The sequence below is a fragment of the Sphingobium sp. FW305-3-2-15-F-TSA7 genome, from assembly GCF_058787155.1.
Genome location: NZ_JBYSZM010000003.1, coordinates 167,133 through 220,211, shown reverse-complemented (window position 1 = coordinate 220,211; position 53,079 = coordinate 167,133). Strand labels below are relative to the sequence as shown.

At 65.3% G+C, this 53,079-nt stretch carries 68 protein-coding genes (2 of these 68 running past the window's edge); 27 read left to right on the top strand and 41 right to left on the bottom strand.

The features are described 5' to 3' along the window. The 3 genes in view from AC3WN8_RS03535 to AC3WN8_RS03525 are tightly spaced (at most 47 nt apart) and all read left to right on the top strand, a layout consistent with a single transcriptional unit that may run on beyond the window. Positions 1-212, top strand: the final stretch of a protein-coding gene (locus AC3WN8_RS03535) for a dipeptide epimerase (RefSeq protein WP_492667995.1). 793 nt of this gene lie to the left of the window's left edge; the window shows 212 of its 1,005 coding nt (coding positions 794-1,005); the start codon falls outside the window, past its left edge; its stop codon occupies positions 210-212. 47 nt (positions 213-259) lie between these two features. Beyond that, positions 260-1,654, top strand: coding sequence for a serine hydrolase domain-containing protein (locus AC3WN8_RS03530; RefSeq protein ID WP_492667994.1), 1,395 nt, complete (start codon positions 260-262; stop codon positions 1,652-1,654). A 26-nt stretch (positions 1,655-1,680) separates the two neighbouring features. After that, positions 1,681-3,255, top strand: a complete 1,575-nt coding sequence (locus AC3WN8_RS03525) for an N-acyl-D-amino-acid deacylase family protein (protein ID WP_492667993.1) — start codon at positions 1,681-1,683, stop codon at positions 3,253-3,255. Between the two features lie 116 nt (positions 3,256-3,371). Here AC3WN8_RS03525 and AC3WN8_RS03520 read toward each other — a convergent pair whose 3' ends face one another. From AC3WN8_RS03520 to AC3WN8_RS03500, 5 genes are all read right to left on the bottom strand, one after another. Next, the gene (locus AC3WN8_RS03520; protein WP_492667992.1) at positions 3,372-4,049 is read right to left on the bottom strand and encodes a prolyl hydroxylase family protein; all 678 of its coding nucleotides are present in this window, start codon (positions 4,047-4,049) and stop codon (positions 3,372-3,374) included. Further along, positions 4,046-6,544: a DNA topoisomerase (ATP-hydrolyzing) subunit B gene (gyrB, locus tag AC3WN8_RS03515; RefSeq protein ID WP_492667991.1), complete on the bottom strand. Its 2,499-nt coding sequence runs from the start codon at positions 6,542-6,544 to the stop codon at positions 4,046-4,048. The genes AC3WN8_RS03520 and gyrB overlap by 4 nt, the downstream gene beginning before the upstream one ends. 78 nt (positions 6,545-6,622) lie before the next feature. Beyond that, the gene (gene recF, locus AC3WN8_RS03510) at positions 6,623-7,699 is read right to left on the bottom strand and encodes a DNA replication/repair protein RecF (RefSeq protein WP_492667990.1); all 1,077 of its coding nucleotides are present in this window, start codon (positions 7,697-7,699) and stop codon (positions 6,623-6,625) included. Positions 7,700-7,736: 37 nt separating this feature from the next. After that, positions 7,737-8,849, bottom strand: a complete 1,113-nt coding sequence (gene dnaN, locus AC3WN8_RS03505; protein WP_492667989.1) for a DNA polymerase III subunit beta — start codon at positions 8,847-8,849, stop codon at positions 7,737-7,739. A 135-nt stretch (positions 8,850-8,984) separates the two neighbouring features. Beyond that, positions 8,985-9,560 (bottom strand): outer membrane protein, encoded by a 576-nt coding sequence (locus AC3WN8_RS03500; RefSeq protein WP_492667988.1) that lies wholly within the window; start codon positions 9,558-9,560, stop codon positions 8,985-8,987. A gap of 137 nt (positions 9,561-9,697) precedes the next feature. On the opposite strand from AC3WN8_RS03500, the gene AC3WN8_RS03495 reads away from it, so the two are divergent. The 7 genes from AC3WN8_RS03495 (at position 9,698) to AC3WN8_RS03465 (ending at position 16,018) form a co-directional block, all read left to right on the top strand. Then, positions 9,698-10,339, top strand: a complete 642-nt coding sequence (locus tag AC3WN8_RS03495; RefSeq protein ID WP_492667987.1) for a histidine phosphatase family protein — start codon at positions 9,698-9,700, stop codon at positions 10,337-10,339. 23 nt (positions 10,340-10,362) lie between these two features. After that, positions 10,363-10,824 carry a hypothetical protein gene (locus tag AC3WN8_RS03490; RefSeq protein ID WP_492668022.1) on the top strand — a complete coding sequence of 154 codons (462 nt, stop codon included), beginning with the start codon at positions 10,363-10,365 and terminating at the stop codon, positions 10,822-10,824. A gap of 190 nt (positions 10,825-11,014) precedes the next feature. Next, positions 11,015-12,199, top strand: coding sequence for a dual-specificity RNA methyltransferase RlmN (gene rlmN, locus AC3WN8_RS03485; RefSeq protein WP_492668021.1), 1,185 nt, complete (start codon positions 11,015-11,017; stop codon positions 12,197-12,199). After that, a complete protein-coding gene (locus tag AC3WN8_RS03480) occupies positions 12,192-12,950 on the top strand; it encodes a sulfite exporter TauE/SafE family protein (RefSeq protein ID WP_492667986.1) in 759 nt (252 codons plus the stop codon). Before rlmN ends, AC3WN8_RS03480 begins: the two co-directional genes overlap by 8 nt. 144 nt (positions 12,951-13,094) lie before the next feature. Continuing rightward, complete coding sequence (locus AC3WN8_RS03475) at positions 13,095-13,925, top strand: cytochrome b/b6 domain-containing protein (RefSeq protein ID WP_492667985.1); 831 nt, start codon at positions 13,095-13,097, stop codon at positions 13,923-13,925. After that, entirely contained in the window at positions 13,922-14,686 is a 765-nt protein-coding gene (locus tag AC3WN8_RS03470) for a molybdopterin-dependent oxidoreductase (RefSeq protein WP_492667984.1), read from the top strand. Before AC3WN8_RS03475 ends, AC3WN8_RS03470 begins: the two co-directional genes overlap by 4 nt. Positions 14,687-14,785: 99 nt before the next feature. Beyond that, the gene (locus AC3WN8_RS03465; RefSeq protein ID WP_492667983.1) at positions 14,786-16,018 is read left to right on the top strand and encodes a class I SAM-dependent methyltransferase; all 1,233 of its coding nucleotides are present in this window, start codon (positions 14,786-14,788) and stop codon (positions 16,016-16,018) included. A gap of 193 nt (positions 16,019-16,211) precedes the next feature. On the opposite strand, the gene bdcA is transcribed toward AC3WN8_RS03465, so the two are convergent. After that, positions 16,212-16,925 carry an SDR family oxidoreductase gene (bdcA, locus tag AC3WN8_RS03460; RefSeq protein ID WP_492667982.1) on the bottom strand — a complete coding sequence of 238 codons (714 nt, stop codon included), beginning with the start codon at positions 16,923-16,925 and terminating at the stop codon, positions 16,212-16,214. A gap of 74 nt (positions 16,926-16,999) precedes the next feature. Between bdcA and AC3WN8_RS03455 the strand changes: the two genes are divergently transcribed. Beyond that, a complete protein-coding gene (locus tag AC3WN8_RS03455) occupies positions 17,000-17,617 on the top strand; it encodes a TetR/AcrR family transcriptional regulator (RefSeq protein WP_492667981.1) in 618 nt (205 codons plus the stop codon). Here AC3WN8_RS03455 and AC3WN8_RS03450 read toward each other — a convergent pair. Then, positions 17,605-18,024, bottom strand: a complete 420-nt coding sequence (locus AC3WN8_RS03450; RefSeq protein ID WP_492667980.1) for a DUF1801 domain-containing protein — start codon at positions 18,022-18,024, stop codon at positions 17,605-17,607. The genes AC3WN8_RS03455 and AC3WN8_RS03450 overlap by 13 nt on opposite strands. 92 nt (positions 18,025-18,116) lie before the next feature. Here AC3WN8_RS03450 and AC3WN8_RS03445 point away from each other — a divergent pair, with 92 nt between their 5' ends. Further along, positions 18,117-19,334, top strand: a complete 1,218-nt coding sequence (locus tag AC3WN8_RS03445) for an argininosuccinate synthase (RefSeq protein ID WP_492667979.1) — start codon at positions 18,117-18,119, stop codon at positions 19,332-19,334. Between the two features lie 3 nt (positions 19,335-19,337). Here the strand turns inward: AC3WN8_RS03445 and AC3WN8_RS03440 are convergent, their stop codons facing one another. The 3 genes from AC3WN8_RS03440 to AC3WN8_RS03430 are packed head-to-tail and all read right to left on the bottom strand — an operon-like array spanning position 19,338 to position 21,669. Beyond that, positions 19,338-19,739, bottom strand: a complete 402-nt coding sequence (locus AC3WN8_RS03440; protein WP_492667978.1) for a GtrA family protein — start codon at positions 19,737-19,739, stop codon at positions 19,338-19,340. Continuing rightward, positions 19,736-20,935 (bottom strand): glycosyltransferase family 87 protein, encoded by a 1,200-nt coding sequence (locus tag AC3WN8_RS03435; protein ID WP_492667977.1) that lies wholly within the window; start codon positions 20,933-20,935, stop codon positions 19,736-19,738. Before AC3WN8_RS03435 ends, AC3WN8_RS03440 begins: the two co-directional genes overlap by 4 nt. 35 nt (positions 20,936-20,970) lie before the next feature. After that, entirely contained in the window at positions 20,971-21,669 is a 699-nt protein-coding gene (locus tag AC3WN8_RS03430; RefSeq protein ID WP_492667976.1) for a class I SAM-dependent methyltransferase, read from the bottom strand. Between the two features lie 169 nt (positions 21,670-21,838). Here AC3WN8_RS03430 and AC3WN8_RS03425 point away from each other — a divergent pair, with 169 nt between their 5' ends. Next, positions 21,839-23,629, top strand: coding sequence for an AcrB/AcrD/AcrF family protein (locus tag AC3WN8_RS03425; protein WP_492667975.1), 1,791 nt, complete (start codon positions 21,839-21,841; stop codon positions 23,627-23,629). Here the strand turns inward: AC3WN8_RS03425 and AC3WN8_RS03420 are convergent. Continuing rightward, the gene (locus AC3WN8_RS03420) at positions 23,619-24,560 is read right to left on the bottom strand and encodes a LysR family transcriptional regulator (protein WP_492667974.1); all 942 of its coding nucleotides are present in this window, start codon (positions 24,558-24,560) and stop codon (positions 23,619-23,621) included. The two genes, AC3WN8_RS03425 and AC3WN8_RS03420, sit on opposite strands and share 11 nt — an antisense overlap. 102 nt (positions 24,561-24,662) lie before the next feature. Between AC3WN8_RS03420 and leuC the strand changes: the two genes are divergently transcribed. The 5 genes from leuC to AC3WN8_RS03395 all read left to right on the top strand — a co-directional run bounded on the left by leuC (position 24,663) and on the right by AC3WN8_RS03395 (position 31,179). Then, positions 24,663-26,099 (top strand): 3-isopropylmalate dehydratase large subunit, encoded by a 1,437-nt coding sequence (leuC, locus tag AC3WN8_RS03415; RefSeq protein ID WP_492667973.1) that lies wholly within the window; start codon positions 24,663-24,665, stop codon positions 26,097-26,099. Continuing rightward, a complete protein-coding gene (gene leuD, locus AC3WN8_RS03410) occupies positions 26,099-26,707 on the top strand; it encodes a 3-isopropylmalate dehydratase small subunit (RefSeq protein ID WP_492667972.1) in 609 nt (202 codons plus the stop codon). The genes leuC and leuD overlap by 1 nt, the downstream gene beginning before the upstream one ends. Positions 26,708-26,726: 19 nt before the next feature. Next, positions 26,727-27,620 carry an alpha/beta fold hydrolase gene (locus AC3WN8_RS03405; protein ID WP_492667971.1) on the top strand — a complete coding sequence of 298 codons (894 nt, stop codon included), beginning with the start codon at positions 26,727-26,729 and terminating at the stop codon, positions 27,618-27,620. 104 nt (positions 27,621-27,724) lie between these two features. After that, on the top strand, positions 27,725-29,044 hold the full coding sequence (locus tag AC3WN8_RS03400) for a dicarboxylate/amino acid:cation symporter (RefSeq protein WP_492667970.1): 1,320 nt from the start codon (positions 27,725-27,727) through the stop codon (positions 29,042-29,044). A 71-nt stretch (positions 29,045-29,115) separates the two neighbouring features. Beyond that, the gene (locus tag AC3WN8_RS03395; RefSeq protein WP_492667969.1) at positions 29,116-31,179 is read left to right on the top strand and encodes a S9 family peptidase; all 2,064 of its coding nucleotides are present in this window, start codon (positions 29,116-29,118) and stop codon (positions 31,177-31,179) included. A gap of 9 nt (positions 31,180-31,188) precedes the next feature. Here the strand turns inward: AC3WN8_RS03395 and AC3WN8_RS03390 are convergent, their stop codons facing one another. From AC3WN8_RS03390 to yfiR, 11 genes are all read right to left on the bottom strand, one after another. After that, entirely contained in the window at positions 31,189-31,806 is a 618-nt protein-coding gene (locus tag AC3WN8_RS03390; protein ID WP_492667968.1) for a MarC family protein, read from the bottom strand. Further along, complete coding sequence (locus tag AC3WN8_RS03385; protein WP_492667967.1) at positions 31,803-32,525, bottom strand: hypothetical protein; 723 nt, start codon at positions 32,523-32,525, stop codon at positions 31,803-31,805. Before AC3WN8_RS03385 ends, AC3WN8_RS03390 begins: the two co-directional genes overlap by 4 nt. Next, positions 32,522-33,397, bottom strand: coding sequence for a bifunctional methylenetetrahydrofolate dehydrogenase/methenyltetrahydrofolate cyclohydrolase FolD (gene folD, locus AC3WN8_RS03380; protein ID WP_492667966.1), 876 nt, complete (start codon positions 33,395-33,397; stop codon positions 32,522-32,524). The genes AC3WN8_RS03385 and folD overlap by 4 nt, the downstream gene beginning before the upstream one ends. A gap of 10 nt (positions 33,398-33,407) precedes the next feature. Further along, positions 33,408-33,695, bottom strand: a complete 288-nt coding sequence (locus AC3WN8_RS03375) for a DUF167 domain-containing protein (RefSeq protein ID WP_492667965.1) — start codon at positions 33,693-33,695, stop codon at positions 33,408-33,410. Continuing rightward, a complete protein-coding gene (locus AC3WN8_RS03370; protein ID WP_492667964.1) occupies positions 33,696-33,986 on the bottom strand; it encodes a YggT family protein in 291 nt (96 codons plus the stop codon). Positions 33,987-34,083: 97 nt separating this feature from the next. Then, complete coding sequence (argB, locus tag AC3WN8_RS03365) at positions 34,084-34,986, bottom strand: acetylglutamate kinase (protein WP_492667963.1); 903 nt, start codon at positions 34,984-34,986, stop codon at positions 34,084-34,086. Beyond that, positions 34,983-35,618, bottom strand: a complete 636-nt coding sequence (locus AC3WN8_RS03360; protein ID WP_492667962.1) for a queuosine precursor transporter — start codon at positions 35,616-35,618, stop codon at positions 34,983-34,985. The genes argB and AC3WN8_RS03360 overlap by 4 nt, the downstream gene beginning before the upstream one ends. A 98-nt stretch (positions 35,619-35,716) precedes the next feature. Continuing rightward, positions 35,717-36,586, bottom strand: a complete 870-nt coding sequence (locus tag AC3WN8_RS03355) for a 3-hydroxyacyl-CoA dehydrogenase NAD-binding domain-containing protein (protein WP_492667961.1) — start codon at positions 36,584-36,586, stop codon at positions 35,717-35,719. 69 nt (positions 36,587-36,655) lie between these two features. Next, positions 36,656-37,159 carry an outer membrane lipoprotein YfiB gene (gene yfiB, locus AC3WN8_RS03350; RefSeq protein ID WP_492667960.1) on the bottom strand — a complete coding sequence of 168 codons (504 nt, stop codon included), beginning with the start codon at positions 37,157-37,159 and terminating at the stop codon, positions 36,656-36,658. A gap of 22 nt (positions 37,160-37,181) precedes the next feature. Then, complete coding sequence (dgcN, locus tag AC3WN8_RS03345; protein WP_492667959.1) at positions 37,182-38,429, bottom strand: diguanylate cyclase DgcN/YfiN; 1,248 nt, start codon at positions 38,427-38,429, stop codon at positions 37,182-37,184. Continuing rightward, the gene (yfiR, locus tag AC3WN8_RS03340; protein ID WP_492667958.1) at positions 38,426-38,974 is read right to left on the bottom strand and encodes a regulatory sequestration protein YfiR; all 549 of its coding nucleotides are present in this window, start codon (positions 38,972-38,974) and stop codon (positions 38,426-38,428) included. Before yfiR ends, dgcN begins: the two co-directional genes overlap by 4 nt. A gap of 160 nt (positions 38,975-39,134) precedes the next feature. Between yfiR and AC3WN8_RS03335 the strand changes: the two genes are divergently transcribed. Beyond that, positions 39,135-39,374, top strand: coding sequence for a hypothetical protein (locus tag AC3WN8_RS03335; protein WP_492667957.1), 240 nt, complete (start codon positions 39,135-39,137; stop codon positions 39,372-39,374). A gap of 22 nt (positions 39,375-39,396) precedes the next feature. Here the strand turns inward: AC3WN8_RS03335 and AC3WN8_RS03330 are convergent, their stop codons facing one another. The 3 genes from AC3WN8_RS03330 to AC3WN8_RS03320 are packed head-to-tail and all read right to left on the bottom strand — an operon-like array spanning position 39,397 to position 41,549. Beyond that, a complete protein-coding gene (locus tag AC3WN8_RS03330) occupies positions 39,397-40,359 on the bottom strand; it encodes a cation diffusion facilitator family transporter (RefSeq protein ID WP_492667956.1) in 963 nt (320 codons plus the stop codon). Between the two features lie 57 nt (positions 40,360-40,416). Next, positions 40,417-40,992 (bottom strand): DUF2585 domain-containing protein, encoded by a 576-nt coding sequence (locus AC3WN8_RS03325; protein ID WP_492667955.1) that lies wholly within the window; start codon positions 40,990-40,992, stop codon positions 40,417-40,419. After that, positions 40,989-41,549 carry a DUF1697 domain-containing protein gene (locus AC3WN8_RS03320; protein ID WP_492667954.1) on the bottom strand — a complete coding sequence of 187 codons (561 nt, stop codon included), beginning with the start codon at positions 41,547-41,549 and terminating at the stop codon, positions 40,989-40,991. The genes AC3WN8_RS03325 and AC3WN8_RS03320 overlap by 4 nt, the downstream gene beginning before the upstream one ends. Positions 41,550-41,624: 75 nt before the next feature. Between AC3WN8_RS03320 and gmk the strand changes: the two genes are divergently transcribed. The 3 genes from gmk (at position 41,625) to AC3WN8_RS03305 (ending at position 43,197) form a co-directional block, all read left to right on the top strand. Further along, positions 41,625-42,275 carry a guanylate kinase gene (gmk, locus tag AC3WN8_RS03315; RefSeq protein ID WP_492667953.1) on the top strand — a complete coding sequence of 217 codons (651 nt, stop codon included), beginning with the start codon at positions 41,625-41,627 and terminating at the stop codon, positions 42,273-42,275. 137 nt (positions 42,276-42,412) lie between these two features. Beyond that, positions 42,413-42,976: a hypothetical protein gene (locus tag AC3WN8_RS03310; protein ID WP_492667952.1), complete on the top strand. Its 564-nt coding sequence runs from the start codon at positions 42,413-42,415 to the stop codon at positions 42,974-42,976. Further along, a complete protein-coding gene (locus AC3WN8_RS03305; RefSeq protein WP_492667951.1) occupies positions 42,976-43,197 on the top strand; it encodes a hypothetical protein in 222 nt (73 codons plus the stop codon). The genes AC3WN8_RS03310 and AC3WN8_RS03305 overlap by 1 nt, the downstream gene beginning before the upstream one ends. A 2-nt stretch (positions 43,198-43,199) precedes the next feature. Here the strand turns inward: AC3WN8_RS03305 and AC3WN8_RS03300 are convergent, their stop codons facing one another. Next, complete coding sequence (locus tag AC3WN8_RS03300) at positions 43,200-43,919, bottom strand: extensin-like domain-containing protein (protein ID WP_492668020.1); 720 nt, start codon at positions 43,917-43,919, stop codon at positions 43,200-43,202. Between the two features lie 29 nt (positions 43,920-43,948). Next, positions 43,949-44,701: an NUDIX hydrolase gene (locus AC3WN8_RS03295; RefSeq protein ID WP_492667950.1), complete on the bottom strand. Its 753-nt coding sequence runs from the start codon at positions 44,699-44,701 to the stop codon at positions 43,949-43,951. Between the two features lie 232 nt (positions 44,702-44,933). Between AC3WN8_RS03295 and AC3WN8_RS03290 the strand changes: the two genes are divergently transcribed. The 5 genes from AC3WN8_RS03290 (at position 44,934) to AC3WN8_RS03270 (ending at position 47,005) form a co-directional block, all read left to right on the top strand. Further along, entirely contained in the window at positions 44,934-45,383 is a 450-nt protein-coding gene (locus tag AC3WN8_RS03290; protein ID WP_492667949.1) for a hypothetical protein, read from the top strand. Next, entirely contained in the window at positions 45,380-45,694 is a 315-nt protein-coding gene (locus AC3WN8_RS03285; protein WP_492667948.1) for a hypothetical protein, read from the top strand. The genes AC3WN8_RS03290 and AC3WN8_RS03285 overlap by 4 nt, the downstream gene beginning before the upstream one ends. Before the next feature lie 458 nt (positions 45,695-46,152). Further along, a complete protein-coding gene (locus AC3WN8_RS03280; RefSeq protein ID WP_492667947.1) occupies positions 46,153-46,341 on the top strand; it encodes a type II toxin-antitoxin system HicA family toxin in 189 nt (62 codons plus the stop codon). Positions 46,342-46,385: 44 nt separating this feature from the next. Beyond that, a complete protein-coding gene (locus AC3WN8_RS03275) occupies positions 46,386-46,775 on the top strand; it encodes a type II toxin-antitoxin system HicB family antitoxin (protein WP_492667946.1) in 390 nt (129 codons plus the stop codon). 20 nt (positions 46,776-46,795) lie between these two features. Further along, positions 46,796-47,005, top strand: coding sequence for a hypothetical protein (locus AC3WN8_RS03270; protein WP_492667945.1), 210 nt, complete (start codon positions 46,796-46,798; stop codon positions 47,003-47,005). 7 nt (positions 47,006-47,012) lie between these two features. Here the strand turns inward: AC3WN8_RS03270 and AC3WN8_RS03265 are convergent, their stop codons facing one another. From AC3WN8_RS03265 to AC3WN8_RS03200, 14 genes are all read right to left on the bottom strand, one after another. Then, entirely contained in the window at positions 47,013-47,333 is a 321-nt protein-coding gene (locus tag AC3WN8_RS03265; RefSeq protein WP_492667944.1) for a hypothetical protein, read from the bottom strand. Between the two features lies 1 nt (position 47,334). Further along, positions 47,335-48,141, bottom strand: a complete 807-nt coding sequence (locus AC3WN8_RS03260) for a hypothetical protein (protein WP_492667943.1) — start codon at positions 48,139-48,141, stop codon at positions 47,335-47,337. Further along, positions 48,138-48,368, bottom strand: a complete 231-nt coding sequence (locus AC3WN8_RS03255; RefSeq protein WP_492667942.1) for a hypothetical protein — start codon at positions 48,366-48,368, stop codon at positions 48,138-48,140. Before AC3WN8_RS03255 ends, AC3WN8_RS03260 begins: the two co-directional genes overlap by 4 nt. A gap of 2 nt (positions 48,369-48,370) precedes the next feature. Further along, positions 48,371-48,757 (bottom strand): hypothetical protein, encoded by a 387-nt coding sequence (locus tag AC3WN8_RS03250; protein WP_492667941.1) that lies wholly within the window; start codon positions 48,755-48,757, stop codon positions 48,371-48,373. 8 nt (positions 48,758-48,765) lie between these two features. Beyond that, positions 48,766-49,179 (bottom strand): hypothetical protein, encoded by a 414-nt coding sequence (locus AC3WN8_RS03245; protein WP_492667940.1) that lies wholly within the window; start codon positions 49,177-49,179, stop codon positions 48,766-48,768. Between the two features lie 203 nt (positions 49,180-49,382). Then, complete coding sequence (locus tag AC3WN8_RS03240; protein WP_492667939.1) at positions 49,383-49,634, bottom strand: hypothetical protein; 252 nt, start codon at positions 49,632-49,634, stop codon at positions 49,383-49,385. 357 nt (positions 49,635-49,991) lie between these two features. Next, entirely contained in the window at positions 49,992-50,417 is a 426-nt protein-coding gene (locus AC3WN8_RS03235) for a hypothetical protein (protein WP_492667938.1), read from the bottom strand. Between the two features lie 15 nt (positions 50,418-50,432). Continuing rightward, on the bottom strand, positions 50,433-50,672 hold the full coding sequence (locus AC3WN8_RS03230) for a hypothetical protein (protein WP_492667937.1): 240 nt from the start codon (positions 50,670-50,672) through the stop codon (positions 50,433-50,435). A 2-nt stretch (positions 50,673-50,674) separates the two neighbouring features. After that, positions 50,675-51,046 carry a hypothetical protein gene (locus tag AC3WN8_RS03225; RefSeq protein WP_492667936.1) on the bottom strand — a complete coding sequence of 124 codons (372 nt, stop codon included), beginning with the start codon at positions 51,044-51,046 and terminating at the stop codon, positions 50,675-50,677. A gap of 43 nt (positions 51,047-51,089) precedes the next feature. Further along, a complete protein-coding gene (locus AC3WN8_RS03220; protein WP_492667935.1) occupies positions 51,090-51,407 on the bottom strand; it encodes a hypothetical protein in 318 nt (105 codons plus the stop codon). After that, a complete protein-coding gene (locus tag AC3WN8_RS03215; protein WP_492667934.1) occupies positions 51,404-51,943 on the bottom strand; it encodes a glycoside hydrolase family 108 protein in 540 nt (179 codons plus the stop codon). Before AC3WN8_RS03215 ends, AC3WN8_RS03220 begins: the two co-directional genes overlap by 4 nt. After that, entirely contained in the window at positions 51,940-52,437 is a 498-nt protein-coding gene (locus AC3WN8_RS03210; protein ID WP_492667933.1) for a hypothetical protein, read from the bottom strand. The genes AC3WN8_RS03215 and AC3WN8_RS03210 overlap by 4 nt, the downstream gene beginning before the upstream one ends. After that, positions 52,434-53,015, bottom strand: coding sequence for a DUF4376 domain-containing protein (locus tag AC3WN8_RS03205; protein ID WP_492667932.1), 582 nt, complete (start codon positions 53,013-53,015; stop codon positions 52,434-52,436). The genes AC3WN8_RS03210 and AC3WN8_RS03205 overlap by 4 nt, the downstream gene beginning before the upstream one ends. Further along, positions 52,997-53,079 carry the end of a carbohydrate-binding protein gene (locus tag AC3WN8_RS03200; protein WP_492667931.1) on the bottom strand. It continues 4,405 nt past the right edge of the window, so the window shows 83 of its 4,488 coding nt (coding positions 4,406-4,488); its start codon lies beyond the right edge, outside the window — the gene reads right to left on this strand; its stop codon occupies positions 52,997-52,999. Before AC3WN8_RS03200 ends, AC3WN8_RS03205 begins: the two co-directional genes overlap by 19 nt.

The window sequence follows — 53,079 nt, the reverse complement described above, 5'->3', positions numbered from 1 at the left end:
GCGGCATGCAGGTGATGGTCGGCAATATGCTGGGCACATCGCTCGCCATGGCGCCGGCCTTCATCGTCGGCCAGCTGTGCGACATCGTCGATCTCGACGGCCCGGTGCTGCTGACCCGCGATCGTGCGCCTGTCGCCGATTATCGTGACGGCATGGTCTGGTGTTCCGAAGACATATGGGGCGGCGGCCGGCGCGAGGCACTGCGCGCATGACGTGACTATCCGCTGCGACGACAGATGAGATCATAAGGGGAGAGACGATGTTCGGACTGGCCAAGACATTATGCGCGGTGGCGACGCTCTGCGTTGCCGCGCCGGCGCTGGCGGCACCCGATCCCGAGACCTTCAAAAAGCAGCTCGACACGTTCATCGAGCGCGAGATGCGCGAGGAAAAAGTGCCCGGCGTTTCGGTCGCGATACTGCGCAAGGGTGAGATCGTTGTCGCCAAGGGCTATGGCCGCGCCACCGTCGAGCACGATGTTCCCGTGACGACCGAAACCATTTTCCAGTCGGGCTCGGTCGGCAAGATGTTCACCGCCGCCGCGGTGATGTCACAGGTCGAACAAGGCAAAATGAGCCTCGACGATCCGGTTTCCAAATATGTGCCCGATGCGCCGGCGAGTTGGCGGACGATGACCATCCGCCACCTCCTCACCCACACATCGGGCGTCGCCGAATACGAGCGCGATTTCGATTACCGGCGCGACTATACCGACGACGAACTCGTCAAGATCGCCGCCGCGATGCCGCTCGATTTCACGCCCGGCGCGCGCTGGAGCTACAGCAATACCGGTTATGCGCTGCTCGGCATTCTCGTGAAGAAGGCGACGGGCAAATCCTATCTGGAGGTTCTCGACACCGAGGTTTTCAAGCCGCTCGGCATGAAGACGGCGCGCGGCATCAGCGACGGCGATATCGTCCTGCATCGCGCATCGGGCTACAAGCTTGTCGACGGCACGCTCAAGAATCAGGATTTCGTTTCGCCGACGATGAATTCGACCGCGGACGGCTCGCTCTATCTCTCGCTCGACGACATGATCGCATGGGCGCGCGGCGTCGAGCAGGGCAAGGTGCTCAGTCCCGCAAGCTGGAAACAGATCTATACGCCTGTCCGGCTGAATAGCGGCAAGCCTTATCCCTATGGCTTCGCTTGGAACCTCGACACGGCGGGGGGCAAGCCGCGCTATCATCATGGCGGCGCCTGGCAGGGTTTCCGTACCTATTATTCGCGTTACCTCGGCGACGATCTGTCGGTCGTCCTGCTGACCAACTCGGCAGCGACCAAACTCGACACGTTTATCGATGGGATCGCGAAGCTCTGGGATCCGGCGCTTGTCGCTGCCCCGCCGCGCCCCAAGCCAGAAGCTGAGACGGCTCGTCGGGTCACGGCACTGATCGAAGCGGCCCGCACAGGCAGTTTGCGCCAGGAGGATGTGCCGATGGCGGGCAAGGGTTTCGCCGAGATGTCGAACCCGTATTTCTCTAACATACTGAAGCCCGTGGGCGCGCTGACCAAACTGGAACTGACCGAGCGCGAGGAACTGGGTGACGACATCAGCTACACCTATGCCGCCACCTTCGGCGATCGCACGATGAAGGTGCGATATGCGGTGGCACCGGGCAATCAGGTCTCGTCTTTCATGATCTCCCAATAAACAGCACGACAAGGGGCAGGATGGCCATGGGTATCGATCTTATGCAGCATTCGCGACCGGGCAGGCGGTGCGGCTATATTCTGGCAATCGCCGCGATGGTGCTTGCGCCATCCGGTGTCGCCGGCGCGCAATCTTCGCAATCGACGCTCATCACGGGCGCAAAAGTCGTCGACGGCACCGGCGCACCGGCGCGCTCCGCCTCGGTGCGGATCGAAGGCGGCACCATCGTCGCGGTCGGTGATCTCGCGCCGCGCGCGGCGGAGCAGGTGATCGACGCGGGCGGGCAGGTGTTGTCGCCGGGCTTCATCGATACCCATAGCCATCACGACCGCGGATTGTTCGAACAGCCCGATGCCGTGCCCGTGACGAGCCAGGGCATCACCACGATCATCGTGGGCCAGGACGGCGGATCGGAATTGCCGTTGAGCCCGCTGTTCGCGCATATGAAGAAGACACCCGTGGCGGTGAACATCGCCTCCTATGTGGGGCATAACTCCATCCGGGCGGCTGTGCTCGGCGAGGATTACAAGCGGGTCGCTACCGCTGCCGAGATCGAACGGATGCGCGCGCTGGTCCAGACGGCGATGGGGGCGGGCGCGCTCGGGCTGTCGACGGGGCTGGAATATGATCCCGGCATCTATGCCAGCAAGGACGAGGTGCTGACGCTGGCGAAGGAAGCTGCGCGTTTCGGCGGCCGCTATATCAGCCACATCCGCAGCGAGGACCAGTATATCTGGGCCGCGCTCGACGAGATCGTCAATATCGGGCGGGTCACCGGCATGCCCGTCCAGGTCTCGCACATGAAGCTCGCCATGACCGACTGGTGGGGCCAGGCCGATCGCTATCTGGGCGTTATGGACCGCGCCCGTACCGAGGGCGTCGACATCACCGGCGATGTCTATCCCTATGAATATTGGCAATCGACGCTGACCGTCATGTTCCCCAAGCGCGATTTCAAGAATCGTGAAAGCGCCGAGTTCGCGCTCAAGCATCTCGCACCGGCGGAAGGGCTGCTGCTCTCGGACTTCAGCCCGGACCCGAGCCTGGTCGGCAAGACCGTCGCGCAAGTCGCGACGCAGCGCGGGATCGACCCCGCCGAAGCGCTGATGCAATTGATCGCCGAATCGCAAGCGCCCGGCGCCAGTGAAATGGTGATCGGCACCAGCATGCGCGGCGACGATGTCGCGAAGCTGATCGCCTGGCCGCATGCGAACATCAGCAGCGACGGCATGCTCGGCGATCGCCATCCGCGCGGCATCGGATCCTTCCCCCGCATATTGCGCCTTTATGTGCGCGAGCAGCCCGTGATCACGCTGGAACAGGCGATCCACACCATGACCGAGGCGGCGGCCGAGCATATGGGCATCGCCGATCGTGGCGTCATCCGCCCCGGCGCGCGCGCGGATCTGGTGCTGTTCGATCCGGCGCAAATCGCCGATCGCGCCACCAGCGAGAATCCCGGCGCGCAATCGGTCGGTATCTCGCGGGTCTGGGTCAATGGCGCCCTGGTCTTCAAGGACGGCCAGGCAACGGGCACCCGTTCCGGCCAGCCCGTGCTGCGCGGCCCGTCGGCCAAGAAAAAGGCCGCCGGTCGCCGTTAGAGCGGTTCCGAATTATCAATCACGATCGACGCACCCGCTGTCATTCCCGCGTACGCGGGAATGACAATGAAGCGGTTCAATTGAGCAGAGGCGAGCCCCCAAAATCTGGATCTTAGCTAGACCCAGGGGCGTTCGCGGAACCACTTGGTGACGATGTGCTTGACGCCCGCCGTCACCGGCAGGCCGGCATGGAGACTGTCGAGATTGGGCGCGCCGTCCGCGCCCATATTGTTCCAGGCGAGCAGCAGACCGGCGCGGGGCGCGACCTTCGCGCCGGCGGAGGGGAAATATGTTTCGCCGCCCGCCTCGGGCTGGTTGAGATAGATCATCGCGGTCCAGCTCCGCTGTCCGCCATGTTTTTCCTGGTCCGGCCAATAAGCCTGGCTGACATGGAAGAAATCGTGATGCGCCTTGAACTGCTGGCCCGGTTCGTAGCGCTGACCCTGTATCGTTTCGCCATGGTTGACGGGAATGCCGAGCAATGCGCAGATCCGTGTATCGATCGCGTTCACGCCGGGATCCCACCGATCGAGATCGCCGCTCGAACTGGTGCGAAAGGCGGCGTCGCCGCCGTCGAGGAACACCGTGGACGGCCGGCTGCACGCGTCGATCAGCCCGATGAGGAAGCGGCAATCCGCCTCGCTCAGGAAATTCTCGCGCACGAACAGGTCCATGCCGCCCACCGGCACCTTCTGCACGCCCGGCGTCCGCGACAGCCGGGCATCCACATGGGCGCCGATTTCGGCCAGCGCGGGCGAAGGCGGCCCGCCATATGCGTTGCTCGCCTTACTCAAACGTCGAGATTCGCCACGTTGAGCGCGTTTTCCTGAATGAATTCGCGCCGCGGTTCGACGACATCGCCCATCAACCGGGTGAAGATCTCATCGGCCAGGTCGGCCTGCGCGATCTCGACTCGCAGGAGCGACCGGTTCTGCGGATCCAGCGTGGTTTCCCAGAGCTGCTCGGCATTCATCTCGCCCAGGCCCTTATAGCGCTGGATCGAAAGCCCCTTGCGTCCGGCCGCCAGGATCGCTTCGAGCAGGTCGGACGGCCGGGTCACGCTTGCGCCCTTGGTATCGGCGACGGGTGCCTCTTCCTCACCATCGGCTTCCGCCGCGTCCTGCTGTGCCGCTGCGCCCTTGGGCAGGGTCACCAGCTTGGCAACGCCGGCATAGCTTTCCACCTGCTCTTCGATCAGCGCATGGAGGCGCCGAGCCTCCTGGCTGGAGAGGAAAGCGGCTTCGATGATGTGATGATCGGTGACGCCGCGCCACAGCCGCTGCAGGTGATAGCCGCCCTCGGCGCTGAGGCCGGCCGACCAGCGTGCTTCGGGGTCGGCACGGTCGAGCCATTGCGCCACGCGCTTCAATGCTTCGCCGCGCTGATCCGCATTCGAACCGGGGTCGAGCGCGCCGACCAGCGCCAGCGCTTCGATGATCGCCGAATCGTAGCGACGCGGCACATAGCGCATCAGGCTGCGCATCCGCCGGGCATGGTCGGCCAGCGCCTTCAGATCCTCGCCGAAGCGCGTGCCGCCCGAGGTTTCAAGCCGGGTCGAGCCGACGCCCGCCTCGACCAGATAATTGTCGAGCGCGGTATCGTCCTTGACATAGACCTCGCTGCGGCCGCGTGCGACCTTGTAGAGCGGCGGCTGCGCGATGAAGAGGTGCCCGGCCTCGATGATCTCGGGCATCTGGCGATAGAAGAAGGTCAGCAGCAGCGTGCGGATATGCGCGCCGTCGACATCTGCGTCGGTCATGATGACGATCTTGTGGTAGCGCAGCTTTTCCAGGTTGAAATCGTCGCGCCCGATGCCGGTGCCCAGCGCCTGGATCATCGTGCCGATCTCCTTGGAGGAGAGCATGCGATCGAAGCGTGCGCGCTCGACGTTCAGGATCTTGCCCTTGAGTGGCAGGATCGCCTGGACGTTGCGGTCGCGGCCCTGCTTGGCCGATCCGCCTGCCGAGTCACCCTCGACCAGGAACAGTTCGGACTTGGCGGGATCGCGCTCCTGGCAATCGGCGAGCTTGCCGGGCAGCGAAGCGATATCCATCACGCCCTTGCGCCGGGTGAGCTCGCGCGCGCGCTTCGCGGCTTCGCGTGCCGCCGCCGCGTCGATTACCTTCTGGATGATCGAGCGCGCATTTGCCGGATTCTCCTCCAGCCACTCGGCCATCTTGTCGGCGATCAGGCTTTCGAGCGGCTGGCGGACTTCCGAGGAGACCAGCTTGTCCTTGGTCTGCGAGCTGAATTTGGGATCGGGCAGCTTGACCGAGACGATCGCGGTCAGCCCTTCGCGCATGTCGTCGCCGGTCAGCGAGACCTTTTCCTTCTTCAGCAGCCCCGATTTTTCGGCATAGGTGTTGAGCGTGCGGGTCAGCGCGGCGCGGAACGCCGCGAGATGGGTGCCGCCGTCGCGCTGCGGGATGTTGTTGGTGAAGCAGAGGACGTTTTCGTAATAGCTGTCGTTCCACTCGAGCGCGACGTCGATGCCGATATCGTCGCGCTGGCCGGTGATCGCGATCGGCTCGGGGAAGAGTGCGGTCTTCGCGCGGTCGAGATATTTGACGAAGGCCGCGATGCCGCCCTCATAATAAAGCTCATGCTCCACTTTCTCCTCGTGCCGCGCATCGGCCAGGATCAGCCGGACGCCCGAATTGAGGAAAGCGAGCTCGCGATAGCGATGCTCGAGCTTCTCGAAATCGAATTCGGTGATCTTGAAGGTGGCGGGGCTGGGGAAGAATGTGACCTTGGTCCCCTTCTTGCCATTGGCGGCACCGACCACTTTCAGCGGCGCGACGGCATCGCCGAAGGCGAAGCGCATATAATGCTCTTCATCGTCGCGCCAGATCGTCAGGTCGAGCCATTCGGACAGTGCGTTGACCACCGAGACGCCGACGCCGTGCAGGCCGCCCGAGACCTTATAGGCATTGTCGTCCGACGTGTTCTCGAACTTTCCGCCGGCATGGAGCTGGGTCATGATGACCTCGGCCGCCGACACGCCTTCCTCGGCATGGATGCCGGTCGGGATGCCGCGGCCATTATCCTCGACCGAGACGGAGCCGTCGGCGTTGAGCGTGATGCGGATCAGGTCGCAATGGCCCGCCAGCGCCTCGTCGATTGCATTGTCCGAAACCTCGAACACCATATGGTGCAGGCCCGATCCATCGTCGGTATCGCCGATATACATGCCCGGCCGCTTGCGGACCGCATCGAGCCCTTTCAGGACCTTGATGGAGTCGGCGCCATAGGCGTTCTGATTGCTGGTCTGGGTAGGTTCTTCGTTCATGCCGATTCTATAGCGAAGGGTCGGGCGAAGCCCAAGGAAAAGCGACTGTCGACGATGTCGGGAGCCAGGGCGCGAACCCTACATCAATATAGCGACGCCGTCGGCGATTTTGAAGCGGCTGGCGGAGTGCGGCAGGCCTTCGAACAGCGTCTCCTCGGTCCCGGTCATCCAGACCTGCCCGCCGGCCGCGTCGAGCCGGTCGAACAGGGCGGCGCGGCGGCGCGGGTCGAGGTGCGCGGCGACTTCGTCGAGCAGCAGCACGGGGCGGCGCCCGGCACGTTCGGCGACCAGATCGGCATGGGCCAGGATGATTCCGAGCAGCAGCGCCTTCTGTTCGCCGGTCGAGCAGCGCTCTGCGGGCTGGTCCTTGCCCAGATGCGTGACGATCAGGTCCTGGCGATGCGGCCCGGTCAAAGCGCGGCCTGCGGCAGCGTCGCGCGCGCGCCATGCGGCAAGATCGGCGGATGCGCCGCCTTCTATCGCGAGCCCCGCGCGCGCAAAGGGACCTTCGGGCGCAAGCGCGAGCCGTCCGCCGAGGGCGGCGACGGTCTCCAGTCGCGCCTCGGCTACGGCGGCGCCATGTTCGGCCATTTGTGCCTCGAGCGCGCCCAGCCAGGCCGGGTCGGGCGGGGCGTCGCCGGTCAGCAGCTTGGTCCGCGCGCGCATCGCAGCCTCGTAGCGCGTGGTCTGGACGGCATGGCCGGGATGGAGCGCAAGCACGAGCCGGTCGAGGAAACGCCGGCGATTGCCCGCGCCCTCGACGAACAGCCGGTCCATTGCTGGGGTCAGCCACAGGATCGAGATCCAGTCGGCCAGTGCGGTGGCGGCCGCCTGCGCGCCGTTGACGCGGACCTGGCGCCGTTCGGGCGCCGCAGGCGCGGTGCCGGTGCCGATCGCGAGCGGCTGTTCCTCGGCGGAGCGTTCGACGAGCTGCGCCGCCACGGCGAATCCGCCTGGGCCGCCGTCGCGTGCCATTTCGGACAGCGCCGCGCGCCGCAGCCCGCGGCCCGGGGCGAGCAGCGAGACGGCTTCGAGGATATTGGTCTTGCCCGCGCCATTCTCGCCGGTGAGCACGACGAAACCCGGCCCCGGCGCGATCAGTGCATCGGCATAGGAGCGGAAATCGCTCAGCGACAATCGGGTCAGCAGACTCATGGGTTTCCGATCAAAGTAGCACCTTGATCGGCGCGGGCTAGACCCGCATCGGCATGAGTACGTACAGCGCGGGCGACTTGTCGTTCTCGCGGATCAGCGTCGGCGCCGCCGCGTCGGCCAGATGGACCTCGACGATATCGCCCTCGATCTGGCCCAATATGTCGAGCAGATAGCGCGCATTGAAACCGATATCGAAGCCTTCGGACGCATAGTCGCCGGGGACTTCCTCGGCCGCAGTGCCATTCTCGGGGCTGGTCACCGACAGGGTGATCTTGTCGCGCTCCAGCGTCATCTTGACCGCGCGGGTCTTCTCGGTCGCGATGGTCGCGACGCGGTCCACGCCTTCCTCGAAGCTGCGCGGATCGATCTTGAGCATCTTGTCGTTGCCCGTCGGAATCACGCGGCTGTAGTCGGGGAAGGTGCCGTCGATCAGCTTGGAGGTCAGCACCGCGCTGCCCAGTCCGAATCGGATCTTGGTCGGCGACAGCGAAACCTCGACCGACCCGTCGACTTCGTCGAGCAGCTTGCGCAGTTCGGCCACGCATTTGCGCGGCACGATCACGTCGGGCATGCCCTCCGCACCGTCGGGGCGCGCCACCGTGACGCGCGCCAGGCGGTGGCCGTCGGTTGCCGCGGCCTTCAGCACCGGCTGCGATTCGTCGGAGACGTGCAGGAAGATGCCGTTGAGATAATAGCGCGTCTCCTCGGTGGAGATCGCGAAGCGGGTCTTGTCGATGATCTGGCGCAGCGTCTGCGCAGGCAGCTCGAACTTCGTCGGCAACTCGCCTTCCGCGATCACCGGGAAATCGTCGCGCGGCAGCGTCGAAAGGTTGAAGCGCGCGCGCCCGGCATTGACCTGCATCTTGCCGTCGGCCGCGGCGAGCTCGACTTGGCTGCCTTCGGGCAGCTTGCGTGCGATGTCGAACAATGTGTGCGCCGAAACGGTCGTCGCGCCGGCCTGATCGACTGCGGCCTCGACCGATTCGACGATTTGCAGGTCGAGGTCGGTCGCCATCAGCCGGATCGTGCCGTCCGCGCCTGCTTCCAGCAGGACGTTCGACAAAATGGGTATGGTGTTGCGCCGCTCGACCACCGACTGAACGTGGCTGAGGCTTTTCAGCAGCGTTGCGCGTTCGATCGTCGCCTTCATGTCCGTGTTCCCCCGGGCGTACCATTATGGCTGAAGCCGGAGCGCGGAACCGGCTCGGCCAGTCTCCCTCATTAGCAAGAAAAAGGGCCGGAGCAAGCGCCCCGACCCTCTTTTCTCAGGCATGTCGCCGACGGTTCAGAACCGGACGCCGACACCCGCGAGCGCCTGGTGACGCTCCACGCCCTGCTCATAGTTCGAGTAGCGATACTCGCCCTTCAGATAGACGCGGTTGCCGAGCGACTGCTCGACGCCCGCACCGACACGGATGCCGTCGAGGTGATTCTTCGACAGCGTGGTTTCGGTGGTGCCGTTATCCGAAGTGAATTTGGCATCGGCGTTGGTATAGCCCGCCTTTGCATAGAGCAGCGTCCGACCGCCAACGACGGTACCGACGCGTGCGCCTGCATAGAGATCGCGGCCAGCCTTCAGGCACAGCCGCGGATCGGCGACGGTCTTGGCGCCCGCGCAAGCGCGGTTGCTCGAATCGCTATACTCGACCTCGGCGCCGATCACGGCGCCGCCCATCTGCGCGTCATAGCCGGCATTGATGCCGTACATGACGTCGTCGCTCTTGCTGCCGCCGCCTTGGACGCGATCCCAGCCGACTACGCCTTCCACGCGCGGGCCGGTGAAGGGTGCGTCAGCATCCTGGGCCAGGGCGGGGGTGGCGAAGGCGATCGCGACAAGCGAGGCCAGAACAAGTTTACGCATGATTAAACTCCACTCATACTTTGCCCCGAAAGGGAGGGGGCGAGTGCTCAGTGCACTATTTCGATCGAGGTTGCATGAACCTCACATAAACAGCGCGAACCGTTGCAATTATGCCACGAACGCGCGATGGCCTCGCCATGGACCGGGCGAAACGCTACTTCATTGCGCGGCATGGCGAGACGGTATTCAACGCCGCCGCGCGGATGCAGGGCGAGCATCTCCACACCCCGCTCACCCGCGCCGGATTCCTCCAGGCGGATGCGATGGGGGCAGGGCTCAAACGCTATCTCGACGATCATCCCGGCCCGCCGCCGACGCTCTGGGCGTCGGATACCGGCCGCGCCCTGCAGACGCTGGCGGTGGTCGCCGAACATATCGGCGCCGACTGGCACCGGACGCGCACCGACGCGCGACTGCGTGAGATCGATGTCGGCGCCTGGGGTGGGCGCAATTATGCCGATGTGGTCGCCGAGGGCGGGCCGCTGATCGATCCGGTGTCCGGCCTGTTCAACCGGGTGCCGCCCGGCGGCGAATGGTATGACCAGATCGCGGCACGCCTGACCGCATGGTTGGCGGATATTGGCGACGAACCGGGCGACCGGCTGGTCATCATGCACGGATTGTCGTCGCGGGTGCTGCGCGGGGTGATGACCGGGGCCGCGCACGATCCGGTGCTCAAGGCGGGGGTCGCGGCCGGCCTGCCGCAGGGATCGATGGTGATGATCGCCGACGGGGTCGAAAGCGTGATCCATCTCGGCCGGGGCAGGGCGCCGGCGTGATCCGGGTTGCTGTCGCGCTTGCCATGCTTATGGCCGCGATACCGGCGATGGCGCGCGATTCGCTGGGCATCTTCGAAGGCTGGGGCGCATTCCGCGACGATCGCCCGCTGCGCTGTTTCGCGATCGCCGAGCCGGCCGCGCGCAGTGCCGGCGGACGCTGGCGGCCCTTTGCGAGCGTGGCGCACTGGCCCGGCCGCAATGTCCGCGGTCAGCTCCATGTCCGGATGAGTCGCACCCGCGCCGCCGACGCGGCGGTGACCCTGACCGTCGGCGACCGGCGTTTCCGCCTGGCGGCGGGCGGCGCCGACGCCTGGGCGCCCGATGCGCGTGCCGATGCCGCGATCGTCGCGGCGATGCGCAGCGCCACCAGCATGGCGATCGCGAGTCGCGATGCGAGTGGCCGCGCCTTCACCGACGCCTATCGTCTGCGCGGCGCCGCGACCGCGATCGATGCCGCCGCATTGGGCTGTGCGCGAAGGCGGTAGAACGCGAAAACGACTGCACCGTTTGTCCCGAGCGAAGTCGAGGGACGTGGCGCAGGCCTCAAACGTCCCTCGACTTCGCTCGGGACAAACGGAGAATGGGAGAGGCGCCTGAGCCCCTCACCATCCTTTTCTGGAAAACACGGGCATTTTTCCCTACATGGCGCCGATGAACGCCCCCCAGACCATGAACATGGCCATCCCCGGCCATATCGATCCCGTGCCCGTGCCGCGTGCCGAGGTTCCACGTGCCGATGGCCGGATCGACCTGGTCGGCCTGTCGCGCGACACGATCCGTGCGGCGCTGGCCGAGGCCGGAATGGACGCCAAACAGGCGAAGCTGCGCGCCAAGCAGCTCTGGCACTGGATCTATAATCGCGGCGCGACCGAGTTCTCGGTGATGACCGACATCGCCAAGGCCCAGCATCCCTGGCTGGCCGAGCGTTTCGTGATCAGCCGCCCCGAAGTCGTCGAGGCGCAGGTCTCGACCGACGGCACGCGCAAATGGCTGCTGCGGTCCGATGACGGCCAGGATTACGAGATGGTCTTCATCCCCGATGCCGATCGGGGAACATTGTGCGTGTCGAGCCAGGTCGGCTGCACGCTCAATTGCCGCTTCTGCCATACCGGCACGATGCGGCTGGTGCGCAATCTGATGCCCGGCGAGATCGTCGGACAGGTGATGCTGGCGCGCGATTCGCTGGGCGAATGGCCGTCGCAGTCCGAGGGGCGGATGCTCACCAACATCGTGATGATGGGCATGGGCGAACCGCTCTATAATTTCGACGCGGTGCGCGACGCGCTGAAGATCGTGATGGACGGCGACGGACTGGCGCTGTCGAAGCGGCGAATCACGCTCTCGACCTCGGGCGTGGTGCCGATGATGGCGCGCGCGGGCGAGGAGATCGGCGTCAATCTCGCGGTCTCGCTTCATGCGGTCACCAAGGAAGTGCGCGACGAGATCGTGCCGCTCAACCGCAAATACGGGATAGAGGAGCTGCTCCAGGCCTGTGCCGACTATCCCGGCGCCAACAATGCCCGGCGGATCACTTTCGAATATGTGATGCTGAAGGACAAGAATGACAGCGACGAGGATGCCTATGAGCTCGTCCGGCTGATCAAGAAGTACAAGCTGCCCGCCAAGGTGAACCTGATCCCGTTCAATCCCTGGCCGGGCGCTGCCTATGAATGCTCGACGCCCGAACGGGTGCGGCGCTTCTCCGACATCGTGTTCGAGGGTGGTATCTCCGCGCCCGTCCGGACGCCGCGCGGCCGCGATATCGATGCGGCATGCGGCCAGCTCAAGACGAGCGCGGAAAAGAAGAGCCGGGCCGAGCTCGACCGGCTGGCAGAGGAAAAGCAGGCGGCGCTTGGCTGATCTCGCCGCGGCGGGACTGGCGCTGGCGGGCGGCCTTGTCGGCGGCGCGATGAACGCGCTCGCCGGCGGTGGCACCTTTGCGACGATGCCGATCCTGATCGCGCTCGGACTGCCGTCGCCGGTCGCCAACGCCACCAGCAATGTTGCGCTCCAGCCCGGAGCGATCGCAAGTGCCTGGGCCTATCGCGACGGGCTGGAGCCGCTGGGCGGCATCCGCGTCCGCACGCTCGTCACGATCACCTTTATCGGGGGGCTGGCGGGCAGCCTGCTGCTCGTCGCCACGCCGGTACGCACCTTCGACATCGTCATTCCCTGGCTATTGCTGCTCGCCACGCTGGTCATGGCGTTCGGCAAACGCGCCTCGAACGCACTGCACAGCCGGGTCAGCATCGGTGCCGGCACGCTGATCGCGGTCCAGCTCGCGCTGGGCATCTATGGCGGCTATTTCGGTGGCGGCGTCGGATTGATGATGATGGCGGCCTGGGGCCTGCTCGCCGGCGCGGAGCCGCATCATCTGGCAGCGCCGCGGACCCTGATGCTCGCGGTCGCCAATGCCGCCGCGACGATCATCTTCGTGGTTGCCGCGATGGTGGTCTGGGAGCTGGCGGTGCCGATGCTGCTCGGGGCGATCGCGGGCGGCTATCTCGGCGCGCGGGTCGGGCGGATCCTGCCGCCGCAGGTGATTCGCGCGGTCACCCTGTTCGTCACCGCGGCGATGACCATCGTCTTCTTCTGGCGCGCTTATCATTGATACTGGATCTCGATGAGTCGAACTCATCGAGATCCAGTATCAGCCCGCGCGGCGCTTGAGCGAACCGATCGAGGATGCGTCAGCATCTTCGAGATCGCGTATTGCCGGGTTTACAGGCAGGTCGGCGAATGGGATTGTCGACGCATGGCGAGCCTGGCCGAGACCGAGCGAGACGCGGCAGAGGCGCCGCAGCCGGCCCCGCGCGTCCTCCGCCATCGCCTTTCCACACGCATCTGGCATTGGACCAATGCGCTCGCGGTCTTCACGCTGCTGATGAGCGGGCTGATGATCTTCAACGCGCATCCCCGGCTCTATTGGGGCCAGTATGGCGCCAACCGGGATCGGGCCTGGCTGCAGATCGGATCGGACGAGACGCGCGGCTATCTCCAGATCGGCAACCGGCGCTGGGACACCAGCGGCATGCTGGGACGGTGGGAAGATCCTCAGGGCCGTGTCCAGCGGCGCGCCTTTCCGCATTGGGCGACGATCCCGTCCACCTATAATCTGGCGCTCGCGCGGCGCTGGCATCTGAGTTTCGCCTGGCTGTTCGCGTTCGGATTGCTGGCCTTCATGATCCGTGCGTTCTGGAACGGCCATGTCCGCCGCGATCTCAGTCTCACGCGCGCCGAGATCGCGCCGCCGGTGGTCTGGCGCGACGTGAAGGATCATCTGAAGCTGCGTTTCGATCATGGCGGCGGCTATAATGTGCTGCAAAAGGCGAGCTATATCGGCGTCATCTTCATGCTGTTGCCGCTGCTGATCCTGACCGGGCTCACCATGTCTCCGGGAATGGACGCGGCCTGGCCCTGGCTGCTCGACCTGTTCGGCGGGCGCCAGTCGGCACGTTCGATCCATTTCATCGCCGCGGCCGCGATCGTCGTCTTCATCATCGTCCATCTGCTGCTGGTGCTGCTCGCCGGGCCGATGCGCGGGATCGGCGGCATGATCACCGGCCGGATGAAGGTGCGCGCATGAACGGGTTCGTCACCCGACGACGGTTGCTGGCGGGTGCTGCGCTGGGGGCGGGCGGTTTGCTCACCGGCTGCGACCGGCTCGGCGAAAGCCCGGCATTCCGCAAGATCCTGTTCTCCGCCGATGCGATGAACCGGCATGCCCAGCGGCTGATCACCGACCGGCATGCATTGGCGCGCGAGTTCGAGGCGGCGGATCTTTCGCCCTTCTTCCGCGGCAACGGCACCCAGAATCCGCAGGGCGAGGATTATCGTGGCCATGCCACCGAGAATTTCGCGCGCTGGCGGCTCGATATCGGCGGGCTGGTGGCGCGGCCGCAAAGCCTGACCATGGCGCAGATCCGGTCGATGCCCGCGCGGACCCAGATCACCCGCCATGATTGCGTCGAGGGCTGGAGCGCGATCGGCAAATGGACGGGCGTGCCGCTCCACCGGCTGCTCGACCTGGCGGGGCTGCGCGAATCGGCACGCTATCTCGTCTTTCGCTGTGCCGACGAGATGGGCGGCGGCATCGCTTATTATGAATCGATCGACCTGATCGATGCCTTCCACCCCCAGACCATCATGGCCTGGGCGCTCAACGACAGCATCCTGCCGATTCGCAATGGCGCGCCGCTGCGCCTGCGCGTCGAGCGCCAGCTTGGCTACAAGCACGCCAAATATGTCCAGGCGATCGACGCAGTGGCCAGCCTCGACGGGATCGGGCTGGGCAAGGGCGGCTTCTGGGAAGATCGCGCGCAATATGAATGGTATGCGGGTATTTGATGCGCGATCATGGGGATGTCGACGTATCGGTCTTGACCCCGCGCCCGGCTTTTCGCATTCCGACCATCCTGGAGAGGGGGATCGACAGAAGGAGGCCTGATGGCTTTGATCGATGCGTTCCTGTCGCGGCTCGTCGCCCGCGGCACGCTCACTCTCACCGACCATGCCGGGCGTAGTCGCCGCTTCGGCACCCCCGATCCCGATTATGGCGACGTCGCCATCCGATTCACCGATGCGGGCGCCGCCAGCTATGTGGCGAGCCATCCGCGGCTGGGGGCGGCGGAAGCGTATATGGACGGGCGGCTGGTCGTCGAACAGGGCGACATTCTCGATCTCATCACGCTGGTGCGCAAGAATCAGCCCTGGGAACGCGGCGGCCAACTCCGCATCCGCAATCCGCTGCGCCGCGCGCTCAGCGACATGGGCAGCCGGCTGTCGCGCCTCAACTGGCAATCGCGATCGAAGCGCAACGTCGCGCATCATTACGATCTCGGCAATGATTTCTACCGGCTCTTCCTCGATGCCGACATGCAATATAGCTGCGCCTATTTCACCGATCCGGCGCACAGCCTGGAACAGGCGCAGATCGACAAAAAGGCGCATATCGCGGCCAAGCTCCACCTGAAGCCCGGCCAGCGGGTGCTCGACATCGGGTGCGGCTGGGGCGGCATGGCGCTTTATCTCCACCGCACCTGCGGCGTCGACGTGCTCGGCGTGACGCTGTCGGAAGAGCAGCTCAAAGTGGCGCGCGAACGCGCGGCCGCCGCCGGCGTGTCGGACAATGTGAAGTTCGAGCTGATCGATTATCGCAATGTCGAGGGGCAGTTCGACCGGATCGTCTCGGTCGGCATGTTCGAGCATGTCGGCCCGCCGCATTTCCGCGAATTCTTCCGCAAATGCCGCAACCTGCTGACCGAGGATGGCGCGATGCTGCTCCATACCATCGGCCGCTTCGGCGTGCCCGGCACCACCGACGCGTTCACGCGGAAATACATCTTTCCCGGCGGCTATATTCCGGCCTTGTCGGAAACGCTCGCCGCAAGCGAGAGATGCCGGCTGATCGCCGCCGATGTCGAGACGCTCAGGCTGCATTACGCGCTGACCATCCGGCATTGGTACCAGCGCACTGTCGCCAATCGCGACGCGATCGTCGCCATGTATGACGAGCGCTTCTACCGGATGTGGCTCTTCTACCTCGCCGGGGCGATCTCGACCTTCGAGCATGGCGGCATGGGCAATTACCAGATCCTCTATACCCGCCGCCGCGATGCGCTGCCCATCACCCGCGACTGGATCGCGGAGGAGGAGAAGCGCCTCGCGAATTTAGGTTGAGAGTCTTTGTTGAGAAAGTCGGCGCCGCCCTCCGCAGCTATTCCACCGATGCTTCGCATCGCCGGAACCTTGAGCTGCTCCGCCCGGCCCCCCGCCCAACCACCCGATCCAGCATGATCCTGTCGGGTGGTTGGGCGGGGGAGCGGGCCGGTACCGTCAGAAAGCACTCTTCCGCGCTTTCTCAAATCAACGCTCAGGCGCCGAAGCCGCCGTCGATCGTCTGCATCGATCCGGTGATCATCGCGGCTTCGGGGCTGGCAAGATAGGCGGCCAGGCCGGCAACTTCGTCGGCATGGACATGGCGCTTGATCGCCATGAAGCCGTGCATCGTCTCGGCCATCGGCCCTTCGGCCGGGTTCATCTCGGTATCGGTCGGCCCCGGCTGGATGCTGTTCACGGTGATGCCGCGTTCGCCGAAATCGCGGGCCAGGCCGCGCACCATGCCCTGCATCGCCGATTTGGTGAGCGCATAGGCGGCGCCCCCGGCAAAGGGCACGCGGTCGCCATTGGTCGATCCGATCACGATGATGCGCCCACCCTCGACCATGGTCCGGGCTGCCTCGACCGCCGCGTGATAGGGCGCGCGGACATTGATATCGATCATCCGGTCGACGGTATCGGCCTCGAGCGTCAGTGGATCGCCCAGCGCCAGCGTGCCGGCGTTGATCACGATCAGGTCGAGCGGGCCGCGCGACGCCACGGTTGCGATCAGTGCGTCGCGATCGGCGCTGTCGGTCCGGATCGCCTCCGTACCGGTGTCGGCTGCGAGCGCTTCGGCGGCCGCCTGTGCGCCGGCATAGGTGAAGGCGACGCGGCCGCCATCATGCGCGAAGCGACGGACGATGGCGGCACCGATGCCGCGGCTGCCGCCCAGGACGAGGATGTTCTTGTTGGTGAAGTCGGTCATGTGAAGCTTCCTTGCGATCTTGTGTAGTGATCGCTACATATTATCCTGATGGCGTGCCTGCAAGGATTATTTTAGTGACTGCTACAAAAAAGGCGGAGCCCGGCGTTTCTCCTGCGCGCGGTCGACCGCGCGCCTTCGATGCCGAACGTGCGGTGGAGACGGCCATGGGGCTGTTCCACCGCAAGGGGTATGACGGTGTGGGCGTGGCCGAGATCGTTGCGGCACTGGGGATCAAGCCGCCAAGCTTCTATGCGGCATTCGGCAGCAAGGCCGGGCTGTTCCGGCGCACGCTTGCGCTCTACGCGGATAGCGAGGCCAATGTCCTTGCGACCGCGCTGGCCGAGGGCGGTGACGTCGCGACGGTGATCGCGCGGATGTTCCGGCTTGCGGCGACCATCTATACCGTTCCGGGATGCGCGGCGGGCTGCCTGGTGCTCGACGGCACCCGCAACAGCGTCGATCCGGAGGCGCGATCGATCGCGGGCGAGGCCAAGGCGGCCAGCCGGGCCGCGGTCCGCGACTTCATCGCCACCGAATATCCCGATCGCGCCGACGAACTCGCCGAATTCGCGACCATCGCGCTGGCCGGCATGTCCGCCAGTGCGCGCGACGGCGACGATCGCGCGTCGCTGGCGCGCTTCGCCGAAAAGGCCGGTCGTGCGTTCGGCCGGGAGGCCGCTCAGTCGGGGTAATGCGCGTCCATATAGGCGAGCGATTCGGCAGCGAGCCGTTCGAGCACGGCCATGTCGATGTCGGCGAGCCGCTTGACGTAGAGGCAGCCCTTGCCGCTGTCATGCTTGCCGAGCGTGGCGAGCAGCGTCTCGAAGGCCGGGGTGCGACCGTTGAAATACAGCACGAGCGCGGCCTTGCGCGGGCTGAAGCCGATCCGGCATGCCTCACCCTCGCGCCCGCTTTCATAGCGGTAATGATAGCGGCCATAGCCGATGATGCTGGGTCCCCACATCGTGGGCGCCAGGCCGGTCACCCTGCGCAGCATCGCGTCGAGCGCCCGGGCATCCTCGCGTCGCGCGTCGGATTCGACCGCGTCGATGAACACCGCCACGTCGCTTTCAGTGGGCTGGGTCTTGTTTTCGACCATCGCCGTCTCCCCTTTCCGAGCGCAAATGTTGCACAGGCGCGGCTTTCCGCATAGGCGCACTCGCGCGATTCCCGGCATGAGAAGGATCCCTGATGAGTGACAAGATCAACCGTGTGGTGCTGGCCTATTCGGGCGGTCTCGACACCAGCGTGATCCTGAAATGGCTTCAGCAGACCTATCAATGCGAAGTCGTCACCTTCACCGCCGATCTCGGCCAGGGTGAGGAGCTGGAACCGGCGCGCCGCAAGGCCGAGATGGCCGGCGTCAAGCCCGAGCATATCTTCATCGACGATCTGCGCGAGGAATTCGTCGGCGACTTCGTCTATCCGATGATGCGCGCCAACGCCCTGTACGAAGGCCTCTATCTGCTCGGCACCTCCATTGCGCGGCCGCTGATCGCCAAGCGCCAGATCGAGATCGCACGTCAGGTCAATGCCGATGCGGTCAGCCATGGCGCGACCGGCAAGGGCAATGATCAGGTCCGTTTCGAGCTCGGCTATTACGCGCTCGCGCCCGACATCAAGGTGATCGCGCCGTGGCGCGAATGGGATCTGACCAGCCGTACGAGGCTGATCGAATTCGCCGAGGCGCACCAGATCCCGGTTTCCAAGGACAAGCGCGGCGAAGCGCCGTTCTCGACCGATGCGAATCTTCTCCACACCTCGTCCGAGGGCAAGGTGCTCGAGGATCCGTGGGAGGAAGTGCCCGACTATGTCTTCTCGCGCACCGTCAGCCCCGAGGATGCGCCCGACACGCCGGAGATCATCACGATCGATTTCGAGCGCGGCGACGCGGTGGCGATCAATGGCGAAGGCCTGTCGCCCGCCAGCCTGCTGACCAAGCTCAACGAACTCGGCCGCACGCACGGCATCGGCCGGCTCGACCTGGTCGAAAACCGTTTCGTCGGCATGAAGTCGCGCGGCATGTACGAAACCCCCGGCGGCACGATCCTGCATCTGGCGCATCGCGGCATCGAACAGGTGACGCTCGACCGGGGTGCGGCGCATCTGAAGGACGAGCTGATGCCGCGCTATGCCGAGCTGCTCTATAACGGCTTCTGGTTCAGCCCGGAGCGCGAGATGCTGCAGGCGGCGATCGACCACAGCCAGGAAAAGGTGAGCGGCACCGTCCGCCTGAAGCTCTACAAGGGCGCGGCGCACATCATCGGCCGCAAGTCGCCCAATTCGCTCTATTCGGAGAAGGTCGTGACCTTCGAGGACGATCAGGGCGCCTATGACCAGCGCGACGCCGAAGGCTTCATCAAGCTGAACGCGCTGCGGCTGCGGCTGCTGGGGCGCCGCGACCGTTGAGCTTCAGCGTCTGAACGTCCAGAAGCGGTTGAGCGCAAAGCCGAACCAGGGCGTCACGAGAATCATCGGAGCGATGGACAAAGTGACGCCCAGCGACAGTTTCTGAACGAACAGCCAGACCCAGAAGCTGTTGAGGAAATAGGTCAGCAGCGAGACGACGACGAAACGGCCGGGCGCGCCCAGGCCTTTCGCCGCGGTGTTGGTGTGGCCGAAGGTCCAGCGGCTGTGCAGCACATAGCCGGTGATGCCCGCGACGATCGCGGCGATGGTGTTCGCGAGATAGGCATCGATGCGGATCGGTTCGGCCAGCAGCCAATAGACGCCCGAATGGAGCAATGTGATGGCGCCGCCGCCGACCGCATAGGCGGCGATCTGGCCGAACATCGTCTTGGGCGCGCGGATCATTCCGGATGTTCCGCCCAGTCGCGGCCCGAACGCCATGCGGCGAAGGCAAGCGCGGCCAGGATCGCGACGGGCGACAGCCAAAAGCCCTCGCGCGCCAGCGGCACCTGGGCGAGTGGCGTCACGAACGCCGCGCCATAGGCCAGCCGCTCGGGCGACCACCAGCGCGCGGGTGAGCGCGCCGCCCAGACCAGGGCCGCGAGCGAGAGCGCGACCAGGTCGTAGTTGAACAGATAGGGCAGGATGAGCGGCGTGGCGGCGATCGAGAGCAGGCCGATATCGGTGAGCGTGGCATGCCGCCGTTCGGCCCAGATCAGCAATGCCAGCGTCGTCAGCCCGAAAAGGATCTGGCCCAGCAGCACCGGCCCTTCACGATCGATCGTCAGCAGCATCCGGGCGACCGTGGGCATCATGAAATAATATTCGCGTTGTGCGCCGGGGTCGATCAGCCCCACCTGGAAGCTGAGCGTCGACGTCAGCCAGGTCGTCCAGGCATCGACGCCGAAGGCAAGCGTCGATGTGAGCACCAGCGCGAGCGTGCCGAGCGTCGCCCAGGCGATCGTCGACCATTCCCGCTTTGCCGCCAGGATCAGTGGCACCAGCACGCCCATATGGGGTTTGACGCTCATCAGCGCGAAACTCAGGCCCGACAGGCCGGGCCGGCGGCCGGCATGCCACCAGCCGTAAAGCGCGAGACCGCCGATCAGATAACCGAAATGCCCCGCCCACAGATTGACCACGGCACCGGGCAGCAGCAGCACCGACCAGAGCGGCAGTCCGGCCTGTTTCAGCCAGGGCCGTGCGGCCCAGGTGAACAATGCGAAGGTTCCGATCAGCCATAAAGCGAGCGACCAGAGATAGGGCGGAAAGCCGAACGGCACCGACAGCATCAGCATGTGTGGCGGATAGGAGAATGCGTAGATGCCGTAGACGTCGGCGGCCGCGCGCAATGTGCGGCGATATTCGGCCCGGTCGTAAATGCCTTCGGCGCCGTTCAGCGCTTCGTGCCCGCCATGCCAGATATTGACGAAATCGCGTCCGACAATGGCAGAGGGTGAGACGTGAAGCCCGGGAAGCTGCCGGAAGCGCTCCAGCTCGCCTGAAAGCAGATCATAGCCGAACCATCCGGTCGCAGGCCAGATCACCAGACCGAACAGCCCGAACGCCATCAACAGGCGCTTGAGCTTCGGCCATTGCAACCGCAACGCCTCCATTACGCGTCAGGTGCCATGGGTCAGGCGATCCGCTCGCGATAGAAGATGTCGCGTCCGACGCTGTCGATCACATGATCCTTCGGAATTGGCGACAACCATCTCAGGAAGCTGTGCGGATAGGGGAAGAAGTGGAGATGCGGGTTGAAGGTGAAGCGATATTCGCGCTCCTGCGGCACCACCAGGATCAGCGTTCCGCGCGTGACGCGACGCAGCTCGGTGAGCGCCTGGCGGAAATCGAGGATATGTTCGAGCACATGGGTGCAGATCACCGTGTCGAAGCTCTTGTCGGCGAAAGGCAATGCTTCGATCGGCCCTTCGACGAAGCTGATATCGGGATGACGCGTGCGCGTACCCTCTTCGATGATGAAATCGGTGCCGGTGATGTCGAGTTCCGGCCGGCGATGCTTGATCCAGTCGGTAAGATAGCCGGTGCCGCAGCCGACATCGAGTATCGTAGTGCCGGCGATCTCGCCCAGGATACGCTCGAGGCACGCCGCGCTGTTGTCGGTCTCGTGCTGCACGCGCGGCAGGCGTTCGTAGATCTCGCGATATTCGTCCGCCGTGACGAAGGGGATGCGCTCGCGAAAGCGCTCGATATCGTCGACCAGCGATCCCCAATGGCGACGGAACAGCCAGCGCATGGCAGTGGAATCGCGGATGAAGGGTGGGATCACCTCCTCGAGCACGGTGCGGATGGCGTTGGTTGTCTCGCGCTTCATCGAGTCCGGTTCATTCCATCTTGGGGGCCGCCGTCTCGGCACATCCCCGCCCTTTCGCGGCGACGCCATAGGGTTTGTCCTCGGTTCCCGCAATGGTTGTCGCTCGGAGACCGTTGCGGGAACCGTGGACACCTCCTAAGCAAAAGCGCGGGCAAACAAGCGGTGGACAATGACAACGAATGATGCGGCCCGCCAGGTCTGGCACAGCGATCGCTGGCGCCTCGCGACGCTTTTCATCTGGCTGATCTTCGCCGCCGGCCTGCTCTTCTGGTATTGGGGCCGGGTCCACTGGTTCGCGCTCGGCGATACCGACGACAATATGCGGATGATGGAGGTCCGTGCCTGGCTGAACGGGCAGGGCTGGTACGATCTCCGCCAATATCGATTGAGCCCGCCTCAGGGTTTCAACATCCATTGGTCGCGGCTCGTCGACCTGCCGATCGCGGCGATCATCCTGGCGGTGAAACCGCTGTTCGGCATCGCGATCGCCGAGCGTGCCGCGATCGCGATCGCGCCGATCCTGCCGCTCTACGTCGTGCTGATCAGCCTGGGTCTCGCGGTCCGCCGGCTGATCGCGCCGTGGAGCTTCCTGGCCGCTGCCTTCGTCCTGCTGGGCGCCGCCGCGACGCTGAGCATGTTCACGCCGGCACGGATCGATCATCATGGCTGGCAGCTTGCCATGGTCGCGCTCATCGTCGCGGGGCTCGCCGATCCCCAGGGGCGGCGCGGCGGTGCGACGGTGGGTGTGGCAAGCGCGCTGTCGCTCGTCATCGGCTTCGAGATGATGCCTTATCTGGCACTTGCCGGTATCGCGATCGTGCTGCGCTGGGTGCTCGACGCGGCGCAGGCGCAGCGGTTGCAGACCTATGGGATCGCGCTTGCCGGCGGGTGCGCGCTGGGCTTTGCGGTCTTCGCCTCGAACGACAATTGGCGGCCGGTCTGCGACGTGCTGTCGCCACCCTGGATGTCGACGATGGTGCTGGCCGGCGGGCTGCTGTTCCTGCTCGGCCGGCTGCCGTTGCGCGGCCCGGTGGCGCGGCTTGCGGCGGCGATCGTCGCCGCGCTGCTGCTCGGCGGCTTCATGGCGCTGGTCTGGCCGCAATGTCTCGGCCGGCCAGAGGGCGTCTCCGACGAATTGCAGCACGACTGGCTCGACAATATCCGCGAAGCGCGCCCGATCACCGTTCAGGAATGGCGCACGGCGGCGATCATGATCACCTTGCCTGCGGTGGGCCTGATCGGCAGTCTCATCGCGCTCCTCAACGCGCGCTACATGGGCGATCGCGATCGCTTCGCCGCCTGGGGATCGATCGCATTGCTGTCGACCTGCGGCTTCGCGTTGCTCTTTTTCCAGATCCGCGCGGCCGCCGCCGCACAGCTTCTCGCGGTCCCGGCGGCGGTCTATCTGATCTGGACGATCGTCCCGCAGCTGCGGGAGAGCAGTAACATCGTGATCCGCGTTGTCGGCGCGACCGTGGTGCTGCTCGCCGCGTCGGGGTTGCTGGTGCCGCTCGCGATCCGCCTGGTGCCGAAGGCGCCGGACAAGCCGGTCTATGCGGCCGTGCGCAAGGCCGGGGCGTCGTGCACGACGATCCCTGCCATGGCGCCGCTGAACCGCGTGCCGCACGCGACGATCCTGACGATGGTCGATCTCGGCCCGCGGCTGATCACGCTCACGCACCATGATGCGATCGCCGGCCCCTATCACCGCAACGGCATGCAGATCCTCGATGTCCATCGCGCCTTCAAGGGCAATGACGCCGGCGCACGGCAGATCGCGCGCAAATATGGCGCGACCTTGCTGCTGATCTGCCCCAATTTCGCCGAGGCGACGGTCTATCGTTCCAAGGCGCCCAAGGGCTTCTACGCGGGGCTGGAACGCGGCATCGTTCCCGCCTGGCTGGAACCCGTGCCGTTGCCGGCGAAATCGCCGTTCAAGCTCTGGCGGATCAAGCCTTAGGACCGGTCGTGTCGGCAACCTTCGAAGCCTCCGGCGCCTTGCGCAACATCTCCCAGAAACTTTCGACCGCCGCGTTGCGGCGGGCCCGCGGCCGGAAGAGCCGGATCTCGATCGGGACATGCCAGCTTTCGTCGCCGGCCGGGGCGATCCGGCCCGAATCGAGATCGGCCTTGGCCAGGCTGAGCGGCGCCCATGCGATGCCGCGCCCGTCGCGCGCCATGCTGAGCAGCGCATTGGCAAGATGCGAGCGGAAGACCGGGCGCAATCCCGGTGCGCCGCGCGTGATCACCTTGGCGGCTTCCAGGATGCGCCCCATGCCCGATCGCTCCTCGAATTCCAGATAGGGCACCGGTTCGGACGGATCGCCGGGCAGGCGGTGTACCGGCGACCCGTCCGCATTCACGGCGGAGACGGGCAGCAGCATGTCCTCACCCAGATGGATCGAGACGAATCCGCTGGGTTCGAGCCGATGTCCGGCGGCCGGATGTGCGTGGCACAGCAGAAAATCGGCGCGCCCTTCGAGCATATAGCGTTCGCAGGCGACCATGTGATCGGCGATCAGCGTCACCGTGCCCAGGTCGCGCTCACCCTCTAACCCCCTCAGCCATGGCGGGAAGAACGTGACCGACAGGGCGTGGGTCGCGGCGAAGCGGAGTTCGCTGGTGCGTGCCCCGCCGATCTCCCGCGCCTGATCGCGACCGAGCGACAGGCGCCGGGCGACTTCCTCGGCCACCGTCTTGAACGCCAGGCCCGCTTCGGTCAGCGCGATGCGATGGGTGTCGCGATCGACGAGCGTCGCGCCCACCCATTCCTCGAGCATGCGGATCCGGCGGCTGAATGCCGGCTGGCTCAGATTGCGTGCTTCCGCCGCGCGGGAGAAATTGCCTTCCTCCGCCAGCTTCAGGAAATCTTCGAGCCACACCAGATCCATCGGCCGCTTTCCCGCATCAATTGATAGAAATGCAGCATTGGCCGCATCGCTTTGCGCCGGGCTAGTCCGCTCGTCCCGACACGCCCTGGGAGAAGGACCGGCATGGCGCCCGCGCGAACGCTGTACGACAAGATCATCGATCATCACAGGGTCCGGTCGCTCAATGACGTGACCGGGCCGGGCGAAGCGCTGCTGCTCTATGTCGATCGCACGGTCCTCAACGAATATACCAGCCCGCAGGCGTTCAGCGGTCTGCGTGCGGCGGGACGGACGCTGTGGCGCCCCGCCGCGGCGCTGGGCGTCGTCGATCACGTCAATTCGACCGCGCCCGACCGGACCGGGAGCAGCGACGATCCGGGTGCCCGCCGCCAGATCGAATATTTCGCGCAGAACGGGCGCGATTTCGGCGTCGAGATGTACGACGTGCTGCATCCCAACCAGGGCATCGAACATGTCGTGCTGCCCGATCTGGGCTGGGTTCTGCCCGGCCTGGTGATCGCGGCGGGCGACAGCCATACCACCACCTATGGCGCATTCGGCGCGGTGGGTTTCGGCATCGGTACGTCGGATATCGAGCATCTGCTCGCGACCCAGTGCCTCGTCCATCACCGGTTGAAGACGATGCGGATCACGATCGACGGCATGCTGCCGGTCGGGGTCACCGCAAAGGATGTGGTGATGGCGGTGATCCGGCATATCGGCGCCGACGGCGCGGCCGGACATGCGCTGGAATTCGCGGGCAGCACCATCGACGCGATCGGTGTCGAGGGGCGGATGACGATCTGCAACATGGCGGTCGAATGCGGTGCGCGCGTCGCGCTGATCCGGCCCGACCGGAAGGTCTTCGACTATATCGCCGGGCGGCCGCGCGCGCCGGCGCCGGCGCTTTTGGCCCAGGCGATCCGGTCCTGGGCGGATCTGCGGAGCGATCCTGGCGCGACGTTCGATCGCGAGGTCGCGATCGACGCCGGTCGGATCCCGCCGATGGTCAGCTGGGGGACCAGCCCCGATCAATCGGCCGCGATCGTCGATCGCGTTCCCGATCCCGCGACATTGCCCGACGATCGGCGGCGCGATGCCGAGCGCGCCATCGCCTATATGGGGCTGCGCCCCGATATGCCGCTGGCCGAAGTGACGATCGACCGCGCCTTTATCGGATCGTGCACCAATGCGCGGCTGACCGATCTGCGCGATGCCGCGCGGGTGCTGGTTGGGCGCCGTGTGGCGCCGGGCGTGCGCGCCATGGTGTCGCCGGGCAGCAGCATTGTCCGGCGCGAGGCGGAGGCGGAGGGGCTCGATCGGATCTTCATCGCTGCGGGATTCGAATGGCGGCAATCGGGGTGCTCGATGTGCCTGGCGATGAACGACGACGTGCTCGCGCCCGGCGAGCGTTGCGCATCCAGCACCAACCGCAATTTCGAGGGGCGCCAGGGCAGTGGCGGGCGGACGCATCTGATGAGCCCGGCGATGGTTGCCGCCGCGGCGGTTTCGGGACGGTTGGCCGATGTCCGGTCGCTGCCCCTGCTGGGGGACAAGTGATGCGGGTCTTTGATCGCCTCGACGGGCTCGCCGTCGCCCTGCCGGCCGCCAATATCGATACCGACGTGATCATGCCCAAGATCTTCCTGAAAGGGATCGATCGCGACGGTCTGGCGCGGGGTCTGTTTCACGATCTGCGCTTCGATGCTGCGGGCGTGCCGCGATCCGGTTTCGTGCTCAACCGGCCCGAAGCGGCCGGCACGCGCATCCTCGTCGTCGGCCCCAATTTCGGCTGCGGTTCCTCGCGCGAGCATGCGGTGTGGGGGCTGCTCCAGTTCGGCATTCGGGCGATCATCGGCACGAGCTTCGCCGGCATCTTTGCGGACAATGCCGCGAACAACGGGCTGCTGCTCGCCTCGCTGGACGGCGACGTGCATCATGATCTTGTCCACCGCGTTGGCGACCGGCCCGAAGCGATGACGATCGACCTGGAGGCCCAGACCATCCGGACATCCGGAGAGACCATCGCCTTCGCGATCGATCCGGGCGTACGGCGCATGCTGCTGCTGGGGCTTGACCCGATCGGCGAAACCCTGACCCATGCCGATGCGATACGATCCTTCGAGCGCGCCTATCTCGGCGCGCGTCCCTGGCTCGTCGAGGACTGATCCGCATGAAGACGGTGCCATGAAGACGGTGATTGGACACCCCGAGATCCTCCCCGGCTTTCGCTGGTACGACGTCGATGCGGACGGCGTGACGATCCGCACCGCGGTCGGCGGTTCGGGACCGCCCTTGCTGCTGCTGCATGGCCATCCCCAGACGCATCTGACCTGGCACAAGGTGGCGCCGGCGCTGTCGAGCCGCTTCACGGTGATCGCGACCGATCTGCGCGGTTATGGCGACAGCGCAAAGCCGGCCGGCGGCGACGGCCATGTCAATTATTCGAAGCGTGCCATGGCGGCGGACCAGGTGGCGGTGATGCGGGCGCTGGGCTTCGATCGCTTCGCCCTGGTCGGGCATGATCGCGGCGCCCGCGTCGCCCACCGGCTGGTGCTCGATCATCCCGATTGCGTGAGCCGGGTCACGGTGATCGATATTGCGCCGACCGCCACCATGTATGCGCTCACCGACAAGGCATTCGCGACGCGCTATTTCTGGTGGTTCTTCCTCATCCAGCCATTCGATCTGCCCGAACGGATGATCGGCGCCGATCCCGATTATTTCCTCGATCGGCACATCGCCGCGCAGATCAAAGTGGAGGGGGCGATGGACCCGCGCGTGCTTGCGGAATATCGCCGCTGCTATCGCGACCCGGCCACCCGCCATGCGATCTGCGAGGATTATCGCGCCGCTGCCGGGATCGATCTCGATCACGATGCCGCCGACGCCGATGCACGCATCGCCGTGCCGCTTCAGGCTTTATGGGGCGCGCAGGGCACGGTCGGCGCCTTATTCGACGTGCTGGCGACATGGCGCGAGAAGGCGGCCGACGTCACCGGCGGCCCGATCGATTGCGGGCATAGTCCGCAGGAAGAGGCGCCCGAAGCACTGCTCACCGCGCTCGACCATTTCCTCTGATCCATGCCGTCGCGGCATGAATGATTTGATCGGATAATCGCATTGGCCCGTCGGGGCGCATCTCTCCAGAGTGCTGCCATCGAAAAATAAGAGCGGGGTGGACGGTGTTGGAGCAGGCGGCAGCCATCAGGGAACGGACGCCGCTCTATAAACGCCTGTACGCCCAGGTGCTCGTCGCGATCGTGCTTGGCGTCGCGCTCGGCTATGGCGCGCCCGATATCGGCGCCAGCCTGAAGCCGCTTGGCGATTTCTTCATCAAGCTCATCAAGATGATGATCGCGCCGATCGTCTTCGTGACGGTCGTGACCGGGATCGCGAAGATGGGCAGCATGCGCGAAGTCGGGCGTGTCGGGCTGAAGGCGCTGATCTATTTCGAGGTCTTCTCGACGCTCGCTTTGGTGATCGGGCTGGTCGTCGGCAATGTCGTCCAGCCGGGCGCGGGGCTCAATATCGATCCCGCCTCGCTCGATACCGCCTCGGTCTCCGGATATGTCGGCAGCGGCGAGAAGATGCATCTCACCGATTTCATCATGCACATGATTCCCAATTCGCTGATCGGTTCGCTGGCCAGCGGCGACGTGCTGCAGGTGCTGGTCTTCTCGATCCTGCTCGGGGTCGTGCTCGCCGGATCGGGGCAGGGCGATGGCCCCATCGTCAGGCTGCTCGACGAAGCCGGCAAGGCGCTGTTCGGCATGATCGGGATCATCATGTATTTCGCGCCGGTCGGCGCATTCGGCGCGATGGCGTTCACCATCGGCAAATACGGCATCGGATCGTTGCAGCAGCTCGGAACGCTGATCCTGTGCTTCTACATTACCTGTTTCGTCTTCGTCTTCGGCGTGCTCGGACTGGTCGCACGGTTCAACGGCTTCAGCCTGTGGCGGCTGCTGGTCTATCTGCGCGACGAGGTCGTGCTGGTCCTCGGCACGTCGACTTCGGAAAGCGCGCTGCCGCGGCTGATGGCGAAGCTGGAGAATCTCGGCGTGGCCAAGCCGATCGTCGGGCTGGTGGTGCCGACCGGCTATTCGTTCAATCTCGATGGCATCGCGATCTACCTGACCATGGCGGCATTGTTCATCGGTCAGGCGATGAACATCGATCTCAGCATCGGCCAGCAACTCGGCCTGCTCGCGGTCCTGCTGCTCACGTCGAAGGGTGCGGCCGCCGTCACCGGTGGCGGGTTCATTACCCTGGCCGCCACATTGTCGTCGACCCACAGCCTGCCGGTCGCCGGGCTCGCGCTGCTGCTCGGCGTCGATCGCTTCATGTCGGAGGCACGCGCCATCACCAACATGATCGGCAATGCCGTCGCCTGCGTGACCGTTGCCAATTGGGAAAATGGCATCGACAAGGCGCGGATGCACGCGGTGCTCGCGGGCCGGGACAGCGATCCGCCGCTGATACCCAGCGAAGCGTCGACCTAGAGCCGATCGCCCCGCCGGTTTCGTGATTCACGGCCAGATCGGCCAATCAAGCGCAAGCAGGGACATATTAAGTGACACATCGCTCCATCGTTTCGCTGCGCAATGGCCTGGCTGCGCTTTCCATCCTGCCGATGCTTGCCTCACCCGCGATCGCGGCGGATGCGCCGGCGGATTCGCTGATTCCGCGCAGCGTGCTCTTCGCATCGCCGGGCTATTGGGATCTGAGCCTCAGCCCCGACGGGCGGCAGATCGCCTATCTGCGCCCGGTCGACGGCGTGCCCAACATCTGGGTCGCGCCGGTTGACGATCTGAAGGCGGGCGTGCCGGTGACGGCATTCACCACCAGGCCGCCCGATTCCTTTCGCTGGAGCGCGGATGGGCGCTTCATCCTGGTCTCCAAGGATGTCGGCGGCGAGGAGCATAGTCAGCTCTGGGCGGTTGATCTGGCGAGCCGCGCGGTCACCAACCTGACCGACAATCCCGACGTCCTGACCAAGATCATCCGCATCTCGAAAACGCATCCCGGCCAGGTGCTGGTCGGCATGAACATCCGCGATCCGCGCTATCACGACGTGTATCTGGTCGATCTGGCGACGGGCAAGCGTACCGAAATCTTCCGCAACGAGGCGCGCTACATCGATTTCATTGCCGATCCCGAGCTGCGGCTTCGGCTCGCGGTGCGCGGCAATGCGGACGGATCGTCCACCTATTTCCGGCTCGGCGGTGCCTCACCCACCGAATTGATGACGATCCCGCTCGCGGCGCTGCGCAATTCGAAGATCGTGTCGCTCGATGCCGGCGGCGTGCTGGAGATGCTCGACAGCCGCGGGTCGGACAAGGCGGCTTTGGTGTCGATGGATCTGGCGACGGGGACCGTCACGCCGCGCGCCGCCGCGCGCGAGGCGGACATCGTCGAGGCGCTGCACGATCCCGTGACGGGGGCGCTGCTCGCGACGCGGGAAGATCCGCTGGTCGGCAAATGGACCGTCCGGTCCCCGGATGTCGCGGCCGAGTTCCAGGCGCTCGAACAGGCATTGCACGGCCCGTTCCGGATCGTGGGGCAGATGCCGGACGGAAAGCGCTGGCTCGTCCTGGAGACCGTCGCCGACCAGCCCGAACGCTATCTGTGGTGGGATCGTCGGGCCGGGACGGCGACATTGCTGGTATCGACCCGGCCCGAGCTTGCGGCGCAAAAACTGGCGCGGCGGATTCCCGTGACGATCGACAGCCGTGACGGGCTGAAGCTGCCGAGCTATCTGACTCTGCCCCGGGCCATATCTGTCGATGGCAAGGGCATGCCGGCCAGGCCCGTGCCGCTGGTCCTTCTCGTCCATGGCGGGCCCTGGCTGCGCGACGACATGAATCTCGACCAGCAGCATCAATGGCTCGCCGATCGCGGCTATGCCGTCCTGTCGGTCAATTTCCGCGGCTCGGCGGGCTTCGGCAAAGCCTTCATGTCGGCGGGCGACAGGCAATGGTCGGAAACCATGCACAATGATCTGCTCGATGCGGTTCAATGGGCGATCGACAAGGGCGTCACCTCGCCCGGCACGGTGGCGGCATTCGGCCTGTCCTATGGCGGCTATTCGTCGCTCGTGTCGCTCAGCTTCACGCCCGATCGTTTCCAGTGCGCCGTCGACATGGCCGGGCCTGGCAATCTCAAGCGGCTGCTGTCCGAAATGCCGGCCTGGTGGACATGGCAAAGGCCGCAATTCGTCAATCGCGTCGGCAATCCCGACGATCCGGCGGGGGCGGCCGATCTGATGCGCCGTTCGCCGCTGTCGCGGGTAAAGGACATCAGGCGGCCGTTGCTGGTGACGGTGGGGGCGAACGATCCTCGGGTTCCGCCGATCCAGTCGCAGGAAATGGTCGATGCGATGAACGCGTTGAACAAGCCGGTGACTTACGCCTTTTATCCTGACGAGGGGCATGTCTATGCCAAGGATCGGACCAACATCTCGTTCGCGGCGGTTGCCGAGCACTTCCTCGCCAACTGCCTGGGCGGGCGGGCGGAGCCTTTTGGGCATGATCTCGAGCGATCCGGCATGGATCTGAAATCGGGCGCGCAATTCGTGCCCGGCCTGGTCGAGGCGCTGCGTGCGGCTGGAGAGCGGATCAAACCGTCGACGAAATGAGCGGACGCTTCAGCTGAAGCTGGCCCTGATCCCGTCGATCACGAACTGCGCGGCCAATGCGGCGAGGATGACGCCGAGCAGGCGCGTGACCACCGTCTCGACGCGGTGGCCGAGCAGCCGCATCAGCGGACCGGCGAGCAGCAGTGCGATCAGCGTCAGCAGCAGGATGACGCCGAGCGCGCTGAGCACGACGATGCTTGCCTCGATGCCTTCGCTGCGCGCCATCATCAGCATGATCGACGCGATCGAGCCCGGTCCGGCGATCATCGGGATCGCCATCGGGAAGATCGAGACATCCTCGACCGGCGCCTCCAGGACTTCCTTGGCGCGCTCCTCGCGGCGCTGGGTCCGTTTCTCGAACACCATTTCGAGCGCGATCAGGAACAGCATGATCCCGCCCGCGATACGGAAACTGTCGAGGCTGATACCGAGCGCGCCGAGCAGCTTTTCGCCGAACAAGGCGAAGACCACCAGGATCAGCGCCGCCACCACGACCGCGCGGATCGCCATGGCGCGGCGATGCGCCGCGTCGGCGCCCGTCGTCAGGCTGGCAAAGATCGGTGCGCAGCCCGGCGGGTCGATCACCACGAAGAAGGTGACGAGCGCGGAAACGAACAATTCGATCATCGGACACCCACCGTTTCGTAGAGGACGAGCCGCCAGCCATCCTTGCCGCGCCATTGCCAGAGCTGGAGATCGTGCGCGCCGGGCTTGCCCGCGATGGCATGGACCCGCACGCTCATGCTGGCATCGCCGGACTGGAACTCACGAATGAGGCCGGTCGTGGTGAAGGCGGGCAGAGCGGTCGCGCCGGTCTGCGGCATCGCGCCTTCAAGCTGGACGACGATGTCTTTGGCGAGATGCGCTTTCAGCGCATCGTCCCCCGATGGCGGCGCCTTGCGGTCTCCGTTGGCGCAGTCGGCAACGACCTCCTGCACTTTCGCGCCGGCGGGTATGAATCCGGGCGTGTCGCGGCCGTGATCCATCTGCCAGCGCCATTGCGCCTGGCCGTCGACAATGTCGCGATGCCAGATGGTGGTGAAGCTGCCCGTGGCCCCACCCGCTGCGCGGATCCATGGTCCGGTGTTCACCGCCAATGTCCCGTCGCACGAGCGGAAGGACAGGCGCGGCCACCACATCACCGGAACGGGCGGTTCGGTACGATCCTTGAGCCATGGGCCGGCGGGCACCGGCTCGGGCGTGAAGAGGATGGCCTTGTCGCTGGCGAAGGCGCGGAAGGCCGCCCATTGCCCTTCGGCCTGCGCCGTGGCGGCAAAGGCGCGCTCGGCCTCGGTCGCGGTCTGCGGTGTCCCCGCCGCAAGCAGCGCGAGGACGGCGGCGATCACAGCGCGCCGGCCTCATAGGCGATGCCCGCATTGCGATGCGCCGCGACCAATGTGTTCCTGAGCAGCACGGCGATGGTCATCGGCCCGACGCCGCCGGGCACCGGGGTGATCGCGCCCGCCACCGGTGCGGCCGAGGCGAAATCGACGTCGCCGACCAGTTTGCCGTCGACGCGGTTGATGCCGACGTCGATGACGGCGGCGCCGGGCTTCAGCCAGTCGCCCTTGACCATTTCGGGCCGACCGACCGCGGCGACGACGATGTCGGCGCGGCCGACCAATGCCGGCAGGTCGCGGGTGCGCGAATGCGCGACGGTGACGGTGCAGCTTTCGCGGATCAGCAATTGCGCCATCGGCTTGCCGACGATGTTCGATCGGCCGATCACCACCGCGTCGAGCCCCGACAGATCGCCCAGCCGATCCTTGAGCAGCATGACGCAGCCGAGCGGCGTGCAGGGCACGAAGCCCTCCAGCCCGGTTGCGAGACGTCCGGCATTGACCGGGTGGAACCCGTCGACATCCTTGTCGGGCGAGATCGCGGCGATGATCGCATTCTCGTCGATATGCGCGGGCAGCGGCAGCTGGACGAGGATGCCGTCGACCGCGTCATCGGCATTGAGCGATTCGACCAGCGCGACCAGCGCGTCCTGCGTGGTTTCGACCGGCAGGCGATGTTCGAAGCTTTCCATGCCCGCGGCGATCGTCGCCTTGTGCTTGGACCGGACATAGACCTGGCTGGCAGGATCCTCGCCCACCAGCACCACGGCAAGGCCGGGTGCGCGTCCGGCGCGTTCGCGGAATGTGGCGGTGTGCAGGGCGACGCGTTCGCGCAACCCGGCTGCAAAGGCTTTGCCGTCGATGATCTGAGCGTTCATGCGCGGTCCCCTACAATGTCTCCAGCAGCGAGGCCAGATGCGCCGGGTCGCCGGACAGGCGGACGCGCTTCAGTCGCGCGGTCTCGCCCGACAGGATCGTCACGCTGCGTCTGGGCAGGCCGAAATGGCGCGCCAGGAATTCGACCAGCGCGGCATTGGCCGCGCCATCGACGGGCGGGGCGCGCAAACGCACCGCCAGCCGTTCCGCATCGCCGGGGCCGATCGAATCCTTCGACCCGCGCGGCGTGACCTTCACCGACAGGATCGCGCCTTCGGCATCGATACGCCAGGCAGGCAATCAGGCCAGCGATGCCGCGATGTTGGGAATGACGATGTTCATCAGGATGTAGAGGATGAGCAGCACGACCAGCGGCGAGAGGTCGAGCGCACCCAGATCGGGCATGAGCCGCCGGATCGGATTGTAGAGCGGCGCCGTGATCCGATCGAGCGCGTAGAGCACCGAGCGGACGAAGTCGCTGCTGGTGTTGATGACGTTGAATGCGACCAGCCATGACAGCACGGCCTGGATGATGATGATCCACCACAGCACATAAAGCAGGAAGGCGACGATCGAGAGCAGAGTGAACATGCGTGTCCTCTTGTGAACCGGTGCGAACCTAACGCAAGCCGCACGAAATGTGAATCGCGCTGCTTGCTCCGAATCCGTGTGATCGTATCGTTTCGGCTCAGCGATGTACCAGCGTGCCTGCGCCCTGTTTCGTGAAAATCTCGATCAGCATCGCATGCGGCACCCGGCCGTCGAGGATGACGGCGGCATCGACACCGCCCTCGACCGCGGTCACGCAGGTCTCCAGCTTGGGGATCATGCCGCCGCTGATCGTGCCGTCGGCGCGCAACCCCTCGATCGCGGCCGGGTCGAGATCGGTCAGCAATTGCCCCTGTTTGTCGAGCACGCCGGCGACGTCGGTGAGCAGGAACAGGCGCGCGGCGCCCAGCGCCGCCGCGATCGCGCCGGCCATGGTGTCGGCATTGATGTTGTAGGTATGACCATCGGCGCCGACGCCGATCGGCGCGACGACGGGGATCATGCCGGCATTGGATATCGTGTCGAGCACCAGACGGTCGATCGCAGCGGGCTCGCCGACAAAACCGAGATCGACGACGCTTTCGATGTTGCTGCCGGGGTCGCGCGTGGTCCGCGTGACCTTCTCGGCGCGGACGAAGCCGCCATCCTTGCCCGAAATGCCGACCGCGCGGCCGCCCGCACCGCCGATCCAGGCGACGATCTCCTTGTTGATCGCGCCGGACAGCACCATCTCCGCAACCTTCGCGGTTTCGGCATCGGTGACGCGCAGGCCGTCGACGAACTGGCTCTCGACCCCCAGCTTCTTCAGCATCGCGCCGATCTGCGGGCCGCCGCCATGGACGACGACGGGATTGATGCCGACGGCTTTGAGCAACACCACATCCTCGGCGAAATCGCGCGCCAGTTCGGGGTCGCCCATGGCATGGCCGCCATATTTCACGACGAAGGTCTGGCCGGCATAACGCTGCATATAGGGCAGCGCCTCGGTCAGCGTTTCCGCTTTGATGAGCAAAGCGGGATCGGGGGCGTGGTTGCGGGTCATTCGGGGGTCTTTCCATCGAGCCGCCGGCCAATGGCGACGAACAGGGTGATCAGGACGGGAACCAGCACGATCGACAGCACCACCTTAGTCAGCATCTGTCCCGCCATCAGCCCCAGGATCGGGCGTTCTCCGAGGAAGGAGATCGAGATGAACAGCAATGTGTCGATCACCTGCGAGACGACGCTGGCGATGATTCCGCGCAACCAGACGAGCTTGCCCTCGCCGCGCGACAGGCGTGAGAAGATCAGCACGTTCAATGTCTGGGAAATGCCATAGGCGATCAGCCCGGCGATCATCATCCGCGCGCTCTGGCCGACGACGATCGGAAAGGCGTCGATTGCCGGCGGATACATGTCGGCGTCGTGGGGCAGCGCCATGACGATCTGGATCAGCGCGGCGGAGACCAGCAGCGGGACGAAGCCCAGCCGGACCAGCGAGGTCGCGACTTTCTGACCATGGAGTTCGGTGATCGTGCTGCTGATCACCACCAGCAGCAGAAAGGCGAAGATTCCGGCCTCGACGGCCAATGGTCCAAGCGCGACCTGTTTGACTCCGAGCACGCCCGCGACGGTGACCATGCCGCCATAGAGCACCGAAAAGACGAACAGCGAACGCGGCATCGAAACGGTCATGATCTTTCCCGGCCCCCACGAGCAATTGGTCCGCATAGCGCGTGGGGGCCGGGCACAAAATAAAAAAGGCTTGAACCCGACTCCGTTGCAGCGGACGTTCAGCGCGTGGGCACGGGCTCGTCGCCCGAATAATCGTAGAAGCCGCGTCCCGTCTTCCGGCCGAGCCAGCCGGCCTCGACATATTTGACGAGCAAAGGTGCCGGGCGGAATTTCGGATCGCCGGTGCCCGAATGGAGCACGCGGCAAATCTCGAGGCAGGTATCGAGCCCGATGAAATCGGCCAGGGTGAGCGGGCCCATCGGGTGATTGAGCCCGAGTTGTACCGCCGTGTCGATATCGCGGATATTGGCGACGCCCTCGCCCAGCGCAAAACAGGCTTCGTTGAGCATCGGCAACAGGATCCGGTTGACGATGAAGCCGGGCGCGTCGTTGGCATGCACCACTTTCTTGCCCAGCGCCTGAGCATAGCGCTCGACGATGCCGACGGTCTCGTCGGCGGTGGCGAGGCCGCGGATCAGCTCGATCAGCCCCATCAGCGGCACCGGATTGAAGAAATGCACGCCGACGAAACGCTTGGGATCGGGCGAAGCCTGGGCCAGCCGCGTGATCGGGATCGAGGAGGTGTTGGATGCGAGCACCGCCTGATGACCCAGCACCTTGCCGACGCTCTCGAAGATGACGCGCTTCACCTCTTCGCGCTCGGTTGCGGCTTCGATCACCAGGCCGGCCGAGGCCATCGGTACGAAATCGGCGACGGGCTCGATGCGGGCCAGCGCCTGATCGCGCGTCTGGGCGTCGATCTTTTCCTTTTCGACCAGCCGGCCGAGCTGTTTCTCGATACCGGCCCGGGCCTTTTGCGCGATCTCGAGCTTCGCATCGGCCAGATAGACGTGATAACCGGCCTGCGCCGAAACCTGGGCGATGCCCGCCCCCATCTGCCCCGCGCCGATCACGCCAATCGCCTGCATCGAAAATCTCCCGTTTCGGATTCGATGCCGCTCCTAACGCTCCGCGATCTATTGGGCCAGACGTCGCGGTCAGGATGACGGAACGATAATCACCACACGGCGGTTCTCGGCGCGGCCGGCGGCCGTGCGGTTGGTTTCCAGCGGTTGGCTCTTGCCCAGGCCGATGGTGGTGATGCCGTCATCCGGCAGGCCGCCCGAGATCAGCGCGCGCGCCACGGCATCGGCGCGCTGACGCGACAGCCGCTGGTTGTAACTGGCCGTGCCCGTCGCATCGGTATGTCCCTCGACGCGCAGGCGGACGATATCGACCGCACGGAGCGCCCGCGCGATCGCGGCGATCCGTTCCGCCTGCGCCGGCACGAGCCGGCTGCGATCGGTCGGAAAGAGCAATCTGTCCGCCATGCCGAACTGCCATCCGTCGCCGGCTTCGGAAAAACCCTGCTCGCGCAGTACGGCGATCTGCGCCGGCGTCAGGCCGGCGGGTATCGCTGCCGGCGCCGGGCGGGCGGCGGGTTGGCAGGCGGCGAGCGGCATGAGCGCCATTGCGGCAATTGCGGAAAGGGTCTTACGCATACGTTCCCCTGACGAATTGTCTCTAGCTGGGTTGATTCTGGATGGGGCGGATCGGGATCGGCGCGTTCTGGACGGCCTGTTTCTGGCCGTACATGGCGGCGTCGGCATGGCGCATCAGCGCTTCCACGCTGCGGCCATTCTCGGGGAAGACGGCGATGCCGATGCTGAGCCCCGCGTCGACGGCGCCGCCGCCGGGCAGCTGGACCGGATCGGCCATGGTGATCGCCAGTGCGGCGGCGGCGCGTTCGGCCTCGCTGCGTCCGGCGCAGGATGCGAGCAGGATCGCGAATTCGTCGCCACCCAGGCGCGCAGCGGCGTCACCGGGGCGCAGGCGCCGCTTGATCCGCGCCGCGACCTCGATCAGCACGGCGTCGCCGCCGGCATGGCCATGGGTGTCGTTGATCTCCTTGAACCGGTCGAAATCGAGATAGAGGATCGCGAACCAGCCTTCGGCGGCGGTCGCCTCTGCCGCGGCGCGCGCGACCTGAGTCTCGAAAGAGGCGCGATTGGCCAGGCCGGTCAATGCATCATGCGTCGCGCGATGCGCGAGGGTCTCGTGCTCGGACCGGATATGCGCTTGCCACGCTTCGAGTTCCTCGAGCAATGCGTTGAAATCCTGCCCCAGGGCATCGATCTCGGCGATCTCGGCGCGCGGCGCCCGCAGCCCGAATGCCCGTCGCGCGCGCACCGCATGCGCGGTACCCGCGATGGCGCGCAGCGGATGGACGACCTTTTGCTGAAGGCGGCGGGCAAGGAAATAGGATGCGATCGCGGTGATCAGCAGACAGGCGATCATGCCCGCCAGCCCACGCCCGACAAAGCGGACCAGCCCGCGTGCGTCGGCGCGCAGCCGGACCTGGCCGATCACACTGCCCTGATGCTTGATCTCGGCCGTGATCGGCTCGGGAAAGAGCAAGGTTGCCGCGACATGTTCCAATATGTGGCTCGCGCCTCCGTCGTTGCGGCGCCAGCCGGCCATGAGCCGGCCATTGGTATCGTGCACGCTCAGTTCGGCCACATCCTCATTGGCGGCGAGCGGGGCGATCCCCTCTGCCGCGGCCACCGTGTCGCCGAACACCAGTGCGGCTTCGACCGTATAGCTGGCCGACTGGGCGACGAGCGCGAGGTTGTGCTGCGCATAGCTGCTGACCGCGACCATCCCGGTCAGCAGCACCGTGATTCCCGCCAATCCCACCGCAACGAGCGTGACGCGGAAATGGACATTGGCGAGGACCTGGCGGAGCGTTGGCAGGGGTTTTCCGGTGCTCATGCCCGACCGCCCCGCCGCGAGAGCAGCAATACCTTGGGATCGATCCGCACCGTCGATCGCGAAACCGCGTCGAGATTGAGCTCGAACGCGACGGTGTCCGACGTGACGTGGAGGCAGAACATCGCGCCGGCGCGACAGGTCTGATCGTCCTCGTCGATCGTGACGACCGCCTGCCCCCGCGCCGAGATCAGCAGGCGCTGTCGCTCGTCGGCGTCGATCCGGCCCAGATAGAGTGCCCTGCACCCCTCGGGCGTGACCGACGGACCGGCGAGCCTCAATATTTCGGTCCGATGTCCGGGGCGGGACGGCATGGCCGCCAGGTTTCCGGCGAAACGTGGTGCGCCGGCGACGCACAGGCGAAGCGTTCCTGCGTCGGTTGGCCAGCGCGCATAACTCAGGATCCCGCCGACGACGCGCGCGACCGCAAGGTTTCGGCCCGTCGCGCCTTCGGGCACGGGCGTCTGAAGAAAACCGATCGGCATGGCGTGAGCAGGCGCCGAAAGCGTCGGCGGCAGCAACATCATCAGGAACAGAAAAGTACGCAAAACCAACCCCTGACGGAGCAAGACCGGCTCCGCGCGGCGACTAAACGTCATTGCCCCGCCGGCACTGTCTAGCCGTACGGTGCGCGCAAAGCCATAGGTGTAACGAAAGCGAAGGAACTCTGCGGTCGCTCGTCGCATTGTCCAGGGTAAGGAGACAGGCATGATCGGTAAAATCATCGGCGCGCTGGTGGGGCGCGAGATCGACAGGCGGAATGGCAGTTCGGGATTGAAGGGCGCGGCGATCGGCGCGATCGCGATGGGCGGGCTTCGCCGGCTGGGGCCTTTGGGGCTCGCGCTCGGCGGCGCCTATGTCGCCAAGAAGGCGTTCGATCGGCGCCGCGCCGCGAAGCAGCCGGATACGGTGTCGCCGGACACGCCCGGGCAGGACGGGCAGCGATAACGGCCGCCGACGATATGGATCGTCAGCGGCAGTGCGCCTCGTCGCATTTGCCGTGCTGGCCGGTTTCGACCTGGATGGTGACATGGTCGATGCCGAATTTATGTTTGAGCCGGTGGCGCACTTCCTCGAGGAAATCGTCGCCGGGATGACCGCGCGGGATCACGATATGCGCGGTCAACGCGACCTCGGTCGTGCTCATCGGCCAGATGTGGAGATCGTGGACCTTGGTGACGCCAGGTGAGATCAGCAGCTCGATCTCCACCTTGTCGCGATCGATCTCGCCGGGGACGCCGGCAAGCGACATCGTCACCGAATCGCGCAGCAATCCCCAGGTGCCCCAGAAGATGACGAAGCAGATCGCGACGCTGACCAGTGGATCGATCCAGGCCGCGCCCGTGTAAAGGATCACCGCACCGGCGATCACCACGCCCGCCGAGACCGCGGCGTCGGCGGCCATGTGGAGATAGGCGCCGCGGATGTTGAGATCGTGATCGCGTCCGCGCATGAAGAGCATCGCCGTGCCGCCGTTCACGAGGATGCCGATCCCCGCGATCAGCATCACCGTCGCGCCGGGCACGGGTTGCGGATGCGCGAAGCGCTGCACCGCCTCGAGTGCGATCGCGCCGATCGCGATCAGCAGCAGCAGCGCGTTGATCATCGCCGCCAATATCGTCGATCCGCGCAGGCCGTAGGTGAAGCGCTTGCTCGGCGGCCGCTTGGCGAGCGTCGCCCCGCCCCAGGCGACGAGCAGACCGATGACGTCGGACAGATTATGCCCGGCATCCGCAAGCAGCGCCATCGATCCGGTGGTGAGGCCAGCAATCGCCTCGGCCGCGACGAACAGGATATTGAGCGCGATGCCGATCGCGAAGGCGCGCCCGAAATCCGCCGGCGCATGGGCATGGCCATGACCGTGCGAATGGCCGGCATGTGAATGCCCATCATGCGAATGTCCGCCATGCGAATGCGCGTGATCGTGAGCCATCGAATCGAACTTAAACCGGATTCCCCACGATATGCTAGGACATCGAGACCAGCGGTTTCAGCCGGCGCCTTGCCACGTCTTGATCGCCTCGATCGGCCAGGCGAGCATCAGCACGTTGAGCGTCAGATTGTCGCGGATCACCCAGAGCGTCAGCAGTTCGAAGCCGATCGCGAGCGCAACCGTCACCCCGACGGGCGCGCGACGGGCAAAGGCGAAGCCCAGCGCCATCCATGCCACGTCGGCGACCGAATTGATCACGCTGTCTCCCGAATAGCCGAGCGCCATCGTCGCATCGCGATAGCGGTTGATGATGATCGGCGAGTTTTCGAGTATTTCCCATGCCGCCTCGATCGCGACCGCCAGGATCAGCCGTTCGCCGGGCGGGCGGCCGCGCATGACCAACCAGCCCAGGCCATAGAACAGGAAGCCGTGGATGATGTGGCTGGGCGTATACCAGTCGGCGATATGCTGGCTGTTCCCCGAATCGAGCGCGCCATGCCACAGTTCGACGGTGCCGCAGGCGCAGATCGGCGAACGCCCCGCCCAGATCAGCACGCCGGCGGTGATCGCCAGGATGAGTGCAACCGCCGCCCAATGGCGCGCACCGATGTCGCGGATCGAGGGGGCGTTCATGCCACGGAACTCTTCGATCTGGCCTCGATCATGTCCTGCAGTTTCTGCACGGTGTTCCAGTTGCGTGCCGTCACCGTCGATCCCGCCAGCCTATCGAACAATGCGGGCGTGAGCTTGGATCTGGCCACGCCGCTGCTGCCGAAATCCACCCACAGGCCGTCGCCGACCAGTTCGATCCGTTCGCCGTCCTGCGCCCGTTCGCGCAATCCTTCGACCAGGCCGGATTTCAGCGGTGCACGCGCCAGGCAGAGATGGACCATCTTGGGGATCGCCGCGGCGTCATCGGCGAACGGATTGGCGTCGCGATAGGCTTTCCAGTGCCGCGCATCGCGCAGAATCACGTCGGCGAAGAAGCCGAAGCGATCTTCGATCGCCTTTTCGAGTTCAGTCGCAACCGCCTCGGCCGCGCCCTTTGCCCCGAAGATCAGATTGCCGCTCGCGACATAGGTCTCGGGCGCTTCATGGCCGAGTGTCTCGGCCAGCGCGCGCAGCTCTTTCATCGGCATCTGGCGCTTGCCGACGTTGATCGCGCGCATCAGCCCAACGAATATCGGCATTCGGCATCCCCCTGGCCCCGCACGCATTCACGCACGCATTATTGACGCGGCGCGCTCCCCACGTCACTAGCGGGCATGATCGATCCCATCCAGTCAGACCCGCATGGCTTCAAGCGGCGGGGCGTACTCTTCGTGCTCTCCTCGCCCTCGGGCGCAGGCAAGTCGACCATCGCGCGCAAGCTGCTGAAGGCCGATCCGAGCCTTGCCATGTCTGTCTCCGCGACCACGCGCCCGATGCGGCCGGGGGAAAAGGATGGCGTCGACTATCACTTCGTCGATGTCGCGAAGTTCAAGGATATGGTGGCGAACCATGAATTCCTCGAATGGGCGCATGTCTTCGGCCATCGCTACGGCACGCCGCACGCACCGGTCGAGGAGATGCTGGCCAAGGGCCGCGACGTGCTGTTCGACATCGACTGGCAGGGCGCGCAGCAGCTTCACCAGATCGCCGGCGGCGACGTCGTCCGCGTCTTCATCTTCCCGCCCTCGCTCGACGAACTCGAACGGCGCCTGCGCGGCCGCGCGACCGACAGCGCCGAGGTGATCGAGGCGCGCATGTCGCGCGCGGCGGCGGAGATCGCGCACTGGGACGGCTATGATTATGTGCTCGTCAACGACGATGCGCAGAGCTGCTTCGAGTCGGTGAAGACGATCCTCGAAGCCGAGCGGCTGAAGCGCAGCCGCCAGACCGGGCTGATCGGTTTCGTCCGCTCGCTGACCCGCTGAGGGAACGTCCTGCACGCCTGATCGGTTGAACTGGAACGAGCATGCTCGTTGCGGATGGACCGTTCCCCATTCGCGCAGTGCTCTGGTCAATCATGGCGCGGCATCCTAGTCTCGCCCGATCGATAGGGGAGGCCGATATGCCCAGGATGCTGATTGGCTCGTTTGCGGCGGCGATCGCGATGTTCGTCACCGGCTTCATCTTCTTCGCGACGCCCTTGTCCTATCTCGCTTACGGCTCGGCGGACGTCCCGCAACAGGCGGCGGTCCAGCAGGCGCTTGCCGCCAATCTGCGGAGCACGGGCACCTACACCATCCCCTCCGCCGCGACGGCCGAAGGGGCGGTCATGTACGGCAAGGGGCCGATCGCGACGGTCCATTATAATTCGGGCGGTTTCGGCGTTGCCGATCCGGGCGTGCTGATTTCGGGCTTCGTTCATGAACTGATCGTGGCATTGCTGCTGGGATTCGCGCTGCTGACCGTCGCCGCGCGCGACCCGAAATCGGGCACGCGCGCGAAACTGGTGATCCTTTTCTCCGTCGCCGGTGGCGTGCTGGCGCATCTTGGTGAGCCGATCTGGTATCACCACGACTGGCCGCACTTCATCTATCTCTTCGTCGGCGACACCGCGATGCTCGTCGTCGGCGGACTCGTCATCGCGCGCTGGTTCCTGCCGCGCCCTGAACCGGGAGTTCCCGCCTGATGCTCAATATCGTTTCGCTCGTTATCGGCGCGATCGCGCTGGTCCTGGCCGTGTTCGCCTTCATTCCCCTGCTCGGCTGGGCCAACTGGTTCATCATCCCGGTCGCGGTGATCGGTGCCGGTATCGGCGTGCTTTCGCGCAGCACCGCCGGACGCAACCTCAATCTTGTCGTGATCGGTATCGGCGTGATCCGCCTGATGCTGGGCGGCGGGATCTTCTGAGTTCAACGACAGGGACGGCGGCTCATGGCGCCGCGATGCGCCTGGTCGATATGCAGATGGTCGGCGTGCGCGGCGTTATAGTCGGGCGACAATACGGTGGAGAACAGTTCACAGGCGCCGTCGCGGACCGTGCGTAGAAACTCGGCTTTCTTCTTGTCGCCCTTCCAGTCGCGCAGCACATTGATCACCGTGCCGTCCGCCAGCCGGAAGCCGGCGATATCGATCGCGTCGGCGGTGGAGTGCTGGCTCCAGCTCTTGCTGCCCGCGATATGCCGGCAATTCCAGGTGCCAAGATGGTCGATCGCGTCGACGCGCTGTCCGAAGATGCGCCGTGCTGCAGGCTGGACGATATTCCATTCCCACATCGCCAGTCCTGCCGCGACCGGACAGGCCATGCGCGGGTTTTCGGGCAGCAAGGTGATCCGCCGCGCTCCGCCGGCCAGCTTCAGCCCATCCTCGACCAGGCATTGGTCCGCGCCAAAGGGCGGAATCGCGTCGTAACGGGCGCCGGCGCGGTCGAGCAGCGCGCGGCACAAGGCCGGTTCTTCGGTCAGCGCCGCGATCTTGCGGCCGGTGAACAGTCCGACCGGCTGCCCCAGGTCGAGCGCGGTCCAGGGCACATCCTGCGGTCGCGCGCGCGAAAAGGCGTAAAGGCCAAAAACGAGTGCGATGGCGATGGCGGCGAGGATCAGCGTCTGGACCAGGCGGCGGGTTTTGCGCATCGACCGGCGGGACCTGCGCTTCTTGCGCATCAGCCTCGCCATACCTCGCCCAGCGGCTGTTCGGTGACTGGATAGCCGAGATCGTCCGGGATCATCAGATAGGGGCCGCCTTCCCGCTGGTCCACCCAGGGACGGATCAGCCGGACCGGAAAATCCGCGCTATGGGCCACGGCGGCGTCGAAATCCGGGCATTGGGCAAGCCGCTCCAGATTGCGCCAGGTGGGGAAAATGATGCGTGCTTCGCCATGCCGGGCGAGATCGAGCACTGCATCGGCATGGGCCCAGAAGACATGCGTGTTCTCGCTGGCATCGACGGTCGGCTCGGGCGCGTTTGCGGGCAGGCGTGCGATATAGAAACGCGTGTCGAAGGCGCGCGTCTCGCGGAAATTGGGGCACCAGCGTGCCCAGGGGACGAGCATGTCGAGATCGAGCCGCCAGCCGCCGCGTGCCAGCGCATCGCCGAACGACACGCCCTCGACCATCGACTGGCGCAAGGCCGCGACGGCGTCGGGATCGGGCGCCGGATCGAATCCGATCGCGATCCCGCTTTCCTCGAGAGTCTCGCGGATCGCGGCGATGCGCGCCGCGGCGTCTTCAGGATCGGCGGCGTCCCCAGCCAGCAATATGTCTTCGGGATCGACCCGCCCGCCGGGAAAGACCAGCGCACCGGCGGCGAAGCGCATCGCGCTCGCACGCTTGACGATCAGCAACTCGGGTGGTGCGGCATCGCGATCGCGGAAGACGATCAGCGTTGCTGCCGGGGTCGGTTGTTGGTCGGTCATGCCCCCGAGCTAGGCTCGGCGATGCGCTTTGGAAAGGGGGGTGGTGGAGCTGAGGGGAATCGAACCCCTGACCTCTGCAGTGCGATTGCACTGGTCGGTGGGGTTTTCCGCCATTTTGTCCCTAAACCTCGTCACTTTTGGCGGAACAGGCATGGAACATCGGGCAATTTGCGGACCCAGTGCGGACCCAAATTGCCCGCGCTATAGTCAATAACGACTCGAAGGAGATCCCATGATCATCAATCAACTTTCGCGGCTGTCGGCAATGGTCGGCCACGTCGTGTCCACCCACCGAGGCGGCGGCGCGGGTGAGAAGAACGTGCAGCTAACGCTGTCCGACGGCAGCACCACAACGGTCAAGGCAACCGAATGGGACGCGGCACTGCGGAATACCGTCCAGCACATGACCCCGGCGGCCGTCGGAACCTTCCTTTTGCATCCGTACAGCACCGACGAAGGAATCGGCGTCCAGCGAGATCCGGTTATCGCGTGGGCGCTGAGCTATGACGGCTTCGTCTACCCGGTCACGGCGGAAGGCGTGAACGAAGGGGACGGCGAGGATAAGACCATCCTACACGCCGACGGCTCTGTGACTTCGCCGCAGCTCGCATCCTGGCCGACCTATGATTTGTGGCTTCAGGAAGTCCGTGAGGCCAAATCGAATGAGGCTGCGCCGGCATGACCGACATCCCTCTCTACGACGCGATGCTTTGCTGGGATCGCGCAGACCGGACGGCGAAGATCATTCGCCATCCGGATCGGACACAGAAGAGTGCGGCTTATCAGTCGAGCGTCGGCGCATGCTTCAGCGGCTGGCGCGACATGGACGAACGCGGCCGCAAGCTGCAGTTCATGATCGACCTTTGGCACATCGTCGCCTTCCACGACATCCCGCACGACGTCGCGCACCAGGCGGCGCTGGTCGTACCCGAGTATCGCGACATGCTGGCGTTCGACTGCCTTCCGCCCGAGTATCAGCACGAACGCGACTGAGCTGTCCGGACTGTGAATGAGATCTGGGAATATCGCTACGTCACGCCGATCCGGAAAGGCCGCTGGCTCCGCACTCAGCGTGAAGCCGAGGACGCGGCGATAAAGGCGGGCGGCGGGAGCCGCGTTCGGAACGGCGCATTCTATGCCGACGTCTTCACCGAGATCGAGCGACGCGAAGCAAAAAAAATAGCGCCCCGAGCCGAAGCCCGGAGCGCCACAGGAATGATCCTGGAATAATTTCGTCCGTTTTGGATCCGACCCGATCCGACTAGTGAATCGACCTCACGCATTTCCGCCAATTCTTCGAAATCGGAATACCGATAACGGCAGAAAAGCAGGGGATCCGACGAGTGAATCGAATTATGGGAAAATCCCATGATTGTGTATATGTTGTGTAGAAACCGCTTGCGGCTTGTGTCGTCGTTGTGTATAGAATACACACAGAGGGAGACGAGACGATGACGAGCCGGGAAGTGATCAGGAAGATTGAGGCGCAGGGCTGGTACGAAGTTCGCCAGCGCGGAAGCCACAAGCACTTTCGCCACGACACCCGGCCCGGCACCGTCACCGTCCCGCACCCTAAAACAGAGATGTCGATCGGAACGATCAAGAGCATCGAAAAGCAGAGTGGGGTGCCCCTTCGGTAAGGGGCATCCGATACAACCAGTTCAGCGCCAGGAGGGCGAGCAACATGGCTACCGTATTCTATCCCGCGATCGTCGAGCGTGCAGGCGCTGGCTTCAGCGTCTTCTTTCCCGATCTACCCGGCCTTACGTCGGCAGGCGCCACCGACGACGAAATCGTCCGCAACGCCGAGGAGGCCCTTCAAGGTCATCTTGAGGTGTCGGCCGAGCACGGCGACGATATTCCCGAACCGTCGTCCCTGCTGGTGATTGAGCGTGACCCCGAGGTCGACGAGGTGGCGCGGATCCTTGTTCGAGCTGAGATGCCCGGCCGCGCGCTGCGCGTCCAGATTTCGCTGGAGGAGGGGCTTCTCGCCCGCATCGATCGCGTCGCCAAGAACCGCAGCGGATTTCTCGCAGACGCCGCGCGCGCGAAGTTGGCGGGCATCGGGGCGTGAGCATCCCCCACGGATCATTGATGATCGAAGCCGAATGGAACCGCATCGCCTATGGCGAACCAGTGCTGAACGTGCGTTTCAGGGCTCCGCGCGGCGATGGGACGCTGCATGACGAGGAAACCCTGATGATCCGGGATCAAGCGGAGGCAATGGCCGTTTTGGAGCGACTTCGATCGCACGGCGAAGACCCATGGGACGCGGCTGCATTTGCATTTGACGCGGAGCCGTGACCGCCCGCTAGATTTCCTCGGGCGGCATGAAGATCGTTTCGTTCTCCAGCAACGCGAAGGGCAGGCCGTTGAGGAACGTGACCAACCCCGGCGCATAAGTGATATAGGCGGGATCATTCACGATCCGCACCGGCGCCACATACATGCTCGACAGGGCGACGGGATCGCCCGGATCGAAGCCCGTGGCGCTGTCGTTCAGGTTGATGCCGACACCCGGATTCGCGGTATTGACCGGCAGCGGCATCACGCTCGCTTCCTCGTCGTCATCCAGTCCCATTGCCGTCACCCGATCCGCGGCATCCATGATGAAATAATTCTGCGTACCCATGTCAAACGGCTCCTATGGCGGTCATGTAGGTGTTGAGAGCGGCGTAGAAGGCGGCCATTTCCGCATCGGTCAGATACGCCCCGAAGTGGAAGGCCTGAACCCGGCGGGTGCTCCAATTGCTCGGCAGGTTCGAGATGTTCGCGATTGCGAGACAGAAGAAGTCGCCGCCGATCGCAAGCCCGGAAGCATTCTGCGCGAGCGTCGTCGGGGTCGCGCTGTCCTTCTTCGCATTGAAGTTCGTGGGATTGTTGCGCGATTGGCAAAGCCACCCCACGGACGTGTTGGCTGGCAGAGGGAACGACACGCCAGACGTCTGGTTCGATCGGATAGCTGCTGCCGATGTGCTGGCGAGTCCGACGAGAAGGGCGCGCGAGTGTCCGCAATCCCATTGCGTCGTCACGGGGACATTCGTCCCGATCCAGACGCCCATATGGCAATTGATTTGCGTATATTTCGGACTGGGCGAGGTGTTCGGGCTGAAGCCGGTCGACAGATATGACGAGGCGCCGTCGCCGGTGTAGCCCCTGTCCGTCGTGAAGGTCGGCGAATTGGCGGGAGACTCGTTGTACGCGTCCGCCACCCAATTGCGCCGCGCGGCCTGGGCGTCGTGCGCCGCGTGGATGTAAAGCGCATCCAGCTTCGACCACACGCCAGCCGCCTTCAGTGCGACAATCAGCGCGTTGATCTGCCCCTTGCGGATCGTATTGGGCTGGCTGGTGAACCGCGCGAACAGCGCGGCGGCTGCCGAATCATAGGACGGGCCCGAAGGGCGCCGCGATAAGAGCGACAGGTCGACCGCGAGCTTCACTGGACCGGCTCCACGGTCAGCTTGATCATTCCCCGCACCGTACCGGGCTCGATCGCAATGACAGTGTGCTCGATACCGTCGATCGTGCCGATCGCCCCCACCTTGGTCGACCGCCGCAGGTCGAAGAAAGCCACCTCAAGCCCGCGCCGCCCGACCGCAACGCCAGCCTCGCCCTCATAGGTGCCGAATTTCACCGGCACGCGCCGGCCATTGTCCACCCTGCTCATGCTTACTGCTCCACGACTTTGATCAGAATGGTGCGCTGCCGGCGACGGCGCGGGCTTGAGGTCGTCCAGATCGTCGCCTCGATCGGCAGCGGCACGGGGGATTGAAAGGCCGAATTGCCCAGAAAGGAGGGATCGACGCGCGCCCAAAATTTGATGATCGTCGGTTCGTTATTCTCGTCGTCGACGATCATGGGGTCGGGCCAGTCAGGATCGCCCTCGATGATCTCCAGGCCAAGCGCGACTGCCTCGGCGCCGAGTGCGAGCGTCCAGTCGGCATCGTCGATCCCCTCGCCATCCTCAAGGACAGGGTCGAACGGGATGCCCCAATCGAGAATTTCAGACGGGTCCATCGGATCCGCGATGGTGACCGCAAGTGCTGGTATCGTCACAATGCCTCCTACAGATTTGCGGTGCGGCCGCTCGCGCGGCTCTCGGGCAGCTCCGCCATCCGCGCGGCGGCCGAGTTGTCGGTCAGCCCGGCCGTGCGCCCGGCAAAACGGTTGACCGTCAGGACGGCGAGACGGCCCGGCGGCGTTTCTGCAACGACGGTTTCGCCGCCGCGCGCGGTGGGCGCGGAGATCGTGAAGCCGGGCAGCGTACCCGCCGCCCCCACATCAACGGTGACGGTCGCAACCGGCGCGGAAATGGTGAAACCCGGCAGCGCGGCGGAGACATTGCCATCACCGATCGCGACCGCCGATATTGCGGAGATCGTCAGAGAAGGCAGCGCAGCACCGGCGGACACGTCGACCGTCACAACTGCCGCTGGCGGGGAGATCATCAGGCCCGGCAACGCGGTCGATGCGCCCACGTCCGCCGTCGCGGTGGCCGTCGGAGGTGTAACGGTCTGACCAGGCAACGAAGCGTCGGCATCGACGTCCGGGCTGCTGTACGGCGTATAGGTGATGACGATCAGTCCACCGCCGCCAGCTCCGCCCGGAGCGCCGCCTTGGAGGCTGCCAGCACCGCCACCGCCACCGCCTCCATACTGGCCACCCGGTGCACCATTGCGGCTCAGTGCGTTCGTGCCAGAGCCGCCGCCGCCGCCTCCCCCAGATCCGTGCGTACCCCACTCAGCGCCAGGCGCACCGGCCTGGGCGGCGGAGACAGCGGACACCGCCCCTGCACCGCCAGCGCCTCCCAGCCCTCCACCGGCCGCGCCGCCATTGCCGCCGCTGGGGCTGGCGCCAGGTCCACCCGGCCCGGCCGCGCCGGCGCCCCCTTTTGCCGTACCGCTGCGATCACCGCCGTCATAGGCAAGATCACCAACACAATCGGTTGCGAGTGCCTGCGCTGTGTTCGTTGGCGCCTTGGCCATCACCGTGCCGGAGCTGACAAACCAAGTGTCTGCCCCCGTGCCGCCGCCTATCCCCGCGTTGCTGACTAACTGAAAGGCCGCGGTGCCGCTGGGTGTCAGGGCGACATTCGCCTTCCGCGAATATGCGCCGCCGCGACCACCGGGGCCGAAGGTTACGCCACCTGTCCCCGCCCCAATGCACTCAACCAGGTTCGCGGCGTTGTTCCAATCCGCGGGCACATCGAGAGGGGATGCGTCCGTCGACGTCAAGAACGCACGCTTGTCGCCGTTCCCCAGCGTGGTCCAGGTGACCATGGCCGCGCCCCTTAGACCGCAGTCTTGTAGATCGGCGTGGTGAAGGTGGCGGTGAAGGTCCCCGCCGTGCTCGACCTGTTCCCCCCGAAGTCCGCATAGGCGACCAGCTCGTCGGCAGAGGCCGCGCCGCCACGGTGCTTATAGATTACGGCGCCGCGCGCGGCGGTGATCGTCGAGGCGGCCCAGGCGACAGGTGCGAACGCGATCGAAACGCGATTGTTGGCATTGTCCTGGGTGACGGTGCATGCGGTCGCCGCGCCGCCAGCCGTATAGCCGGTGCCGACGATCTCGCCCGTCACGTCATCGCGATAGTCGTGTGCGTCGACGTCCGGCGTGTAAGTGGCATCGACGAGCATTGCGTAGAATGTGTCGGTGTCGAAATCGATGTTTCCCTTCGCCTCGTGGAACATCATCGAATTGAAGATTGCGGATGCCATGGTCGTTTCTCCTGATCAGCGGCGAAGGTTGGCGGCGGTCTGGTCGGCGTGCGGGAAGACCCGCGCCTCCAGTTCGGCGAGCTGGGCGGCGAGCTTCGCCTGATCGGTTTCGTCGGCGAGCTCGGCCGCCTTCTCGATCAGCGCAATGAGGCTCTTGCCCGCCTCGATCGCGAGGGGTGCTGCGGGATGGATCAGCGGCGCCACCTTCTCGGCGACGGCAAGCACGTCCGCGATGATGTCGGAAATGTCAGCCATGTTCATTCTCCCAGGACGGATTTGGCCTGAGCGAACGTCGCCTGTGCGGCAGCGTAGGCTTCGGCATATGTCGCGGCATTGCCCAGCCGGCGCGCGGCGGCGGCGGTGCGGAGATAGGCCGTCGTCTTGTCGATCAGGTCGGCCAGGCGCTGAGCCTTGGCGCTGGTCGGCGGCAGGCCGCCGGCCGCGTCGAGCGCATCGACGAACGAAAGGAAGGTGTCGTATCCCTCGAGCAGGCCGATACCGATCTTCTCGTCTGCGGCAGTGCCCGCCAGCGGAGCGGGGGCGGCCCCGCCGACGGACCCGTTAAGCGCGCTGTTCGGCCCGCACGCCGCGAGGGCAAGCGGGATCAGCGCGACAATCAAGCGCTTCATGATGATCTCCATTTCGATAGGCCGGGGTGCCGCCCGGCGCGGATTATTTCGTCTCGTCGACCGTGTGTACGGGATCGTCAGACTTGCCCGTGGCGGCCTGCTCGGTGGTGATTGGCGGCGTCATGCTCATCTGATCGCTCATCCGCTGCACCTGTTGGCCGAGCCAGCGCTCCTTGATCGCGCCGATGGTGTCCTTGCCGTTGACGAGCAGTCCGCCGACGATGACGCCGAGCAGGCCGATCGCGGCTTCAGACGGTGTCTTTGCAATCACGCCAATGGCAATGACTGCGATGATAACCAGCGAGCCGCCTGCAATGGCGCCGAGCAGCTTGCGGTCGCCCTCATGGTCTCCGATGTTCATGCCACCCTCGTCCGGATCCAACCGTAGACGAAGTCCTCGTTCGCCGCCCGGCCGCGCGCCAGCACCTTGTACCGCTCGCCCTGGGAGCAATTCAGGGCCGTGAGCATCACGCGCTCCGCTTCGGCGCCGCGCGCCTTCAGGTAAGCCCGGAAGGCATTGAGCGTGCCCGGGCCGATGTCGCCGTCCTCCTTGATGTCGGGATAGAGGCGACCTTGTCCGTTGAAGGCGTTGAGCCATTCCTGAAACCATAGCGCCGGCACCCCGGGGCCCATGTTCACACCCGTGTCGAACAGCTCCTCGCCAATGCGCGGGCTGATCGCCGCCACCGCGGCGAAACCCGGATCGATCGCATATTCCTGCCGATAGATCGCGATCGCCTTTTCCCGCGACAGGTTGCGCATGTCGCCGGCATAGCCGTGCTTGCGCGCGACGCGCTCGGTGATGCCCCACCGGGTAGGCCCGCCGCGATCGGAAGGATGGTTGCTGAAATCACCCTCCTTGCCGATCGTGTTGTCGATCATGGATTCGATGGTCATTGTGGATCCTCCGGATCGGGCTGGGGGTGCGGACGCAGCGCCGTGTATTCAGTCGGGGCGCGGCCGGTGATGGTGTCGTCGAGGATCGAGGCGCCCGAGCGCTCGACCTGGATTTCTTCGCGGACGGTCGCCTTGATCGAATTGGTTTGCGCGCGAAGCTCGGCGTCGACGCGCTGGAGGAAGCGGGTTCGGACCAGGCGGATCAAACGGTCAGAGGAGACGGCGAAGATGGCTGCCACCGTCGCCGCCGTGTGTCCGCTGGCACCCAGTCGCGCCACGGCCTCGGATGCCAGCAGCGCAATCATTCCGATCAACAGCGCGTCTATGACAACCATGCGGGTTGTCACCCGTCGACCCTCGCCCAGGGCGAGCGCATATTTCGCGCTCGTGCCGAACAGCAGGCCAAGGGCGATAGCCCCATATTTGGCGACAAACGCCTCTGCCCACCCGTTTAGCATGTGCCCCAAACTCCAAGATTGCCGCGCCGTCGTCATGTCAGTCGCTCCGTCAGGTCGACCCCGACCGCCCGGATCAGCTCGACGGTGTCGTTCGCGGGGTCATAAAGTTCGCCGCGAATTGCCTCAGCCGCCGCGCGGATGGCCTGGCGCGACAATTCCAGCGCCTTGTCGATCGATTGCATTTCCAGCATTGTGCAAGGCCGCACGACGTTATTCGCAAGCTTGAACTCGATGGGATAGAGTTCGTCGGCCTTGTTCGCGAGCGCGCTCACGACCGCCCGACTGTCCCCTTTGGTATCAACAAAGCCGATCCCCTCGACTTCGACGGGCTCAAGCAACATCGCCTCGCGTACGCGCTTGACCGCCGCCCAGCGCGTCGCGCGCTCCCGCTCAACGGCCTCCACCATTGTCATCGAGACCGGATCGAGATCCCAGGCATTGGCGCCAAGCTGTTGCCAGTTCGCCGGCAACGGATGCCCTACTTCGCCGTCGCCAAGCTGGCTTTCGTGGCGCAGCGCAACCGATCCGTCCGACATGAGGACGAAATGTGTGGGATCGGGCGCCACAAAGGAACGGATGCCATCGTCAGTCATGTTCAACCCTTCGCCCAGCATTGGCTGCCGGTTATCGTCATCGATGTGGTGGTGCCGCCGAACAGGTTCAGGCGGGCGGTGAAGC

Bases quoted from the DNA above. Each gene is read 5' to 3' on its own strand.
- AC3WN8_RS03530 (WP_492667994.1), top strand. From the start codon at position 260: ATGTTCGGACTGGCCAAGACATTATGCGCGGTGGCGACGCTCTGCGTT.
- AC3WN8_RS03525 (WP_492667993.1), top strand. From the start codon at position 1,681: ATGGGTATCGATCTTATGCAGCATTCGCGACCGGGCAGGCGGTGCGGC.
- gyrB (WP_492667991.1), bottom strand. From the start codon at position 6,544: ATGAACGAAGAACCTACCCAGACCAGCAATCAGAACGCCTATGGCGCC.
- recF (WP_492667990.1), bottom strand. From the start codon at position 7,699: ATGAGTCTGCTGACCCGATTGTCGCTGAGCGATTTCCGCTCCTATGCC.
- dnaN (WP_492667989.1), bottom strand. From the start codon at position 8,849: ATGAAGGCGACGATCGAACGCGCAACGCTGCTGAAAAGCCTCAGCCAC.
- AC3WN8_RS03500 (WP_492667988.1), bottom strand. From the start codon at position 9,560: ATGCGTAAACTTGTTCTGGCCTCGCTTGTCGCGATCGCCTTCGCCACC.
- AC3WN8_RS03495 (WP_492667987.1), top strand. From the start codon at position 9,698: ATGGACCGGGCGAAACGCTACTTCATTGCGCGGCATGGCGAGACGGTA.
- AC3WN8_RS03490 (WP_492668022.1), top strand. From the start codon at position 10,363: ATGCTTATGGCCGCGATACCGGCGATGGCGCGCGATTCGCTGGGCATC.
- rlmN (WP_492668021.1), top strand. From the start codon at position 11,015: ATGGCCATCCCCGGCCATATCGATCCCGTGCCCGTGCCGCGTGCCGAG.
- AC3WN8_RS03475 (WP_492667985.1), top strand. From the start codon at position 13,095: ATGGCGAGCCTGGCCGAGACCGAGCGAGACGCGGCAGAGGCGCCGCAG.
- AC3WN8_RS03470 (WP_492667984.1), top strand. From the start codon at position 13,922: ATGAACGGGTTCGTCACCCGACGACGGTTGCTGGCGGGTGCTGCGCTG.
- AC3WN8_RS03465 (WP_492667983.1), top strand. From the start codon at position 14,786: ATGGCTTTGATCGATGCGTTCCTGTCGCGGCTCGTCGCCCGCGGCACG.
- bdcA (WP_492667982.1), bottom strand. From the start codon at position 16,925: ATGACCGACTTCACCAACAAGAACATCCTCGTCCTGGGCGGCAGCCGC.
- AC3WN8_RS03450 (WP_492667980.1), bottom strand. From the start codon at position 18,024: ATGGTCGAAAACAAGACCCAGCCCACTGAAAGCGACGTGGCGGTGTTC.
- AC3WN8_RS03445 (WP_492667979.1), top strand. From the start codon at position 18,117: ATGAGTGACAAGATCAACCGTGTGGTGCTGGCCTATTCGGGCGGTCTC.
- AC3WN8_RS03440 (WP_492667978.1), bottom strand. From the start codon at position 19,739: ATGATCCGCGCGCCCAAGACGATGTTCGGCCAGATCGCCGCCTATGCG.
- AC3WN8_RS03430 (WP_492667976.1), bottom strand. From the start codon at position 21,669: ATGAAGCGCGAGACAACCAACGCCATCCGCACCGTGCTCGAGGAGGTG.
- AC3WN8_RS03425 (WP_492667975.1), top strand. From the start codon at position 21,839: ATGACAACGAATGATGCGGCCCGCCAGGTCTGGCACAGCGATCGCTGG.
- AC3WN8_RS03420 (WP_492667974.1), bottom strand. From the start codon at position 24,560: ATGGATCTGGTGTGGCTCGAAGATTTCCTGAAGCTGGCGGAGGAAGGC.
- leuC (WP_492667973.1), top strand. From the start codon at position 24,663: ATGGCGCCCGCGCGAACGCTGTACGACAAGATCATCGATCATCACAGG.
- leuD (WP_492667972.1), top strand. From the start codon at position 26,099: ATGCGGGTCTTTGATCGCCTCGACGGGCTCGCCGTCGCCCTGCCGGCC.
- AC3WN8_RS03405 (WP_492667971.1), top strand. From the start codon at position 26,727: ATGAAGACGGTGATTGGACACCCCGAGATCCTCCCCGGCTTTCGCTGG.
- AC3WN8_RS03390 (WP_492667968.1), bottom strand. From the start codon at position 31,806: ATGATCGAATTGTTCGTTTCCGCGCTCGTCACCTTCTTCGTGGTGATC.
- folD (WP_492667966.1), bottom strand. From the start codon at position 33,397: ATGAACGCTCAGATCATCGACGGCAAAGCCTTTGCAGCCGGGTTGCGC.
- AC3WN8_RS03370 (WP_492667964.1), bottom strand. From the start codon at position 33,986: ATGTTCACTCTGCTCTCGATCGTCGCCTTCCTGCTTTATGTGCTGTGG.
- argB (WP_492667963.1), bottom strand. From the start codon at position 34,986: ATGACCCGCAACCACGCCCCCGATCCCGCTTTGCTCATCAAAGCGGAA.
- AC3WN8_RS03360 (WP_492667962.1), bottom strand. From the start codon at position 35,618: ATGACCGTTTCGATGCCGCGTTCGCTGTTCGTCTTTTCGGTGCTCTAT.
- AC3WN8_RS03355 (WP_492667961.1), bottom strand. From the start codon at position 36,586: ATGCAGGCGATTGGCGTGATCGGCGCGGGGCAGATGGGGGCGGGCATC.
- yfiB (WP_492667960.1), bottom strand. From the start codon at position 37,159: ATGCGTAAGACCCTTTCCGCAATTGCCGCAATGGCGCTCATGCCGCTC.
- dgcN (WP_492667959.1), bottom strand. From the start codon at position 38,429: ATGAGCACCGGAAAACCCCTGCCAACGCTCCGCCAGGTCCTCGCCAAT.
- AC3WN8_RS03335 (WP_492667957.1), top strand. From the start codon at position 39,135: ATGATCGGTAAAATCATCGGCGCGCTGGTGGGGCGCGAGATCGACAGG.
- AC3WN8_RS03330 (WP_492667956.1), bottom strand. From the start codon at position 40,359: ATGGCTCACGATCACGCGCATTCGCATGGCGGACATTCGCATGATGGG.
- AC3WN8_RS03325 (WP_492667955.1), bottom strand. From the start codon at position 40,992: ATGAACGCCCCCTCGATCCGCGACATCGGTGCGCGCCATTGGGCGGCG.
- AC3WN8_RS03320 (WP_492667954.1), bottom strand. From the start codon at position 41,549: ATGCCGATATTCGTTGGGCTGATGCGCGCGATCAACGTCGGCAAGCGC.
- gmk (WP_492667953.1), top strand. From the start codon at position 41,625: ATGATCGATCCCATCCAGTCAGACCCGCATGGCTTCAAGCGGCGGGGC.
- AC3WN8_RS03310 (WP_492667952.1), top strand. From the start codon at position 42,413: ATGCCCAGGATGCTGATTGGCTCGTTTGCGGCGGCGATCGCGATGTTC.
- AC3WN8_RS03305 (WP_492667951.1), top strand. From the start codon at position 42,976: ATGCTCAATATCGTTTCGCTCGTTATCGGCGCGATCGCGCTGGTCCTG.
- AC3WN8_RS03300 (WP_492668020.1), bottom strand. From the start codon at position 43,919: ATGCGCAAAACCCGCCGCCTGGTCCAGACGCTGATCCTCGCCGCCATC.
- AC3WN8_RS03295 (WP_492667950.1), bottom strand. From the start codon at position 44,701: ATGACCGACCAACAACCGACCCCGGCAGCAACGCTGATCGTCTTCCGC.
- AC3WN8_RS03290 (WP_492667949.1), top strand. From the start codon at position 44,934: ATGATCATCAATCAACTTTCGCGGCTGTCGGCAATGGTCGGCCACGTC.
- AC3WN8_RS03285 (WP_492667948.1), top strand. From the start codon at position 45,380: ATGACCGACATCCCTCTCTACGACGCGATGCTTTGCTGGGATCGCGCA.
- AC3WN8_RS03280 (WP_492667947.1), top strand. From the start codon at position 46,153: ATGACGAGCCGGGAAGTGATCAGGAAGATTGAGGCGCAGGGCTGGTAC.
- AC3WN8_RS03275 (WP_492667946.1), top strand. From the start codon at position 46,386: ATGGCTACCGTATTCTATCCCGCGATCGTCGAGCGTGCAGGCGCTGGC.
- AC3WN8_RS03270 (WP_492667945.1), top strand. From the start codon at position 46,796: ATGATCGAAGCCGAATGGAACCGCATCGCCTATGGCGAACCAGTGCTG.
- AC3WN8_RS03265 (WP_492667944.1), bottom strand. From the start codon at position 47,333: ATGGGTACGCAGAATTATTTCATCATGGATGCCGCGGATCGGGTGACG.
- AC3WN8_RS03255 (WP_492667942.1), bottom strand. From the start codon at position 48,368: ATGAGCAGGGTGGACAATGGCCGGCGCGTGCCGGTGAAATTCGGCACC.
- AC3WN8_RS03235 (WP_492667938.1), bottom strand. From the start codon at position 50,417: ATGGCATCCGCAATCTTCAATTCGATGATGTTCCACGAGGCGAAGGGA.
- AC3WN8_RS03230 (WP_492667937.1), bottom strand. From the start codon at position 50,672: ATGGCTGACATTTCCGACATCATCGCGGACGTGCTTGCCGTCGCCGAG.
- AC3WN8_RS03225 (WP_492667936.1), bottom strand. From the start codon at position 51,046: ATGAAGCGCTTGATTGTCGCGCTGATCCCGCTTGCCCTCGCGGCGTGC.
- AC3WN8_RS03220 (WP_492667935.1), bottom strand. From the start codon at position 51,407: ATGAACATCGGAGACCATGAGGGCGACCGCAAGCTGCTCGGCGCCATT.
- AC3WN8_RS03215 (WP_492667934.1), bottom strand. From the start codon at position 51,943: ATGACCATCGAATCCATGATCGACAACACGATCGGCAAGGAGGGTGAT.
- AC3WN8_RS03210 (WP_492667933.1), bottom strand. From the start codon at position 52,437: ATGACGACGGCGCGGCAATCTTGGAGTTTGGGGCACATGCTAAACGGG.
- AC3WN8_RS03205 (WP_492667932.1), bottom strand. From the start codon at position 53,015: ATGCTGGGCGAAGGGTTGAACATGACTGACGATGGCATCCGTTCCTTT.